The following is a 57671-nucleotide window of genomic DNA, read 5'->3' on the forward strand; positions in this document are numbered from 1 at the left end:
GCGCGCCCAATGCGCCGAGAACGGCCGATGCTACTGCGATTACGATTTTGAGGAGCTTGTCCCACCAGGTTGATTTTGTTGACATAATAATTGGGGTTAAGTTAAGTAAATACGCATAATCGGCTTATACTATCTTGATATAAACTGGTTTTCAATATTTACTTATGGGTTATTTATAATAATGAAGATTGATTGAAATGTTATCAGGGGATAGGGGTACGGACGGGCAGACGGCCTTTCAATAACGGGATAAGGCTTGAAATCCGTTCTGCCCCGTCTTTACCCTGTTTCAGCCCGGCGGGTTCTTAGCCCAACGGATTTTCTTCTTCTCCGCTGTTTCCGCCGCCGTTGCCACCGCCGCCGTTACCGTCGCCTGTCTCTCCGTCCATTGCCGCCTGCACATCGAGAAATTCAATCTTCTCCCCTGCACGCGTAGACGTCAGATTCGGTTTCACACTGCTCGAAGCCCGAAAGTTAATCTTCACCGTCCTGATATTCTTGGATGTACAATCCTTTACATCCGCCACTCCCGCCGAGTGCGCCGAAAGGCTGAACACGCCGAACTCCTGAATATTTACCGAATGACCGTTATACAACGCCGTCCGCATCGCTTCCACGAAGTTCGTCAGCACACTCTTGATATCCCCGTAAGAAAGGGAACTTTTCTCTTTCATCTCGTACGCGATACTCTCCAGCGTCATTGTCTGACCCATCGTAACGAGGCGGGGATGAAACACTATCTCGGAATTTTTATTCTTCGGGTCTTTCCGATAACCCACTTTCTTAAATGGTACTGCCATAGTAAATTGAGAATTGAGAATTAAAAATTAAAAAATAGGGAGACTGAGCCGGGGTGCGCAATTGGCGGTTAACCATACCCTCTCTTGTTCCGTAGGACAAAGATACGGAAGTACGCACCGCTGTTTTGTCGTACATGGGTGCGGCGGTATATGTATGTCGATAGTTGGATTTCAAGTGATTATAATGTGCGGTTCGCTTCCGTAGTCCGTATTTTTTCCGTATATTTGAGGTATATCCGAGAGATGGCTCAAACAAAAAAAACAGTAATCATAAAACGTTTAAAATCATAACAAAGAGATGGAGAATCATTGCATTGAAGAACCTTTCATTATCCGTTCTTACAGAAAGTCGGAGTTGGCGCACTTATATAATCCCGATATGCCGCTTGTGCCCGCCATGCGCAAGATGAGGTATTGGATACAAAGAAATCCCGAACTGTACGAGGCCATGTACAGGTCGGGAGAAGCAAGGGGAGACCACCGCTATACGAGGCGGCAGGTGAGGCTGATTGTAGAGACGCTGGGAGAGCCGTAAGGCTTCTATAAATCTGTAATTATTCTATTGAATTAATTCTATCATGAGCTTTCAGTATTCGGTTCAATACCGACATTCTTGTATGATAGCCTATGTCGCCAATCCCGTTTGCCGTACATCAAACGGAAGTTGCAACATAGGCAGAACTTTTTTTGATATACACTCTATTGCCGGAAGTTACGCTCCACCTCGTCCGACTGGAACTTCACCACTTCATACTCCGTACTGCCCTGACCGTTCGTACGCGTCGCAAAACCATACTTCTCGAGCGCCTGCACCAGCTCCTGCTGCGTCTGCCGGTTCACCTGCACCTTACCGTAAATCGTAAGATGGGTAAGGATGGCGGAAGCGGGCATCCACTGAACAGACAAATCCTCTGCCTGAGGACGGCGGAAAAAGACGAACAGGTTCTCTTCCACCGGGTCCTTCATCCGGTGACGCTCGTTATGAATGTTCAGCCCGTCTATCTCGTCGCCCTCGTACCAATACCGGAATCCGCTGCCCAGCAGCGACATAGCCTGCGAATACACCCCCTGATAATTCACGGGGCGACGATAATCCACCGAAAGCACCGATGAGGGCAGGAAACGCCGGTTGCCGTCGATGTCCTGCAAGCACTGACGCTTGTTGGTACTCGCGATGAACGAGGCATGCCGCGCGAAGCAGAAAGCCTGCGTATCGTACACCTTGCGCTGCGTCACGCTCTCCTGCGTGATGATACGCTTCAGCCCCGCAAGGTCGGCCGCCTTCACACCCTGAAACTCTTCCATGTTGATGAGATAGCGGGTGGAAAGCAGCAGCATGTCGTCCTTGCTGTCCGGACATATCATGCCCGTGTGGTAGTACTCGCGCCACTGGGGCGGAAGCAGACGGCTTATCCACGTGCTCTTGCCCTTGCCCTGACCGCCGAAAAGTATCAGCACGAGCTGGTTCACCTTCTTCTCGTACAGCGCGCAGGCCACCGAGCCCACCAGCCAGCGGCGGAAACTCTCGCGCCAGAACTTCCCGTCTTCCGTCCGTACGGTATCGGCCAGCTCGCCGATGTAGTCCGTTACGCCGTCCCACGGGGGAAGATTGAGCAGATAGTCCTCAAAGGGATTGAACGCCGTGGCGTAGTCGGAGTCGACAATGGCCTTCAGCGTGTTCAGGGAGCAGTTGATGCCGTCCGTCAGCAGGCTTACGTAGATGGAGTTCAAATCCTTGCTCCGCAGGGGGCTGAAGACGGGAGAAGCGGTAAGGGAGTCCGTCCCGCACGCACCGTCCTGCTCGCAGAACTCCAGACGATCCAGCACCGTATTGCGGCGGAAGCGGTAGCGAAGCGAAAGGAAATCCATGACGCGGCTGACGACGGGAACCTTGTCCTCTTTCGCCTTCTCGGCCGCACAGGTCTTGCTCACGTACAGGTAGGCGTTACCGATAGCCCCCGCAACGTCCAGGTCGTCCTGCCGGAAGTCGCGTTCGGCAAGGAGCACGGCAACTTCCTGAGGGATGTCCTTGCGGAAGCAGCGGTTGCCCAGTATGAAGAGGAAATTGTCACGGTTGCCCTTACGGAAAACCTCGGAACGGCGGGTGGTGTTGAGCGCCTTTTTATACTCCATGAGATGCCAGGGGGCTATTTCGGCAGACAGGGCGGAAGCGTCGTCACGCCGCGGCCTGTCACTCTTCTTGCCCTGCAATGTTCCGTTACCCGCCGTTTCGTCCGGCAGTCCGTTACCCGTCCTCTCACCCGGCAGTTTCCCCGTCAGCCCGTCTTCCGCCGACTTATCCCCCGTCCCTTTCTTCTTCCTCTCCGTCTTCCCGGGCACGAGCACCCGGGTCGTCACTTCCTCAATCTCCCCCAGCAGAGCCGTATTCAGATACGCCTGCGCATCGAACGAAGCGAAGAAGCCCCTACCGATATCCTTACCGCTCACGTCCACCGGAAGTCCGATGAGGCGCTCCACGTACAGGCGGGCGGCCTCGTACATCAGCGCATGATGATTCTCAAGCTCCGCGTACGTGATGAAAGGCACGGAGAAGGTCATCTTGCGCAGACGGCGGGCATACGCCGTGCGCAGGTAAAGGAAGATTTTGAAGCCGTGCCGCTTGGGCGTGAGGAAGCACGCCACAACGTCGGCGTCGGCCTCAAGCAAACGGCGGACGGCATCCACACGGTCGTCCGCCAACTCGTCCACGTCCACGGTGATGACGGGGTTGTAGCGAAGCAGGCTGTAAGGCTGCCGCAAGGCGGAGTAGTTTCCCGTGAGCGTAAAAAAAGGGAGCTGCTTCTTGATGGCGTTCGCTTTGGAGAGGTCGCCCAGACGCAACTGCTGCTCCACTTTCCGAACCGTATGGAAGTAGGCGCCGTTGCGGATGTTGGTTATCACAGTAGTCAGGTTCGTTTCGCCGGAAACGGTGGAGAAGCCGCTGTAAGCGGTAATCATGAGGTCTTTCATCGATGTTTGTTTTAGTTTGCCCTATCGGCGGGAACAAAGATAAGCGTACGCTCCCGGATACGAAAATAGTCCTCTCCACAGGAAAGGACTATCCGCTTCACTTATTTCGGACGCTCATCGGACGCGCCCTGCTCCTCTTTCGGGAAAAGACGGGCAAGGGTATTGTACAGCGCCGTTTCGATGGACTGCTCCTTCATCTCCGAACTGCGGTCGCGGTCTTTCTCCACAAAGCAGAACGCGTGCAGAATATGAGCCCAGCCCCTCACCTCACGGCTTATACTTAAATCAGGACATCCCGCCGCCTGATGGCCGTGTATCTGGCAGGCAACGGCCTCGAACAGAAGCTGTTTGCCCGTATCCACGTGCACCTTGCCGTCAAGCATCAGGTCAATCCCCGTAACGATGCGGGATACGTCAAGCTTTTCATCCTTCGAAACAAACACATAACGGTCGCAATCTACAAACTCCGCTTTTTAAAAATAGCACTTTTCATACTCTTTTCTCTTTTTTCGTTTAACATTTAAAGGCTTCAATTAATATTAACAGGCAAATTTAAACATTTATTAAACGCGGGCAAAACAATCGCCGGAAACTTGTTGAGAATAAAAAAAATCGCCGACACCGTGAAGAAAGGCAGGAGGGTATATCCCCCTCTCTAATGAATCGGCGATTTTTCTCAGAAAAAAAAGAAAGAATACGCCCGTGCGTGCGCACACGCGCATGTACTATATATATGAAACTTGTATCATCAGGGAAAAGTTGTAAAGAACAGAGAAATAACGGCGGTGAGTGTTGTAACGAAAATTCAACGAAAACGGAGGTGTTTTTTAAACGTACGTTTGATAAACACAAAGATACGCATACTTTTCATAATACCAAATTATTTTGATAATATTAATTTCGGATGACAGCAAAATAATTTTTCAATATGTTGTGGAACAGACGCTTACATCCGAAATAAAAATAGTACTCTGACAAAGGAATAAGTATAAAGGGCGGGGCTGAAAGAGAGCCCCGAAAAGGTGTTTTTCAGACGTACGTTTAATAAACAATTTGCCCTGAAAAGCAAGCAAACAAGCAAACAAACAAATAACATTTATGAACCTGAAACTTTTGTTAATCATTGGGTTTATGCAGGTACTGCCTTTTCCGATATATTCACAGGAAGCGCGAGAGACAAAAAAAGAGGTCTTCAGCGCCGATACCGAACAAAAGACAGAACTCGTACTGCATTTCCGCTTCGACCGCTCAATGGTCGACTACGGATATCGTGACAATAACCGGATACTTGCCGCCATGCACAAAATCTTCGCAGACAGCCTGTGTGTATCCCGGATAGATTCCGTGTGCATACAAGCCTTTTCCTCACCCGAAGGAGACGCCGATTACAACCGGCGTCTCGCTCTGCGACGCGCACAGGCCGTCAAAGGGTATCTGGTCTGGAAATACCCCGGACTGAACCAGTACCGCATCCGTACCTCTGCGCAGGCGGAAAGTTGGGATGCCCTGCGTGATGTCGCACTGAACGACACGCTCCTGCCCTGCCGGGACGAAATATTGCAGATATTGAAGCTGAATACAGGCGAAAAACGGAAAGAGGCTCTCTTGAAGAAGCTGAATACAGGTATTCCGTATCGGCATATAAGCCAATGGATTTTGCCTGAACTGAGAAACGCATCTATATGCACCGTCTATATGCGGCCGCTAAGGCATGCACAGCAGGGTAGCAGGCTTGTAGCAGATGCTCAGGGTAATAACATGAAAGAGTACCAAAAGGCAGACGGAGCAGAGATTACAGATGATACGGAAGTCGTAAACGGTGTAAGAGTTGAGAAAGGCAATGACACAAACGCAAACGGTACAGAAGTTATAAACGGTGTAAGAGTTGCAAAAGGCGATGATACAAATGCTAACGGTACAGAAGTTATAAACGATGTAAGAGTTACGAAAGGTAATGATACAAACGCTAACGGAACAGAAGTTATAAACGGTGTAAGAGTTACGAAAGATAATGATACAAACGCAAACGGTACAGAAGTCATAAACGGTGTAAGGGTTGCGAAAGGCAATGACACAAACCCTGACGGAACAAAAAACATAAACGGTGTAAGAGTTGCGAAAGGCAATGATACAAACGCTAATGGTACAGAACTAACAGACAACACAGAAATCACCGGTAGCACGCAAGTAACAGGCAATACCCCAACAAAAGGCAGCGCCAACGCAATAGCACCCGGTAAATCCCGCCGTCGCCCCCTCTTCGCGGTAAAAACCAATCTCCTCTTTGATGCGGCGCTCATGCCCAACATCGAGCTGGAAGTCCCCATAGGCAAACGCTGGTCGCTCAACGGAGAATACATGTTCCCCTGGTGGCTGATAAACGATGACAGATACTGCCTGCAAATACTCATGGGCGGGCTGGAAGTCCGTTACCGGCCGGGCAAAAGGAGCGGACGCGACGTACTCACCGGACATTTCATCGGCCTCTACGCGGGCGGTGGAAAATACGACCTGCAATGGGACAAGAACGGCTATCAGGGAGAATTCTTCATTGCCGCCGGAGTGAGCTACGGCTACGCCCACAGCATCGCCCGCAATCTCCGACTGGAATACAACATCGGCATCGGAATGCTCCGAACCGACTATCGCCACTACCACTCCCGAGACAACCACCGGACCCTGCTCTGGCAGGAAAACGGCGAGTACACCTGGCTGGGCCCCACAAAACTGAAAATATCACTCGTTTGGCTGATTACAGGAAAAAACAAAAAATAAAAGAATATGCTATCCCCTCTGACTCAAATAGCAATAACATTGTTGCACGACATCGCCATGCACGAACCGCATGAAGCGATAGGCCACTGCACCTCTCCCGAAGAGCTGCGATACATATACACACGCCTCGAACAGAAAGGAATGATATGCCGCAAGGAAAAGGCAACCGAAAAGGCAAACGAAAAAGCAGCCGAAGATGCCGGCGCCGATACATACACCACCTGTTCCTACAAGTTGTGCCGACCGCTATGCGAAATCTCCCTGCTCGAAGTGCTCGAAGCCATAAACGGACACCTGAACTGCAACCACCCCACATCCGAAGCGTTCTACACCCGCTACGGAAAGATGGCGCAGAAACTGGGAGTGGTCAACTATATTACAAGGCTCTATCTGTCGGAAATAAAACTGATAGATTGTTAATACTAAAACACAGAAATAAATGAAGAATACAGTTTTGTTTTTGCTACTGCCGCTCTGGCTGGCGTCCTGCGAACGAAGGGAACTGACCTTCTATACGGAGGCCGAAATAACCGTGACGGCCGACTGGAGCCGTGCCGACCAGCAGGAAGAAAACCAATACGGAGCCACCCTGATTTTCTATCCGCAGGACGGAGGCACACCGCGCGTCGTACTGATGGGAGACCGTACGCAAACTACCGTACGCCTGCCCGATGGACGCTACGACGCCATACTATTCAACCGTTCGTTCGACGAGTTCGGCACAATGGCCTTCCGGGGACAGGAGCAACTGCACACCCTCGAAGCCTACGCCCTGCAAACGGAGACGCGCTACGGAACGAAAATCATCACCGCGGCGCCCGGCAAGCTGGCTTCTGCCGTGATACGCGACTTCGAAGTGACGGACAACATGCTGGGCAACTACGCCCCGGCCGGAGCACGCAGCATGGCCGACTGTCCCGACGGAAACTGCCGGCTGCAATTCACTCCCCTGCCCCTCACCCGCAAGGTGAAAGTAAAGCTGCACATCACGGGCATCAACAACATCAAGCAGGCCACGTGCCAACTCAGCGGCGTGCCCCTCTCCGTCTACCTGCACGACGGCAGCACAACCCATGCCGAAAAAGGCGTGCAGGAGTTTGAAGTAGAGGACATCACCCCGGACGAGGACTTCGCCGCCAACGGCACGCTCAGCGGCACCATCCACCTCTTCGGACTGCCCTCTACCGAAGAAGTGCAAATCAAGGTAAGAGCCTTGTTGAAAGACAACACCACCGTTATAGAGCGCGAAGTGGAGAACATCGAAGCGAACGAAGAGGCGGACGGCAGCGGCGTCACCACCCTGCATATAGAAGCCGACATCACCGAACCTCTGCCCGACGTGACCATCTCGGAAGACTCCGGATTCAACGCCAATGTAGACGAATGGGGACAAGAGAACGATACAGAGATTCCGATTTAAGAAATACGGCTCATCAACCTAAAGACGCAAAGCTAAAGATACAAATTTAAAGATATAATTTATCAATCTAAAAACAACATTCAGTTATGAAAGCAAAGAGTTTATTCTCACTGGCCATCATCTTAATGGCCTTGGCAGGATGTTCGGAAAATGAGATTACCGAACAGAACCCGGACGCCAACAAGCCTATCGGGTTCGACACCTACACCACGGCGCAAGCCCGTGGAGCGGAAAACGGGCTTCCCGCTGTAAAGACTTCCGGCTTCGGGGTGATGGCGTACCAGACCAACGGAGCTTACAGCACCGCCGGAGCAAAGTCCGAATTCATGAACAACCAGAAAGTGACATGGAACAGCAGCGGCAACGCATGGGTATACAGCCCCGTAAAATTCTGGCCGGCAGACGCCAACGACAAAATCTCGTTCTTCGCCTACGCCCCCTATGCGGGCAGCAACGGCATCACACCGGTGTCCGCCGACGCAAGCAACAACCCGAAAGTAAAATTTGAGCTGCAAACCAACCAAAAGAATATGGTAGACCTGGTAGTATCCGATCCTACGGACGGTTCCAACAATACGATGGACAAGAATTCGACTTCGGGCACGGTAAACTTCAAGTTCCTGCACCCGCTGACCAGAGTGGCCATGGAAGCCAAAACGGGTACGGACATCAGCGCCAACACCGACACAAAGGTATTCATCACAGGCGTATCGCTGATACATACCAGCAAGCTGAACAGCAAGGGTACGCTGGACATGAAAACCCTGACGTGGGCAAGCAATACGTCGGATTATCTGGCATCTCCTTATGCGCTGACGGCAGCCTCATCCAACGGCATATTGAACCTGACGGCAGCCAACTTCGCAGGCTACACCACAAGCTCCATCGACATATCTTCCGCCGGAACAACCGCCACATCGCTATTCCCCGCCAATGAATACCTGTTCCTGCTCCCGGTGAGCAATGCCACAGGCACAGCCGTAGCCGGTGATGTACAGGTAAAAATCGCATACGACATGGTGAACAAGACAGGTGCCGCTACCCACACCAAATCCTCGGTGGAAAAGACAGTGAACCTGCCTGCCGGTGTTTTCAAGAAAGGCACAGCCCAAAAATTCACTTTCACGGTGAGCCTGAACGCCATCTCCTTCAACGTAACTACCGTAGAAGGCTGGGGAACGGAAAGCGACACACCCGTAACCGTTCAATAACCCGATGTAACGAAACGATAATAAGACGATTTCCCATCGCCCGGTCAAGGTTGAATGTCCTTCTCCGGGCACACAACAAACTTTTTCAGTAAAAGAAGCAAGCAATGAATATGACGAGAAGAATGAAAGGCGTGTACATCCTTATTCCGCTGCTGTGTACCCTGTACGCCGGCTGCGACAGCAAGGACGAAAGCCTTATGTCCACCCGGGAGATTGGTTTCTCCACCACCGTAGCAAGCAGTGAAGCGGAACCCGGCACACGTGCCGAAGCCACCACCGACAACCTTACGGAAATGGGTGTATTCGCCTACTTTACGGGCACAGGTAACTTCAGCAACGGCAGTTCCACTCCCAACCACCTGTACAACCAATCGGTGAAGAAAACGGGCGGCGTCTGGACGTACAGCCCCGTAAGGTATTGGCCTGCCAACGCCAACGAGAAAGTATCATTCTTCGCTTACGCGCCCCATACCGCCGCCGTTTCCGGCAACGCCAACGACAAGATACGGATAGCGAAGCCCACCGCCTTCAACGCCCCGGGCAGACCCGTTATCAGCTATTCCGCCCCCAAAGGGGAACTCGACCTGCTGCTCTCGACAGGCGTAACGGACTGTGCTAATACTCATGGCCCCGTGCAGTTCACCATGAAGCACGCCATGACCAAGGTGGTCTTTAAAGTAAAGACGGGCGGCAGTGACTCCAAAACCATAACCGGTATCAGCACCGAGTGCGCCTCATCGGCCGACTTCAGCATAAACGACGCCAACACCGCGGTCACCGCGGAGAACATCGGTACAAGCAAAAGCACTTGCACGGCCACCGTCAGCATAGCGGTCGACGGCACGGCAAAGACCGTAAAAGAATTCTTCCTGATACCCTCGCACCCGAACGATACGAAGGTGACGCTGACCTATGCCGATGGAAGCGGCTCCACAACCGTAACAGCCACCCTGCCCAATGTCACCCCCAACGACTGGCTGTCCGGCAAAGCCATAGGCTACACCCTGACGATACAAAACAACCAGATAACCGCCATCACGGTGAACTCCGACATAACATGGGATGAACTGAAAGTCCCTATCCCTTCCGACACCGACTATGACTATATCATAGCCACCGCCGAAGACCTCGCCCAATTCCGCAATGATGTGAATAACGGAAAAATCCGTCCCGCCAAAGCTTTACAAGTGGCGGACATCGACATACAAGACCTCGCTACCTCGAAATACTTCTCCAACGATGTCACCGACTGGACACCGATAGGATATAAAGTAGAGTTTCAAGGAGTATACAACGGGAACGGACATACCATAAAAAATTTAAAGATAAAAACCGGAAAGACAAGCCAGGGTATCGGCCTTTTCGGACAGGTAATCGAGTCTCTGCTGGTGGGTATAAATCTGCGCGACGCAGATATAACGGTCGGGTCTCCTATAACCTACACAGGAACACTGGCAGGAACGGTCGACCAAGAGACGCAAGTAAACTATTGTTCCGCCACCGGAAAAATCAGGAAAGTTCCATGTAATGCCGACGGCGGCCAGCCGTACATAACAGGCGGGCTGATAGGAGATGCAAAGGATGCTTCAATAATCTTATGCCATGCCAATGTAGATATAGGGGAAGGAGGTATTTACAATCACACCTCGTCAGCCGCCATGAATGCCTGCACCATAGGAGGATTAGTGGGCTACATGTCAACAAACAAAAGCAGAATCGCATCCTGTTGGTCTTCAGGCAATATTAAGTTGGGACCTATTCCCGCAAACGCCGGGTATATTGTCACAGTCGGCGGATTTTTAGGCGGCGATGCCCATAGCGGCGATATTTACGGTTCCTATTCTTTAGGAAGCATAGCACTCTCTTTCAGCGGAATGGCCAGCAGCGGTGACACCAGAACAGTAAACGCAGGCGGTTTTATAGGCACTGTCAACGCTATTCTGTGTACGTCTTGTTATAGTTATACGCCACTTTCCCTTACGTACCCCGATATAGATTCGCAGGGTAATATAGGTACTGTTAATTTCGGCGGTTTTACACCCCTAGATTATTCGACATTCAGATACTGCTATGGAGACGGCTCGGTGCTGCCCAGAACAAGCTATTTCAATTATAAAATAAGCTGCTATGAGTTCTCCGATAGCCCGAATTCAACATCTTATTCCTGCAATACATTAGGCGGGAAAACGGTACAAGAAATTCTCAGACCAAGCAGCAAGATTAGATCATCCAAAACATTCAGATGCGCCAAGTACGACTCTTCCATCAATGCATACTATACGATGCCCCCGATGCTTTACATCATAAATTGGGACAGCGATAATTTCTGGAAGCAGACTCCGGCCGATCCGACATACCCCGAAATAAACTATTATGTAGATATGACGTCGTTATAGGCGTTATGTCTTTGCAGATACCATGTCTTTATCCTAAAAACAGCGTAACGATGAAAAAGCATATTTTACATATCCCATACAGTAAACGCAGCGTATGCAATGATGTACACGGCATACACTGTGTACATAACACATTCCGTACACGCAACACGAGCCGTATACACAATCTATTCATATGGTGCGGCATAGGCCTGTTATGGCTCTGTACCGCCTGCACGGAACAGGACGAGTTTTCCGCCGCCATCTTGCAACCTCTCACCTTCATCATAGACGAGCCCCTGCCCTTTCAGGAAATGACAGCAGGCAGCGGCAACACCGCCGCTCAGCCGTCAGGCAGGGACGACTCGCATGCACGTCCCCATACCCGTATCGCGGATTCGGGCGAAACCGTGTCCTGGGAGAATAACGACAAGATATATCTCGCCGCAGCAATAACCGTCAGCACAAGTACCACGTACGCCTACTCCACCGCCACATACAACGGCAGTACAAAAAAATGGAGCGCGCTCACCCCGCCCATCTCCGCCCCGGCAGGCGCCAACGTCAATGTGGAAGCAATCTACGCCAAAGGTACGCTGTCCGGTAACACCATGACTCTTGCGGACAACAGCATCATAATGAAAGCGAGTACCAAAAACATTAAGGTCACAGCCCCTGCCGAACCCATAAATCTAACCTTTCTGAGCACGCAGGTACGGGTGGAAGTAGCCGGAATGGACAATGGCATTACCCCCACTTCCAGCCTTGCAAATATTCCCCAAAGCATAGACATACAGCCCGCCAAAGGCAGTTTCAGCATCACCACCGCCAGTAAAACGGATTTCATTTCCGACAACGGAGTGTATTACGTATTTCCCGGTGAAATAAACCTTGCAACATCCAATCATAAGGTCATAGCCCTAACCAACACCCGAGTCAACAGCTCCTATTTTCTTGACATGAGCGGCAGAGGCGGCCACGTCCGTCCCGACGGAGATATCCATGTAGGCGACTACTATTACAGCGACGGCACCTGGAGCGACGGTGGCTACCGGCTACTGACGGACGGCACCTGCCTGCAAGAAAACGTACCGCCCCTCGTAGGGAAAACATGTATCGGCATCGTATTCGCCGTAGGCCATTCAGATTATGATACATCCAACTACAGAAACACCGGCATCCGTCAGGATAAATGCCAGGCCTATGTGATAGCTTTAAAAGACGCAGGCGCTGAATGCCGGTGGGGCGTCCCCGGCCCTGTTGTAGGATGCAGTGTATCCAACAACGGCTCCTATCCCGAAAAAGACTGGAGCGGATATTTATATACCAAAAAAATCGATGATTATGCCACTGCTAACGGCTCAGGACTCGATCCTGAAAACTTTGACGGATACCCGGCCACTTATTATGCCAAAATAGCCTATGAAACGCAAGTAGCAGCCCCAGCGACAAGCAGCGGCTGGTTCCTGCCCGCCATCGGACAATTGTATGAAATTTGGCAGCAGAAGGATTTATTACACAACATTATTCCCAGCCATAGACGGTACTGGTCGTCTTCGGAAGATAGCGCGAATACAAGTTTGTCCGTACTGGTATTAGATGTAGCAGCCACTCCCGTAAGCCAACGAATATCAAGCCTTAACAAACATGACCGCTATTCAGACCCTAACGGCACGTATTCCTGGGCGATTTTGGCTTTTTAGTCCATTATAGCGTGAGGCTGATATGACATGTACTGAGGTTGCTGTGGGAGTAGCAGGGGATGAGTGGGGAGAGAGAAATAAAGGTAGTAAAATAAGAACAAAGATAAAGGCAGAGATGAAGGACAAAGATAGAGAAACAGAAAAGAGAGAATAAGATAATATTGTCAAACTTTCAAGGACATATTATTCTGTCATTCAGAACGGAGTGAAGAATCTCTTCTCCTGCTATATACGAAAGAGGGATTCTTCATCGCAAGCTCCTCTGAAGACAGCATGATATATCCTTGAAAGTTTGACAACATTATTTATTAGGAATCAGCGTATTCATTTATCCCCATAATGTCCTTTGGTTGAAATAATCGTCACCGTCACCACCTCTTCTTCAACGGTATAAATAATTCTATTAAATTTATCTATTCTCCTACTCCAATACCTGGAAAGATTGCCTTTCAATGCTTCTACTTGTCCCGTCCCTGTGGTAGGATATTCTATCATCTCTATAAGTAGTTTTTCTATTTTAGATTTTCAACGGTTTGACACAACCGTTTGAGAGATAAACATTTAACTGAATATTTGAGAAATCAAAGTAACGACTTAGCAACTGTTCGATTTTCTGTGTTTTGCGGTGCTATGCTGTCAAATAACTCATTGCAAAGATAGAATATTTTTGTGGATTTTAAGCATATATTCCCATAAATAAATTCCATCTTTTAAGAGTACAGGCTGAAAAATCAGCAATAATCATCAATAGAGTCTCCACCTTTCCATTCTAAGCCCTGTGCAATAGTAAATTGCTTTTCTGCACCTTCTTTTGTAAAGAACGTGCGCCCTGTGTGAATAAATAGACCATTTTCATAGGTGACTTTTGCAAGTGCATAGCGTTTGATAGCACCCTCACCTTCAGACGACTCTGTCATTACATATAGGTCTTGTTTGTCTACGGAAAATCCACTAGTTATTATCAATGATGCCCCATATTGATTTTGAGAAAAGATAATTCCTTCTTTTAGGTTTTCGGCATAGGTGGCAAGTGGATTATCACCGACCATTTGTGGAGTACAAGGAAATTCAGAAGGTGTACGCCAGTCGCGTTGTGCTGCTCCGGGTGTTAATGACATAGTATAGTCTGGTTCTTCCGATATTTCTTCAATATGATTATGCTTTGTAGATAACGGTTGATAAATCCACTCTCCCATTGAGCCACCTGATGGTTGTTTATCGCTCGCAGCCCATTTTAACAGATTTTTTAAACACTGGTCTCCCTCATCTTTAGTAACAGTCCGCATCCATCCGAAACCTGTGTCGGACTGAATCATATCCCGATATTTTTCGGGATTGGCGAGAAATTCCTCTGCACTACAACCACAGATATATTCAATCTTCTTTCGTGAAATAGGATTTAACAATACGTTTTCAAGTCTTGTAAGCCAGCGTAAGTTTTCTATCCGATTGTTCTGACGATTAGTATCTATATGGTCAACAACATAAACCTTCGTATCCTTAACCCCATAAAACGCCATTGCCACAATAATATGAACACGTGCCGAGCCAATCTCCATATATCCAGTTTTGCTGTTGGGTTTACCGAAAGTCCATTGACAATCAGTTGGTCGCGGTTTCTTTCCTTCACGAGGGTGACGCCATACCGCTCCATTATCACGAACAGAGTATCGTTCGTCTTTGTAAATGCACTCTTCTTCTCGGGTATAGTCATTGACATTTGTTTTCATATCACATCTTCCTAAATAGTTTATTTTTTAGGGAATAAGCCTTCTAAGGCTCGTTTAATGGCTTGACGGATGTCATCTGCTTCTGTTTCACCTTGTCCTTCCGCAGTACAAGAACATATCATTTGTTGTGTTTCGGCAGATATAAATTGGATTGTTACTTCAATAGTATATCCCAACCCTCTATTCCGTCTGCCACTTTCGCCATAATTTACAATCAGGGTTTCTTTGGATAACTCTGATTTAAGTTCAGGCAATATTACAAATCCCTCCTTAATTAATACTCCTGCAATAACATCGCTTGGATTAACACTTTTCATTGTCGAAGACCCATATATTCCATATTGCCCACCATACGTTCCACCACTGCTAGATGTTAGCTCTTTTGTGGGAGAAATATATGCATACTTAAACGTATCAATAGGAGCATTCTTGACAATTACGGGTAATCGAAGTGGAGCACAGCTTACTAACATTAAAATACTACAGATCACAAAAAATACTTTTTTTATCGCACTCATACGCTATTAGTTTTATATCCTCCAGCTACCACAAAAACCTTTATATATCACGAAGCGTGGAACTGTATGCCACACTTCTTAATGTACAGGCCCTAAGAAAACCTTTGTGAACAGATGTGGGAATAACAGCCCCACGCATATGCGTGGAGACTATTACGACCTCTCTTGTTCACTTTTGAAGTTTCTCAGGCTTCGTACATACAAGATGAGAGCATAACGCCTCGATATTTCTAATATGTCTTGGATAGAGTTGCCCCAATCCGACTGCAAAAGTACAAAAAGTCCGTGATATGTCATTGGATTATCTCGGACTTTATTTTGATTTACAGTTACATACTTCTGCACTCTATCATGGCTTCAGTATTCAGATAGTTTTCTAACCCCATTAATCATCTTCCTAAAAGGTATGGTTTTCTTTTTTAGTTCGTGAAGCAATGATTGAATTGTACGGTTTCTGCCGTTGGCTTTGAAGAGTCCAGAGAGGTGTAACCTCTTTGGCTTATTGGGGAATTTTCAGCGGTACGAAGTATTGCGGCTCGGAAAATTCCCTAATAAGCTACGGCATTTTCCGTGCAAATACCTGTACGTGGTGTCTGTGATTAGACCTGCTTCAGTCGTTTACTTATATACTTTACGGCGTGTGTTGAATGGTGGTTGCCCTTTCTCGGATGACCGCCTTTGACTATTGCATATGCTCGTTTTCAAGTGCAGTCATTGTAGCTACTGTATAGACCAACGGGATGCTTCTCCCAATGATTAGGGAGAGGGTGGCAAGTGGTTTCGGTCTGCCCGAAACATAAACTTGCTACCCTCCAAAACAAAAGAAACTTATTTTGAGCGACTCAAATTACTCAGACAAGGAACATATGTTAGAAAGACGGAATTAAGACAAGAATCTATCCGAAGCGAAAGGGCGATGCAACATCGGCATCCAACCTTGAAACCGTCAAGTCCGTATGCCTACTTGCAAATGGGAATAATTGCATTTCTTCTGCTATGGGAATTATCCTCCCACATTTTCCCAGCGAACTGATGATGGATAAAAAATCCGATGATTTGATGATTAGCACATTCAATATGCTGTTATTTAATCATTTATACCCTCATCAAGTTCTCATCAAACTACTTACGAAAAGAGAAACTCATCATTTGCGGGTCGGCTTGCTTTGTCTGTCATCTTTCTCCTTCTTTTCATCGGTAAAATACTTTTGATAAGTATTCGATGAGAGTATAAGTGTCTATATTTCAATATGATTATATACTTATTCATCAATTCATCAAAAACAAAGGTATATTATTCCGAAAAGCATTGCTCTTGGTTCGCTTCGTGCCTACCGTACTAACAGCCACATCCACCTCTGAATGGCAGTGTGAACAGGTATGTTTTTTCTTTTCGCCGGTACATAATCCTTTCCAACAGCATATTACGGACTTTAGCTGCTCCGAATGTATTGATACGGAAAGCAAGGGCGACAACCATATCAAGGTTGTAAACAGCCAAACCGCAGCCGTTCGCCAAATGCAGGTGGCGTTTTGCTTCGTATTCTTTCAGAACTCCGCTATTGTAAACAGCCTTTATTCCTGCACGGACTGTCGGGGCGATAACCCCGAACAGTTCCACAAGTTCAAATTCAGACATCCATATATTGGCGGTATCAATCGGCAGGGCGATATTGCCCTGCCCGTCCATTGTAATGACGCTTCTTCTCTCTTTCATCGGTATTCGGTTTTATAGGTTATCAAATGACACTGCAAATACTTTTCTCCATATCCTCCAGCTTGTGCGACAGGGTTTCCATATCCTGACTAATCTTCTGGTTCGTTATTTTAGCGTATATCTGCGTGGTCTTTATGTTGGTATGCCCTAACAGACGGCTGACGGTTTCAATGGGTACACCGTGCGATAAAAGCACGGTCGTGGCGTTCGTATGTCTTGCAACGTGCGTGCTGAGTCGTGTTTTGAAACCGCATTGCTTGCCGATTTCTTTCAGTACCTTGTTGCAACTGCCGTTGCTTGGTACGGGAAACACACGATTATCCCTTGTCAGCCCCTTGTACTTCTCGATGATTCGCAGGGGAACGTCCAACAGGCGGATGTTGGATTCCGTGTTGGTTTTCTTTCTTCGGGTAATTATCCATAAGTTACCATCAAAGAATGTTTGCAGGTTATCGGTGGTTAGGTTCTTCACATCGGAATATGCCAACCCCGTGAACACCGAAAACAGAAACAAGTCCCTCACAAGCTCGTGCGTCTTGTTCTTCATCGGAGCGTCCATGAGTGTCTGTATCTCCTGTTGGGTAAGATACCCCCTGTCCACGCTTTCGGGAGAGTTGATATACCCTGCAAAGGGATTGAACGGCAGACGTCCGTCATTCCTCGCTATCGAAATGATGTGCTTCAACACAATCATATAGCCCCACACGGTATTGGTGCGGCACTTCTTTACAGTGCGCAGGAAATACTCGAAGTCATTGATGAACGTGAGGTTCAACTCTTTTAGGGGAATATCCTCACGCTTGTAGGTATGGGGCAGAAACTCCCGTATATGCTTGCAGACGGTCTGATAACGGTTAAATGTTCCTTTGGCACGGCTGTGTCCGACTTTCTTTGCAAACTCGGCGTTGTGCTGCTCAAAAAGTTTAAGCAAGGTTTCCTGCTTGACACCGATACCGAGATAGGCATCTTTCAGTTTGGCAGCGGTTACATACCCGTCCGTCTGCATCAGTTCTTGGTATCGGCGGTTTACCTCCACCCGAATCTTGTCAACGGCAAGATTAATTCTCTGTGCTTCGGCACTTTTGCCCGAAGCACGGCTGTTTTTCACATCCCACAAGTGTGGGGAAACATCCATCTTGCAGCTGAACTGTTTAATCTCTCCGTCCACCGTAAGGCGGCACATCAGTGGCAGGTTGCCGTTGGGCTTTGCACTGCCTTTCTTCACGTAGAATAAGACCTTGAATGTGCTTCGCATAACTCACTTCTTTTTTGGTGACAAAATTAGTTTACCGTGAGTTACTGACAGCTACGCAGAATTACGCAAATCTCAGAAAAACAAATGCTTATTCTAAAAATTTACACATTACGGTAGTAATGATGTGGTAACTGAACTCTTGCGTTATATGGCTTTTGAATGTCTGTTAACGACCTTTTCCACATCAAAAACAAAAGCGTAACGACCACTCTTTCAGTTGAATCGCTACACTTTTCTCAAATTTACTTTTTTGCTATCTGTTTATTTTATTCTTACCACATCCGTTATCTTTTCATACCACAGCTGTTGTAAGAAAAGATAACGGCAGTAGTATGAAAGGATAACAGGCGTGGTAAGAATAGTTTTTCCACAAGAAAACAATAGCCTGCAAACAGTTCAGCCCCAATTAACAGCAAGCAACAAATAAATGCATACACAGCGACATCCTCTACCTATTAATGATTATTTTATGTTCTTCAGCATAAAAACTATGCATTTTATTGTGCAATTACGGAAATATTTCCGTAATTTTGCGCGCTCTAAAGGATAACATATCTAATCACTTTCAAAAAAAGAATATTATGGAATTAAACAAAACCTTTATTGACGGGCTTTGGAGCAAAGAAATCAATGTTAGTGATTTCGTTAGTAAAAACATCGCACCCTACACCGGAGATGCATCTTTCCTGCAAGGACCTACGGAACGTACCAAACGTATTTGGAACCTCTGTTTGGAAGCATTGGAAGAAGAAAGAGCCAATAACGGTGTTCGCTCATTAGATCATACTACAGTATCTACTATCACTTCACACAAGGCAGGCTATATCGATAAGGAAAACGAACTTATCGTAGGTTTGCAGACAGATGAGCTGTTGAGACGCGCCATCAAACCTTTTGGCGGCATCAATGTCGTGGCGAAAGCATGCCGCGAGAATGGCGTAGAAGTAGATGATAAAGTAAAAGACATCTTTACACATTATCGTAAGACTCACAATGACGGCGTATTCGACGTATATACCGAAGAAATCCGTTCGTTCCGCTCTCTGGGTTTCCTTACCGGACTTCCCGACAACTATGCACGCGGACGCATCATCGGTGACTACCGTCGTTTAGCATTGTACGGTATCGACCGCCTCATCGAGGCCAAGCAGGAAGATTTACGCAACCTGACCGGCCCCATGACCGAGGCACGTATCCGCCTGCGCGAAGAAGTATCAGAACAAATCAAGGCTTTGAAGGACATCAAAATCATGGGTGAATACTATGGTCTCGACCTCAGCCACCCTGCCACATCTGCTCAGGAAGCTGTACAATGGGTATATATGGCGTACCTCGCTGCCGTAAAAGAACAAGACGGAGCAGCCATGTCATTAGGTAATGTATCTTCATTCCTCGACATTTTCATCGAATACGACTTGGCTCACGGTAAGATTGACGAAACTTTTGCTCAGGAGCTGATTGACCAGTTCATCATCAAACTGCGTATGGTACGCCACTTGCGTATGCAGTCTTACAACGACATCTTCGCCGGAGACCCGACTTGGGTTACCGAAGCTATCGGCGGACGCTTCAATGACGGTCGCGTGAAAGTAACAAAGACTTCTTTCCGCTTCCTGCAAACGCTGTACAACCTCGGCCCGTCTCCCGAACCCAACATGACCGTTCTGTGGAGTCCCGAATTGCCGGAAGGTTTCAAGGAATTCTGCGCCAAAGTATCTGTGGATACCAGCTCTATCCAATACGAAAACGATAATCTGATGCGCGAAGTACGTAACTGCGACGACTACGGTATTGCCTGTTGCGTATCTTACCAAGCCATCGGTAAGCAAATCCAGTTCTTCGGCGCACGTGCCAACCTCGCCAAAGCGTTGTTGCTCGCCATCAACGGCGGACGTTGCGAGAATACCGGAACCGTAATGGTAAAAGGTATCCCCGTACTGACCCACGACACGCTGAACTTTGAAGAAGTAATGGCCAACTACAAGAAAGTGTTAACGGAGATTGCCCGCGTTTACAACGAAGCAATGAACATCATACACTACATGCACGACAAGTATTACTACGAAAAAGCCCAAATGGCATTCGTCGATACCGACCCGCGCATCAATCTTGCCTATGGTGTAGCCGGACTTTCCATCGCTATCGACTCACTGTCCGCCATCAAATACGCCAAAGTAACGGCACGCCGTAACGACATCGGTTTGACGGAAGGCTTCGACATCGAAGGTTCTTTCCCCTGCTTCGGTAACAATGACGACCGTGTAGACCATCTCGGCGTAGACTTGGTTTACTATTTCAGCGAAGAGCTGAAGAAGCTGCCCGTTTACAAGAATGCCCGTCCTACCCTGTCATTGCTGACTATCACTTCCAATGTGATGTATGGCAAGAAGACCGGCGCTACTCCTGACGGACGCGCCAAAGGTGTCGCTTTTGCTCCGGGAGCCAACCCGATGCACGGACGTGACAAGAACGGTGCTATCGCTTCTTTGAGTTCGGTAGCTAAACTGCGTTATCGTGACTCGCAAGACGGTATCAGTAACACATTCTCTATCGTTCCGAAGTCATTAGGTCCTACTGACGAAGAGCGTGTCGACAACCTGGTTACCATGATGGACGGTTACTTCACCAAAGGCGCGCATCACCTCAATGTGAACGTATTGAACCGTGAAATGTTGGAAGATGCCATGGAACATCCGGAAAAATATCCGCAACTCACCATCCGCGTTTCCGGTTATGCCGTAAACTTCGTGAAGTTGAGCCGCGAGCATCAGTTGGAAGTCATCAGCCGCAGTTTCCACGAAAGAATGTAAGTAATACTTTAAGAGTATAATCTTCAGGCACGGATTACGCGGATTTCACGGATTAAGTAAACAATCCGGGTGCTCCATGTAATCCGTGCTTTTTTCTTAATACATTCTTACTTATAATATACGATTATGATTAATGTTCATTCATACGAATCAATGGGTACCTTTGACGGTCCGGGATTACGGCTCGTCGTTTTCCTTCAAGGCTGTCCTTTCCGTTGCCTGTATTGCGCCAATCCCGACACCATAGACGCAAAAGGCGGTACTCCCACCCCCGCCAATGAAATTCTACAAATGGCAATCAGCCAAAAAGCATTCTTTGGAAAGAAAGGGGGAATCACTTTCTCCGGTGGCGAACCCACATTGCAGGCCGAGGCATTGATACCTTTATTCAGAGATTTGAAAGCCAACGGCATCCACATCTGCCTTGATACCAACGGTGGTATCTGGAATGACAAAGTAGAGGAATTGTTAAGTCTGACAGATTTGGTATTGCTTGACATCAAAGAGTTCAACCCCGAACGTCACCGTGCTTTAACCGGGCGCAGCAACGAACGAACCTTGCGCACTGCCGCCTGGCTGGAACAACAAGGACATCCATTCTGGCTGCGCTATGTCTTAGTGCCGGGATATAGTGATTTTGAGGAAGATATACGTAATATGGGCAAGCAGCTTGGCAAATACCAAAGCATACAACGAGTGGAAATACTTCCCTATCACCGCTTGGGAGTACATAAATACGAGGCCATGGGCTGGGATTATCAATTAAAAGAGGTAATAGAAAATACCCCCGCACAACTGGAACGAGCCGAAAAGCTCTTCAAAGAGTATTTCCCCACAGTAGTGGTAAATTGAGAATTGAGAATTAAAAATTGAGAAATAGGCTGCGCTATAAACTCTTTATCGGTATAAACCCCGATTTTGCTATTTACTATTATAGCGCAGCCTATTTCTCAATTTTTAATTCTCAATTCTCAATTTAATCAGTAAGTCAACCGTATTCCCCCTTGTAACGTAAAGTTACAGGGATTTTCTTTCCTTATCGTCTGAATATCGGAGCCGTCATCGAAGAAGTAAGACACTCCCGGTTCTACATAAATACCTACCCTTTTACTTATATTGTACTGTGCACCCACAGCTCCCATCACAGAGAATTGCAACGGTTTCACGGTTTCGCTCCGACTGCCTATTTTACCATAAATACATTTCTCCATGGCGCCTCCGGCGGAAACATACATGATAAAGGACTTCTTATCTACAAAATTCCAGTTGGCACGCAAAGGAATACCTAAATAATGCAATTTCTGGCTGACCTTCTTCGAGCTTCCGGCAAACTTCACATCCGAAGCAAGATACGTATATGTCAAACCAGTCTCTACGGAGAATCCTTTCGCAAGTCCTTTACGCACTGAGAAACCGAAAGACAAGGGCTGCTTATGGTCTATATCCACTATCTCTTCCGAGTTTTTCATCAGATACGGCATACCATTCTTGAAAACAAGTTCCTGTCCTTCCGGAACATCCATTATACCGTTAGCCACCGTAGCCAAATCGACCTTCCCGCCGGAATAGCCGAACCCCGGATCGCTTTGTACAAAACCGCTTTCACCGATACTGTTTCCGGCAATCAATCCGCCCGTATTTCCCACAGCCAGCCCGACCGACCAGCCGCGTGACTTTTCTTTTTTCGTATTTCCAACCGGCAGTTGCAATTTATCCCTACCGGACGGACGACGACGTTCAGCCTGCTGTTTCTCCGTACTATTATTTCCGGTTGTAACAACCTCATCTTCTTTTTTCGTTGCCGGAACCGTTTGTTCCTGTACACTCTCTTGAATTTCCGGTTCCGTATCCAAAGGCTGCATCTTCGTTGTCTGCTCCGCATCACCTGCTGTATCCAGTTGTTGCGCCAACAAAGAACGCCTATTTGTACCCGCTGACGATACCTGTTTCTGCGCGCGATAGTCAGGTTCCGTTATTTCTGTCCGTATTGAAGGTGTCTGTTGCTCCGGCAGTCTGTCCGGAGCAATTGCCAATGCCGGCACAGCCGTACCCCTCATTTCCTCTCCCACAGGACTCTGAAGCAACCACACACTGACTGACGACACCGCGATAAGCAATGACGCAGCCGCAGCTACAGCCCAGCGGCGGAAAGGAATAATCCTCCGTTTTCCGGCTACCGGCGGCTTCGGAGCGGACAAATCCTTTTCAAGCCGTTCCCAACCGGAAACGGGTAACGGTTCGGAATAATCCTCCAACCGTTCCTTTATCTTTCGCATCCACAATTCATCTTCCATACGTTTCTTCATTTATGCGTTCTTTTTCATCCACTCCTTCACCTTAACCGCCAAAGCTGCTTTGGCGCGTACCAACTGCGAAGCCGAGGATTTTTCATTGATGCCCAGCAGTCGGGCGATCTCCTTGTGAGATTTATCTTCAAAAATAAACAGGTTGAATACGGTACGATAACCGGCAGGAAGTTCGCTGATAAATTGCATCAATACTTTTTGAGGAATTGTATCCACAGCCGAGGCATCCGGTTCTTCATACGTTTCCGGCACATCATCCAAGGCAGCAGACTGGTTCATCACATCATTCTTCCGCAAATACTGTAACACCGTATTCACCATCACACGCTCCATCCAAGCCCGCAAAGAACCCTCTCCCCGCCAAGTGAACTTATCGAAAGAATCGAACAGCTTCAAGAAACCGTCATGCATCAAGTCCTGTGCGGTTTCCCGGTCACCGGCATAACGCAAACATACGCCGAGCATCCGCCCTGCATACTGTTCATACAGTTCTTTGCGGGCAAGGTTGTCGCCTTGCCTGCAGCGTTCTGCCAATACCTGTTCTTCCATTCTCTCTTTTAACACGTGTTTACCTTATAAATGCAACAGGCGCAAAAATACTGCATCCGGCAGATAAGAAATTCATTCTTCATCTTCTTTAACAATCTTATAAGCAGTATTTGTACAATCCCGGCATTTTCTGAATACGAAATCTAAAACAGAACCAATAACAAAACCTCTACTTATGAAAAAGTTAAGAACAACATTAGCCGCATTTCTGCTACTGCTCATTGCCATGCCCGTATTGCAATCCTGTCTGGACGATTGGGACGATGATGAGCGTTCATCCCTCACTATCGGCACTGTACGTATCATTGACGGAAAAGACTATTATTTCGCGCTCGATGAAGGAAGCAGAATGTTTCCCGGCGATACCGCCCAAGTCAATAACTATACGCTGGTGGAAGGACAACGCGCTTTTGTATATTTCAACTTGCTGGACGAAAAGGTGGATGGCTACGATTACAATGCCAAAATCAATCATGTAGAGAATATTCTCACCAAAGACATCTACTTCATGCCCGCCGAAAGAGCCGACAGTATCGGTGACGACCGCATCAACATAACCAATATGTGGATTACGGGCAATTATCTGAATATTCAGTACCAGCTATATCACAGCAACAATAACGACAAGAAACATATGCTGAACCTGATAGTCAACGAAACGTCCGACGGCAAAAACGATAAAGAAGGCTATGTCACGCTGGAATTCCGCCAAAACGCCTATGATGACGAACCCCTCATGCCGGGACAAGGACTTGTTTCTTTCAAACTGGATAAGATAGCCGACCGGATATCCGGAAAAACCGGACTTAATATCCGCGTAAAAAGTTTGTACGACGGCGAACGTTATATGACTGTCGACTTTAAGAAAGACGAAAACTAATCCATTCTGTGGAACACTCTTTTCAAGTTCTTTTTATAAAAGCGGAGTGAGGCATTTGTCAAAAGAAAGGCGTATCTTTGCAGCCGATTTTACAAAATTACTTTCTACAACCATGAAAAAAGGACTGCTGTACGCTATATTGGCATCTGTGCTATGGGCCATCGTAAACCCGTTCATCAAGCAAGGGCTCAGTTATGATTTTACTCCGATGAATTTCGCCGGTATTCGTTTTACGAGTGTCGGCATTCTGCTTTTTGCTTATACCTGGCACAAAGGTATGTGGCAGGAAATCAAGCAGTACCGCAAACTGTTCCTCAACTTGATATTCATCAATATGTTCATGGGCTATACGGCCTTCTATTTCGGGGTGGACTTTGTCAGCGGGGCTATCTCATCCATCATCATGGGTATGACACCGCTTATCAATGTATTGCTTGCCCACTTGCTGGCAAGTAACGACAAGTTGAACGGTTACAAGATAGTCAGCCTCATCGTCAGCCTTGCGGGGCTTTTGCTGATTGTAGGAATGGGCAGCGACGGCGAACCGCTGGATTGGAAAGGCAGTACAGGCATCATACTATTATTGCTCAGTATCATTTTTCAAGGCTACTCCGCCATCTCCGTATCCGAGGAGAAAGGCAAAATCAACCCTATCTTCCTGAATGCCGTACAGATGTTCTTCGGTGGCGCCCTTATCTACATCATCGGACTGAGTACGGAAGGTTATCATTCTTTTATCGGCAAGCCTGCCGGGTTCTATATCAGTCTGGGTATTCTTGTATTCATTTCTGTCTTTGCATTCAGTTTCTGGTTTATGGCGTTACAAAGCAAAGGAGCAAAAGTCAGCGACATCAATATGTGCCGCCTCATCAACCCGATTCTCGGAGCTGTATTAAGTTGGATTATGCTTGCGGGAGAATACCCCACATTCAGTACCGTAGCGGGTATGTTGATTATTGTCAGCTCACTGATTATCTACTTTAAAGGAGCGGATATTATAAAGTACCTTAGTACAAAGAAGTAAGCAACAATGGAATAACAAAGTTATATGAAGCTACCATTATTCCCACACGATATAAAAGAAGTATCTCACTGGAAATAGAATGAAGCTAAGGTATATAATGAAGAAATTCTATGATTGCATCATATAAGAGCGAATAGGAAATAACTGCTTTTATTGTTTTAAATAACATAAAATCATAAAATTCACTTTTGCCCATAATTCTATTCATTCAGACATTACAATGACTATCTGTGTGAGTGTACCATAAAATTAAGCCACGAACCAATCTTTATCACATTTTACTCGAACTTACCGCTCCCCGACCTCAAAATATTTTTTGGCGCGACATCGGAAACCTCACTCTTGCCCTACCCGTACCCGATATCGGCAAAGATCCGCGTACCTACACTACCTGAACGGTGAAAGCATCCGCCTGCTTTCCGTAGAAATAAACTGCCAGATGAGACGGGAAATATCACCGATTATGACATGAACGAGTTAGTCAACGAAGACACCCTGATGAAACATTTCCAGCTGTGGCGAAAGAAGGAGAAACTGGAAAGAAAAAAAGAAAGGGGAATATAGGCATACCGCCGGATTTCATGATAAAATACGTATCTTTGCCACATCATAGCAGTGGTATGGCAACAGACACCTATTCAACAGAAAGCAAAGAATACGAAAACTCCCTCGACGCATCATATAAGAAAGGGAAGGGTATTTATTACACCGACATGGAACTGTCTTCAAGAATCATCAAATTCCTGGAGATTCCTTGCGGCGCCTATATACTGGACCCTTGTTGCGGAACAGGAAACTTTATCGTATCGGCACGGAACTCAGGCCATGAAAATGTGTATGGTTCCGATATCGACGCAAACGCGATAGCTCTCTGCCAAAGGAAAAGCGGCATAAAGAACATCACCGTGCTGGATACTTTAGCGAACAACGGCAAGGATATCCTACGAGAGCTGCATTTAAAATCTCCCGTAGATTATGTGATAGGAAATCCGCCTTATGTGCCTATCAACAAGGACATCACCATAGACACTCCCGACCGACTGTTCCTGAAAAGCGTAAAAGAATCGGGCAGTAACTTATTTATTGCCGCCATATACAGGGCTTTTGAACTGGCCTGTCCGGACGGTGTGATCTCATACATCATCCCCAAAAATTTCCTACATGTTGCCTCATACAGCAAGCTGAGGAAGCTGATATTGAGTGAAAAAACCATACTGTCGATTATTGACATCGGCGTGTATTTTAAAAGCGTAAGGGGGGAACAAATAATCATCACCCTGAAAAACAGCCACGTCCCCAACCACAATATCCGCATCTACGGATATGGCAACAATGAATTCATCAAGCGTCTGGAAGTTCCGCAGAGCTTTTACGACAACGAGATTCTATTATTTGAAAATGAAACGGATTTCCGCATATATAAGCGGTTAGAATCCTCGTATAAGAAGTTAGGCGATATCTGTACAGGTTATGTGGGCAGGGGCAAATCCAAATTTCCATCCGCCGTCACAGGAAAGGACATCCGAAAGTTCTCCCTAAAGAATGCCCCCGTCCCCCAGAAAGGCAACCGGGTGTTTATTCAGAATATTTACAGCGCCGAGGCGGGTATCATCGCCAGCCTTGCAGGAAACTTAGAGGCCTCTGAAACCGTCACTGTAATTACAGACCGCGACGAAAACATGTGCCGGTACATTCTGGGCATTTTACATTCCAGACTATGCAACTATTTCCTATTAAAATTCTGCTACAACAATTCCAAACTTACCATGCATACCGATGCCAAATATCTTAAAAAGTTGCCGTTCATTATTAACAGCCGTACTTTTGATAAGGTAGTAAGCATCGTAAAGCTACTTGAACAGACCCGATATATGAGTGATGAATGGTTTGAAGCCGTGGAGTCGTTAAATGATGTAGTTTATGAGACATACGATATAGGCAGGGCGGAAAGCGGGTATATAGATGCTCAAATGAGAGGGGTGCAATCCGGGAAGTGGGATTATAATAGACAGAAATAGCGGAGAGACGGGGATTCGAACCCCGGATACCCTTTTGGAGTATACACGCTTTCCAGGCGTGCCTCTTCAACCACTCGAGCACCTCTCCTTTTCGAGGCGCAAAAGTAGAGGAAGTTTTCGAATTTACCAAATGTTTGGCATAAATAATCAGCCGAAATATATTATATTCGACCAAACTCAAGTAAAAAGCGAAAAAAGCTTCGATAATCAAATTTAATTATTACTTTTGCAGTACCACTTATGTACGATAAATGCGATATACGCAACGGGAAGGCATTAAGCCCTCGACGGTGCGTTTATCGCATTTATTGTTAGTACATGAGTGGTGTCAATATTAACAAGTCGGGGGCTTTTTTAGTTCCCTTTCTTATTATGCATTTATCTTTTTTTAGATACTTGTATAGCCCTCTTAAAAGGCTATTATAAATTTTGTCGTTTTCCCGTCTTACTTGTGAAAGCAGGACGGGATTTTTTTAACCGCCCCTGAACAAAGCGCACCGACAGCCCGTTTATATAACAGAAAACGACAAATATCCCTCATTTTTAATTCCATATTTGCTTGTCCTGCCCAGGGCAAACCGAGTTAAATAAACCGCCCCGGTCTGAAAATGAAACGTGAACCTGAACCATTAGTTAAAATAAACAATATTATTATGAGTAAAATAGAAATCAGAAACCTATACCTAATTTTCGGAAAAGAAAAACATAAAGCGGAGAAAATGCTGAAAGAGGGCAAAACCAAAGAGGAAATATTAAAGGCAACCGGATGTACCGTCGCCGTAAAGGATGCCAATCTCTCTATCAACGAAGGTGAAATATTCGTAATCATGGGACTGTCCGGCAGCGGGAAATCAACTTTACTACGCTGTATAAACCGCCTGATACGCCCTACCTCAGGAGAAATCATAATCAACGAAACAGACATCTCAAAGGCTTCCAAACAGGAGTTACTGCAAATACGCAGAAAAGAGCTCGCTATGGTATTCCAACATTTCGGATTGCTGCCCCACCGCTCCGTACTGCACAACATCGCTTTCGGGCTGGAACTGCAAGGAGTGAAAAAGAGGGAACGTGAAAAGAAAGCCATGGAATGTATGCAACAGGTAGGGCTGAAAGGCTATGAAAACCAAATGGTAGGACAACTTTCCGGCGGTATGCAGCAACGTGTGGGACTGGCACGTGCCCTTGCCAATAACCCGGAAGTATTGCTGATGGACGAAGCTTTTTCCGCCCTCGACCCGCTGATACGTGTACAGATGCAGGATGAACTGTTGACTTTACAGTCGAAAATGAAAAAGACAATTGTCTTTATCACCCACGACCTGAATGAGGCCATCAAGCTGGGTGACCGCATCGCCATTATGAAAGACGGCGAAATCGTACAGACAGGCACTTCGGAAGAGATATTGACCGAACCCGCCAATGCTTATGTGGAACGTTTCGTAGAAAATGTAGACCGTTCCAAGATTATCACCGCAAGCTCTATCATGGTAGACAAACCGCTCGTAGCGCGACTGAAGAAAGAAGGGCCGGAAGTGTTGATTCGTAAAATGCGTGAACGCAATCTGACCGTACTGCCTGTGGTAGATGCCGGCAATATCCTGATTGGCGAGGTCGGACTGAACGACCTGATAAAACTGCGAAAGGAGCAAATCCGCTCGATAGACACCGTTGTGCGCCATGAAGTACACTCCGTACTGAGCGATGCCATACTTGAGGATATCCTGCCGCTGATGACGCGCACCAACTCACCTATCTGGGTAGTGAACGAGAACCGGGAATTCCAGGGAGTGGTCCCACTATCATCACTTATCATCGAAGTAACCGGAAAGAACAAGGAAGAAATCAATGAAATCATTCAAAACGCAATAGAATTATGATAAATATAGGACAATATATAGAAACGGCCATCAACTGGCTTACAAATAACTTCGCTACATTCTTTGACACTCTGAGCATCGGTATCGGCAGCTTTATAGACAGCTTTCAGCATGTGCTGTACGGGATTCCCTTTTATATCACCATTGCCGTACTGGCAATTCTTGCCTGGATGAAATCGGGTAAGGGTACGGCAGTATTTACCGTGCTGGGACTGCTGCTGATTTACGGAATGGGCTTCTGGGAAGAGACCATGCAGACTTTGGCGCTCGTACTATCATCCACCTGTCTCGCACTGCTGCTGGGAGTGCCGCTGGGTATCTGGACTGCCAACAGCAACCGATGCAATAAAATCATGCGTCCGATATTGGACTTCATGCAAACCATGCCAGCCTTTGTGTATCTGATTCCGGCAGTACTGTTCTTCGGACTGGGCACTGTACCGGGAGCATTTGCAACCGTCATTTTTGCCATGCCACCGGTAGTACGACTGACCGGGCTCGGTATCCGTCAGGTTCCGAAAAACGTAGTGGAAGCGTCCCGCTCTTTCGGTGCCACCCCTTGGCAGTTACTCTACAAAGTACAGCTACCGCTGGCATTGCCAACCATAATGACGGGAATAAACCAAACAATCATGATGTCTCTGTCCATGGTAGTGATTGCCGCAATGATTTCGGCCGGCGGTCTGGGAGAAGTCGTCCTGAAAGGAATCACCCAGATGAAAATAGGACTTGGCTTTGAAGGCGGTATAGCCGTCGTCATACTGGCTATCGTACTGGACCGCATCACGCAGGGTATGGCGCAAGGCAAAAAGAAAAAACAATAGAACAGGAAAGGAATAAGGAATATGAACAGACTGAAAACAACAGCCGTACTGTTACTGGCAGCTTTGCTGGCAACAGCCTGCGGCCACCTCAACAACGATAAGAAAATCAGCATAGCCTACGCCAACTGGTCGGAAGGTATCGCAATGTCTCACCTGGCCAAAGTAATACTGGAAGAACACGGCTACGACGTACGGATGCTGAACGCAGACCTAGCCCCTATTTTCGCTTCATTATCGCGCAAAAAAGCGGACGTATTTATGGACGTATGGATGCCGGTAACCATGCATGATTATATGGAGCAATACGGCGACAAACTGGAAATCATCAGCGATGTATACGACAATGCACGCATCGGACTGGTAGTCCCGGAATACGTCACTATCCAATCTATCGAAGAATTAAACGGGTATAAGGATAAATTCTCCGGAAAAATTATCGGCATCGACGCAGGAGCCGGAATTATGAAAACAACCGAAAAAGTACTGGACGGCTACGGGCTGGACTACAAACTGATGACCGCAAGCGCTCCCGCCATGACCACATCGCTGGGAAAGGCTATTCAGAAGAAAGAATGGGTGGTAGTAACCGGCTGGACTCCGCACTGGATGTTCGGACGTTATAAACTGAAAGTACTGGACGACCCCAAACAGATATATGACAAAGCGGAATCCATCCACACTGTAACTTGGAAAGGCTTTAGTGAGAAGGAGCCGTTTGTTACCGAACTTTTACGAAATATCCGGCTGAATGACGAACAAATCAGTTCGCTGATGACCGCTGTGGAAGAAACACGGAAAACGGAAACCTATGCCGCCCGTCAGTGGATGAAAGAACATCAAGCGTTGGTAGACAGTTGGATTCCGACACAATAAAAGATACAAATTCCCTATACGTCCGACGAATTTTTATCACCGGAAGTATAGGGAACATTATGCTATGGTCGGAGCTGCTCTTAGCCGAAATTAAACGTATAAGCGTTCTTTCGCTGCAACTCGATAGTTCCATTCTTTCGCTCTATGCTGATCTGGTCTTCTCTTGCCAGCCAACCTGCTGCCAACGCTGTGCTCTCCACGCTTAAATTCAGCTTCTCGGCACGCTCAACGATTGAAATCTCAGTTACTTCATTTAGTGCCTGCCAAACTTTTCCGGCATTGACACCTACAATTTTCTTGTCCATAAAGGTTATTAATAAAAACGGTTAGTAGTAATAATGGTTAGTTTAAGTATATTCATAACAGGTAACTGCCACTCTATTGTAAAGAGAATACCGTATCAGAGAGGTTCAAATCCCGAAAAGACTTTCCGGGAAGAAAACAGGAACAGCGACACACGTGTTTATCATATTGCAAAACATTTATGGCTTGTGCCCTTATGTGCAAACCAATTAACATAAAAAGCGTAAGGGCATTAGCTTCTTATAGAGCACAAAGTCTTGATATCCCTTTATACAGAAGTCGGCTAAACGCTTTTTTCCTAAAATGCAAAAAACACTGCCACTCGATTGCGACTATACAAACATACAAATAATTTTAAAAATACAAGCACAATCAACTGTTTATCTTTATGAGTAACGATAAAAACAGATATTTAGGACATTATTATTACAAATACATCGTAGTATTTCCATGTATATCCGATATTTACGGGAATTGTGAGTTGAAAGTGTACAATATAAATGTGACATAGTTAGAACAAACAGCAAGGGGGTACATCATCTTTTTTCAGAAGATATTAGCGGGGAATGTCCTACCGTTGACAGGACGCATTATAATTCTTTTCCAACAGCGATTTAATTTTAAAAGAGGATACACCTATAACAGTACAAACTATCCTCTTTTAATCCCGTAGCATAAAAAACAGATATATAAGTTTCTATATTTCAACCTTTTACCATTTTACGCTTATAGCCGACTAAATACAACAAAATACCTTAGTACCTCTCTTGCTTTTTCCGAAAAAATTCTATAGTCTTTTTACAAACAGCTACCGCTCCTATTCTTTCTTTTTGCGGCATATCCACTACTACTCTTTGTTTATCATAGTTAATTACTATCTGTTTTACAGTTTTATCCATACGCGCATCAGCTACAGAAAAAATTATTTCTCCTTCCTCCTGTTCTATGAGCAAAGTACAAGGTTCAGATACTGTAATCTCTTTTTTCCCTATCTTTATATTTTCACCAGCACAATAGAATGAAGCAGCTATAATCTTTGAATCCATTGAAGCAACGGCTTGCACTAAAGTATCATTTCTTAACACAGTAAACGGCATTTTATTATTAGGTACCCCCTCACCACAATAAACAGCATAGCCATAATTGCCATTCTGAACACTCCTGCCATGATCTAACCACAATCTAAAAATGGCAGCACTATCCGGTAAATTACTTTTCCCTTTATTCGTCAGATTTCTCTTCAACCAATCATTAGGTTTTATCTCCATACTATAAGAAGCTATCGGCGAATATTGAGGCAACAAAGTATAAGCAAATCCGTTATTTTGTATCATCCAAAGAGGTTTGCGTTTACAATCAAGCAGACCTTGTTTTTCGACCAAATTCAACCGTTTTTTTCCATCAAACAAAAAGACTTCATTCTGTAAAGCCGTCTGTTCTATGGTAGTACGAATATTCCCTTCCAATTCAGGACGTAAATTAGTGACACCGGCTCCTAAAGCCACCATATAATCTCCCAAGAAAAAATAAGACTTATAAGCCTTTATCCCAAAAGCAGTAGGATTGATTTCCGGCACGTCTTTTTCTTTAGAGGTGGCATTCATTTTCTCAAAAATGAATGCAGCCACTCCATTTCCCTTTCCACTAGTAGCACCCGCTGCAAAATTATATTTACTGCAAAATCCTCGCCAATTGGTTATCGGCTTTAACCGTTCCATTCCTTCACGAGCAGTTATACCAGGCAAGGCAGTGAAATCCATCGCACCTATTATTTTACGGTGTTCATCGCCATTACGTTGCATCAATGTTACACCGTCATTGGTGAATATATTAAATTCATCAGCAAAATTACTTGCACTCTCCAATCCATCACAACGCACAGAAGCCATATTGACCATAATATGGTATCGAGGAGTTTTTTTGATAAAATCATCATTATTGAAGAACCAGCGACATCCATGATACATCCCGGCCGGATAATTTGTCATACAAATACTTTCTCTACCCACTTCCCGTAACAATGTCTTTAATTCCTGTTGCTCTTCTTGCGTGAAAAAATCACTCCAATCATTTATAGTGGCTTTCAACATGCTATAGTAAGGTATAGGTTGGTGCTGCTTATCATAATAAACCATAGAATACCGATCTAAACAAGGGGGAATATAACCTTTATAATAATAAAAATTACTACCCCTATAAAAATTAAGCAATGCTAACGCATTATCACGAGTTAAAACTGTTGCCCAAGGTGTCCCTCTCAGAACTTTCAATATATTTAGAGCACTGGAAGCACCATGTATGGGGTATCCCCACACCAATGCCTGCATTCCATGCCCCCATCCCGCGCCATCAGCCGTAAATCCTTCGTTCCAAAAAGCTTCCATATAGGTATTTTGAGATACATAACTCAAACTTTTCTGAGCTACTTCCGCCACAACATCCACCATTGGTATGGAGTCCATCAACACTGCAGTTTCCAGTAATGGACGATAAGCAAGAGCATTTCCACCTACCCACCAAACATGATGCCTAAAACGTTCCACACTGACTACATTACAATCCGTAGCATCATTACGTAAAGGCTGTGTCCATGATTGCATTGCCAGCCGCCTCAATATATCATGCGCTTCTTTCTCCAATACCGTCACTTCGCATCCACTCTCAATTTGTTCCATACATTTCCACAAATTAAAATAGACTTTACAAGCCGCCTTAGGAATAGCAAAACAAGAAGCATGAAAACGATCATTAGGTTGCCGTTTCAATTCAATGGTACCATAATGCAGTATGGCTTTCCAATAACGTTCAGGTATCTCCACTCCACTCTTCCGGAAATAAGCGGCCAAATCACCAAGTCGTCCCCATATATCCGTCAGATAGAATCCTAATTTCTGCTGGTCATCAAATGAAACTTTCTCCAACAGTTTCTTAGCCACTATCTCCTGCTCATAATCCACTCCATCCACAAAAGCACCTGACGTATCCAATTTATCCAAATACTCCACACACGAAGTTTGATAATATGATTTGTCTATATGCTCTATATAATAGGTACGTAATCTCTGCATAGCCTCTTCTTTGGAAGCCTGCGCAGTCGTGACCTGGAATAATAGTATCCAAAGAATACTTTTATATAAAATCTTCATAAACATCTACTATTACTATAAAAAATGTGACGAATAGTATCGAGGGCTATTCGTCACATATTCCTGAAAACATCTTTTTACCTTAAATTAATAACCCTATCAAATCAATCAAAATTTAGATTTAAAGTATAGTATATCCCACATCATTTCTTCAGTTCGATTTCCCAAATAGAAGGACCCCAAGTTTTATCCGCACGTTCGAGAATTACCAAACGGAAATAACGAGAAGTCACAGCAGGAAAACTTTGTTCAAACCCTTGACCAATCTTGGTTCCTTCGTAAGCGACTTTCCACTCTTCACCCACCTTATACTGGATTTGGAAACGAGTGATGCGACTCTGATACTCTTCAATGGCTACTTTTGAGAAGGTCATTTCCTTTCTGTAATCCATTTCCAGCCACATGTCCTTAAAATCCGTATAGTCCTGAGTCGCCCAACGAGTTTCCATATCACCGTCGCAAGCCAACTCACCGGGATAATCTTCATTGTACTGATTGAAAGCTGTTACTTTCGGAGCTTGTGCATTTGCCACACTTACCATACCAAGGCAGAAAATTGCCATTAACATAATCTTTTTCATAACGTTACTTTTTTAATGATTAATAAATATATTGGTTAAAAACACTATTCTTACTCTAAATTGTACCATCATCCTCTTCTTGGACAGGTTCCACTACTTTGATTTTCAGTTCTTTTATCTGTTCCTTATATCCCCAAGCATTGGCATTACGCGCAACAAAAGTTACAGTATACTCACCCGGTTCATTATAAATATATGTATAGTTCTTCAAGTCAAATGAAGCATTCTTGATAGAAACTCCCTCATCGGGACTCACAGCCGATGGTGTCATTCTTTGACTGATCGCCCATACATATGTACCTTGAGCTGATGACTTACGTCCATTAATTGTGACCTTCTGATCATCCACCACCGTCACTGTAGGATTATTCGTTTCGTTATCATTGGTGTGAATACGACAAAAGCCAAATCCAAAATCCTCTTTTGGATTATCCCGTTCCAACGTCTTTCCATCTATAGTCTGCACCAATCTCGGATAAAAGAAAACATCCGGATGAGCTCCGACCCCATTTTCATCCAATAGGAGATCCAAAGGCGGCAGTTCATACCTGAGAGCAACAAAAAACGGCTTATTACCATAATCGGTAAGGTCCACATTTACATTTTCCACTTTACCATGTTGATAACCTGCAGCATCCATATTCAGGAGAGGAACTTTCAGTCCACCATCCATATCAGTCCATGTAGCGCTCTCAATGTTGACTTGCTCCATCACTCCGTCAAAATCTTCCGAAAGATACACTTTCACCGCATTGCGAAATCTTTTTCCCGCCCATTCCAGACTGAGATCATAATTTAGGCTCAACGCTTCCAATTGGGCTTCAGTACGATTACGATAGGCATAACGATGTCCGTAGTCACCCGACCACATTATCAAATAATCAGGACACCCATCAATACTGAACACCACCGGTTCACCCACTTTATATTCTTTCTGGTCACTCACCAAACCGAGCTGGAAATCCAGGTCGTCCACCTCATCGCCATTACATGCTGTCATACCAAGCCCTGCCAGCATCAATATACTACGAAACATTACTTTATGTATCAAACTACTCTTCATATTATCAAAACACTATTTTTTGTTCTTTTAATCTTTCTATCCACTTCGGCAGGATTCCCAATCTATGTTGCAATTGGGCTTCATAGAGAGAACCCGGTGTCACTATTTCCCCATTATCAGAAAGCAACTTGCATTCGGGAAATTTGAATGTAGTAGCTGCTCCATGAAATCCCACAATCATCGGCGGCAGAAAAAGAAAGCCACCTGCACCACTCGGATCTACTTCCCACCAACTAAAGTTTCCACCTGACGGTGAAGCGGTGGCATTGAAATTCCACAACGTCAAATCCTGCATGTGATTGGGCAACGCACTCATGGCACCTCCCTGATGTCCACGCGGAAACCCACCTTTACAAGCATCCAACAATGTGGCACGAGGTTGTGAACCATGCGACTCAAAACAGGTTTTATCTCCCCAACGACACCGCCAAATAACAGTCCCTATGGCAGGACGAGATACGCCACAAGTATGAAGCATCCCCGCCTTTTCACCTTCTGTATCAGAATCGGCAGAATCTGTTACTTTGCCGATGAAGATGCGCGATGACCCGAACGACCGCACGGCACAATGCCCCCTTTTCCCCATTATCTGAATATCATAGGCGGAACAGTTGGCGGCCATCGTAAAGGTAGCCGCTTCGCTCACACTGTCAAAATCGGTCCGGCGTACCCAACCATCCACCACATGGCGGAATCCGAAAGGAATATAACCGGTATCGCTCAACCACGACAGATGCTCATAATGTTCAGGAACATTTCCACGGAAAGTCATATCTTCCACTCCGATATTCCGTACATAGGAGTAAGCACGCAAGTCCCAGTTCCAACGAGGATCCACCTCGTGCATAATAGGTTCCTTGAAAGTTACCACATGTCCCTCTATACTGGTTATCAGATGATAATCCTGCACTATTACGCCATCATTCAGCAATCCGGACATTCCGCTATGAACACTGTAAGGAAGCAATTCATGCGCTATCAATTCATGCGAATTATCTTTCAAATGGAGACAAGCATACTCCCCTACTCTCAATCCGCTAACGGAGGACAGTTCCACCGAAAAGCTGCCTTTGGCCGCAGGGGCAACCACCCTATTCGCCGTACCGAACAGTCCGGGACCTTCCAACGAGAGCGTGTTATAGGCAAAACCTCCAGCAGGATGTATCGGATTGGGGGCTTTTAACACTAAAAACGTTTTATTACGCCCCGCACCTTTCAGGATAACATTACTTGCCTTAATACGAATCGTTTCATTCTCATAAGTCACCTCATCCTGTTCGTCGTGCAGTATGAACTCACCCTCGGGAAAGTATATCACGGCATTCACTTCCGCATAGTTATCGATACCCTCAATATCAGCCAATAATCGCAAAAGCGCTTGTCTGTCCGATTTTCCATCATCAGGTATACCGCCATAACGAGTGATATCATACCATCGATAGTTCAGCGTTTCTACTTCGGCGGGAGCCATTTCACCATGTTTATAGCCGGCATACGAAAAGTCAAGTAATACATTCTGCCGATTCTGAGCTACAAAATCATTCCACGGCTTGCAATCTTTTTCCGTATCCGAAGGGGTCTCCGTTTCCTCGGAGCTTTCTTCATTTTCCTCCAAAGATAAAGAAATATCATCCGAAGAACAGGAAAACAACATTGCCGAAAGCACAAGCGCTACTCCAAACAGATACTTAATATTGTTGGTACTTAACCTCATGGCCATATTATTCTCTCTTTTCTAATTTCACTTCCGAAATATCTATCCTGGCATTTGCCGTACCGTAGCAACAGAATATGACGCTGTATCTCTCACGCGATTTCGAAAGCAGTACGGATGTATCATCTACAAAATCAGCATTACCAACTCCACCATAAACTTTAGTAAAGTCTACTACCAAATTATACTCTTGATCCACTTCACTCAAGTTGCAGTCCACAGACGAGCTATAATCCACCTCATCGTCTTTTTTTATTTGGAAAATCCTGTTACTACCGATATTCCGAGAATATACATATACTTTCAAGCGTCCTTTTCCCTCTTCCGCCGTAGTATTTTTAGCTTTGAAAGTCAATTTATACACATCGTTCGGTGCTCCGTTCACTGTCATGCCAACACAATCCTTATACCATGTTGTATTATTATCTCCTGTCACCACACTGAGTACACCGCTTTCTATCGTCACTTTCCTATTGTCAGTAGAACTTCCTGCAATGTAATCAAACCATTCGTTTGCCCAAGGCACCTTAGCATCATCAGTACCTGAAGGATAATAATCGCCTATATCCCCCACTACCCTGATATTTTCCTGTGTTAAATCCGCAAGATCTGCATATATCGTTTCGGGTACTGGAAGTGTATTTTGTAACACTACGTTAAAGCATTGAATGCCATTCACGGCAAGAGTGGCGTCCGTCTGCCCCACATACTGGTAGACAGTATGGGTGGTGGTAACCACAAAACGGGTAACATTGGCTTTCAAAGTCTGCGCAGGAACCACGGTACGGTATTTGTTACCACCTATCGCCTGCATCGCTATCATCACGGGACGTTCGGAAACATCCGCCGTGGCAGTTCCAGCCGGCAAATCCACTGTTGCGGTTTTCAAGGCACGCATCTGTACACCGGTCACCTTTTCATCCGTAACAAGCCCACTTACCGTAACCTCCACCAATGACAACACATGTTGGAAAGAAAAATTCACCGTTTGAGGATTTGCAACATCCAGGCTCCCCGCAGCAAGCAATAAGTCACTACTGTTATACCCCTGTTCTTGGTTTTCGTTTACTGAAAAAGAGAAACTTATGTCATTGATACTTTTATCATAAGGATAATAAGCATAAAACATCGTCTCATTCTGTGGCTTAGTCAATGCTTCACCATTCCACTCACTACCGCTGTACTGATAGCGCAAATTATCGGCTACAAGTTGCGCTTCACTACCATTCGCTACCCCAAAGATACCCACCTCGTCATTGGCTACAAAAGCAGTGGCGTTGGAAGCATCGGTAATGGTACGTGTCTGTACAATATCAAAGTTGAAATTCACATTCCGGTCTGCCAACATTGACACTTCTTCCATAACACCTTGGGTACAGGCGGAAAATCCGCCTGATACAACCACGCACACGTTTACTATGAGTACTTTTATCTTCATTTTAATCTTTTATTTTTTAGATTACTCTATTCTGCGGAAAACAAAATTGCGGAATTGGAAAACACCACGTTGCGGTCTCAGATAAATGCTGAACTTTTTACGTACCGCTTCCTTGTCAGGTTCAGACAAATCATTTAATATCTCACCAGAATCAAAACTCTTTTGATATTTAAGAGTTTCCATATCAACCCGTAACTCCACTTTTTGATATTCTAAAGCCATTTCTTCAGTATAGACATCCCTATCAACAGTTTCATCCTCATTGTAAGTTGATACAATGCCTTGCGTACCTTGCTTATGAAAAGCAACTCTCAAAGCAGGAGACATACCCTCTATGTTGGCATTTTCCACCATTTTAGCTTCAAAAGTAAGTACGTACGTAGCTGCCTTTACATTTGTTAATGTATATCCGGTATAAGTAAACCACATACTTCCTCCATCAATATGTTTCGCATCCACTTTCAACTCCCCATTCTCAATAGTTACCATTGCAGGAACAGGCTTCATATCTTCTCCATCATTACCATTGAACCAACGATTTTCATTATTAACCTCACCACTCGTCAACTGCCGAACATTGGTCAATTGAAGAATATCTTCCGTTACCATATCGTTAAAGTTGGCAAGAATCATATTCTGCGCAGCTTCCAAGTCGGATACCTCATCTGTAAATGCATCCCAGTTACCAATATCGGAAACAGCGACACCTATTTCAGCCAATTCCACGGCTTTCGATATAGTAAACGGCTGTATACCGTTGGCTTTCAAAACTACATCAGCGGCAATAGCGGACTGATAAACCGATTTATCGGTTATAACACGGAAAAGAGTTTTGCCTGTATTCAAAGTCTGCTCAGGCACAATGGCACGATAAACATCATTTCCGTCCGCATTTTTTCCTTTTGCCATTTTTATGAAGGTAGCGCCAACATCACTTTTCGCTATAACCGAAGGGAATTCTGCGGAAAAGTCTACCGCAGCTTCACCTACAGCACGCAATTCCACCGACTGCACTTCCGTACCTTCAAAATCTTTCAGCGTAATCTCTACCAATGCAAGCGCATGGCGAAAATTCAAAGTTACCTGATTGGCGCCTGCCGGTACCTCTTTGTTGCAGCTCAGCAGCAAGTCACTTTTATTCAATCCGTTCTCGGCAGATTGGTCGGCTTGTACGGTAAAATCGAATTGTAAAGTATTCACCGTACTGTTATAAGGATAGTAAGCATAGAAATCGAGTGCGCTGTTATCTACCGGCACCCCTAACGCTTCGTTTACGGCATTCCAGTTTGTTCCATCATAGCGATAAGCAAAATTGGTATATACCGCTTCGGCAGATGCGTCTTTCGTTGCAAAAACACCTACTTCATCCTCATCCACAAAATTGGTAGTATAATCATCCGCCATTGCGGTACGTGTACTTGCCACACTGAAGTTAAAGGTAATCGCTCTGTTGGCTTGCGCATCCAAAGCCGTATTTACATCCTGATTACAAGCAGCGAAAATCATCATTCCCGCCAATAAAGTTCCTGTCAAAAATGAATATGTTTTCATGTCTTTTTTATAAGGTTTACTAATTAGTTGTTATCTGTTCTTGTTAATCTAAAATCGTAGAAATAAAAACTTCCCAACCAGGGCTGTATACAGAAACTGCCGGTTGTACGTGCCTCTGCGGCAGCCGGGGTCCAATCCGCAGAACCCATATTACTGCTCTTCATGTTCTCTTCCGTATAGTCCAGCACAATCTTATGCAGTTTTGAAGTTGTATCTTCACCCTCAAAAAGCGTCAGTTGCGCGCTGATTTCCGAATCCGTAGTTTTCTTAATACCAACCAGATTATTGCCTTTGGTATAAATGAACGCTTTTACTTGGGGCTTTTTTCCCGCTGCCGCTTCTTTCAATCGGCTTCGGAAAGAAAGTTCATACACTCCCGGAGACAGATCCGGTAAACGAACACCTACATAATTAGTCCACCAACTTCCAGATTCAATACTTTTGGCATCATTCAGTATCATATTACTGTTATTCTGTTTTTCTATCACGGCATTACCTGTTTCAGGTTTTTTATTATCCAATCCATTGAAATAAGTACATGGCTGTACATCGGGGGTTTTATTGACATTATCCAATATCACAATATCTTCTGTTACCAGATCTCTAAGAGATGTTAATAAATTCTCTTCCGCTACAAATGATACGTCATCCGAAGGAGTACTCCAATCCTCAATGGATTGCTCGGTAGTAACCACCTTAATTTTATCAAGGTAAACAGTTACTTCGTGTATATATCGGATAGCGGGTTCAAGTTCCATCACATCATCAAAATTCCACGTAAAAGTACGCCCACCCATATTCGGCAGAGTGATTTCAACAGAACAGCCTTCCATGGATGCTAGCGGAAACAAACGTCCTGTAGCGATGAAATCCTCTTTTCCAGTAGTCAAAACAATATCTCTTTTATGAGTAGCACCCATTTCCTCAAACAAGCCGGTCAGCAAGTTAAAGTTTCCCTTAACGTACATTCCCTTTACTACTACACAGAAGTCTTCCATATATTTTTCAGGTACTTCTGCCGTATTCTTCAATCGAAACACCACTTCCGACAATACAGGACGGAACTGTAACGTCAGTTTGTTGTTATCCTTGGAGATACCAAGCGCATTGCTTGCATACATGAAATTGTTATTCTGCACACTGCTTTGCATCGTAAGATCCCATTTGTATAAATCGTTCTCCAAATATTCATCATCACTATACGGATAATATGCCTTGATGTCAACCTTACTCCCATCTGCTGGCAAATAAATAGGGTCCTCGTTCTCCAATGGAGACAGTGTTCCCTGAACCACCGATGTATTCTGTGATATTGCCTCATATTTAACATTACGATAAGGTTCCACACATTCCGTAGTACCTTCTTTCAATACAAACAAACCTACTTTTTCATTTTTATCCCATACCACAGAGGAAGCTTCTTGATTGTATGCCATGGCTTCCCCTACCACAATTGCGGGGACTTTCCCTGCTTCCGGTTCAGGAATGTCGGTTCCCCCATACCCTTCCTCGTTGTCGCAACCGGTAGCCAACAAGATAAAAGTTCCTGTTATGGCTATACTCCAAAATATCATTTTAAAAATTCTCATGTCTTTCATTATTATTCTGTATTATTAATGGTTACCAACCTTCATTTTGGCTACACAAAGTATTCGTACTCATTTCTGCCTCAGGGATGGGAAAGTAAATATGTTTCGACTGAAATTCAATGGCAGGCTGCGCCTTAATATTAGTGTTCGTACCGGAAAGTAACGAATATCCTACCATTTTCCCATCCCATTTACTACCCGGATCACTAATGATGTTCTGGTCTGCAAGCATTTTAATACGATATTCATAATAATCTTTCCCCCAACGACGCAAATCCATCTTACGGTTACCTTCAAAACAAAGTTCACGGGCACGTTCATCACGAACTAATTCACGAAATGTAGCCAAATCATAATTTCCGAACTTTATCTTTGAAGCACCGGCTCTTGAACGTACCTCATTTATGGCATCTTCCGCTTCTTGTGTTGGACCTCCATTCACTTCATTAGCAGCTTCGGCAATCATCAACAATACATCCGAATAGCGCATTACCGGCACATTAATCGAAGTACTATATTGTGTCAGAGGACGTACTACCTCATATTCTCGACGCCATTTGGCGGCATTACCGTCTTCCATCTGCTTGATATCATTCTCCGTACGATACACTTTCTCTACCAACCCCGTAGATTTATCTTCTCCAAAACCATAATTAGGAAAGTTCCACCATTTACGGGCATCCGTATCCTCGTACATACGGAACAGTATTTTTGTACCGTCATAAAAGCCATAACAATAACCATGATCAGGGTCGGTATGACACCCTTGGGTTATACCAATGGACAAACCGAAAGAACCGGATTCACGCGTGATATTCAAATCATTACCATACATTTCTATTTCAAACATACTCTCCTTGATGTTGTATTTATCAGCGCACATATCCATAAAAAGTTGCTGATAACCATTTATTCCCTCACGTGCTTGTACTAATTCATGAAGTCCGCTATCTCTCACTTTACGCGCACATTCCAATGCTTCTTCCCATTTATCAGCATATACCGGATATCCAGACATCCACATATAGGCTCTCGCTAATAACGCCAATGCGGTAGTTTGGGTAATGTGTCCAGGATTATCCCACTTATCTGCCGCAAAACAATCTGTCGCTGCCACCAAAAGGTCTGAAACAATCTGTTCATATACTTTTATCTGTGGTGCACGTTTCATTTTTTGCTGATTGAGATTAGTAGTAGGTTGTAAACGCAAAGGAACATCTCCCCAAAAACTGACCAAATTCATATAATAAAGCGCACGTAATCCTTTAGCCTCTGCTAACAGACGTTTTTTATTAAGTTCACCACCGCACACCTCAGCAGATTTATCGGTTATCTGTGTTATGAAATTATTGGCTCGGTTAATACCTGTATATAGATAATACCAAGTATTTTTAAGATTGGTATCAACTGTACTGTAATTATTCAAGCAAAGCATCGTAGTACCTATAGAGTACTGCTTATTATAAATCATTAAATCGGAACCGGCATCAAATGTCAAATAAAGGTTTCCTCCATAAAGCTTACCATCAGTCAACGGATCATAAACGCCGGCTAAACCAGCCTCACAACTTTTCTGATCATTATATACTGTTGTTTCGGATAAATCGTCAAAAACATCCGTTTCTAAAAAATCGCAGGCAGAGAAACCTAATATTCCAATAATATATAGAAACATCTTTTTCATCTTCATCACATTTTGATTTTATATACTCATTTTCACTCCAACTGTATACGTAGCCGAACGAGGATAGGCAGAATAGTCAAAGCCCCGTGTCATAGACGAATTACGTGTAGACACTTCCGGATCATAACCGCTATATTTAGTCCACGTTATCAAGTCTTGTCCACTGAGATAGATACGGAAAGACTTAATTCCGCTTTTCTTTAACCATTTAGACGGGAAATTGTACCCCAGCTGTATCGTTTTCAAGCGTAGAACAGAAGCATCTTCCACTTCACGGTTCGTATTGAATCCCGGCTCGTAAAAGCCGCGGGTAGGCGCCCACAAATAATTGGTATAGTTACCTTCCGTTACGGTTCCGTCAGCGTTCACCGTACGAGGAGTCCAATGGTTCACAGCAGTAGCCAACTGATTAGTATGCCCACCTCTAAGTTCCTCAAGCAGTTTCCGGTTATAATTAATCAAATCGTTACCGTAAGACCACTGAAAAAATACGCTGAGGTCAAACCCGCGGTATTCGAAGGTATTAGTAAATCCACCTATATGTATTGGTAAGCCATGGCCAATAATAGTACGATCATCAGTTGTAATCTTACCATCTCCGTTAATATCTTTCAATTTAGGATCTCCCGGGCGGATTTCACTCCTTTTGCGTCCATTATCCGGAATCCCTTGTTTTAAGACAAATACATTAGGCGCTATTTCATTAAAGTCCTCATATTGATAAATCCCATCAAAAACATATCCGTACATTTCCGACAACGGATGTCCTACTTTAGCGATATACATATCACGTAATTCAGGATAGCGAATACCCACTACACGGCTTAATTGTCCGTTGGAAAGAGCGGTAACTTCATTTTTATTGAAAGAGATATTAAAGCTCGTAGTCCATTTCAACCTGTTCTTTCCACCTTTTAGGTTCACTGTGCTAATATTGAATTCCATTCCGGTATTACGTACACTACCAACATTCTGTTGTACACGTTCATAACCGATGGATGGCGGGGTATCCGCATAGAGCAAAAGGTCTTTCGTATCTTTCAGATACCAGTCTACCACGGCATTGATACGATTATTAAAGAACCCCAAATCAATACCAATATTAGTTTGATAAGTAGATTCCCATTTCAAGTCACGGTTTGCTAATTGTTTGGGATAAATGGCAGGATTCATCACACCGCCAAAAGCGTAATTCTCATTACCTGCATAGAGTAAATGCGAAGGATAATTCACTTCTGTTCCATTATTGCCTGTGATACCCCAGCCAACTCTCAACTTCAGATTAGACAACCATTTTCGTGATTTCTTCATAAATTTCTCTTCTGAAACTCTCCAAGCACCAGAAACGGAAGGGAAATATCCCCATTTATGATATATCAGACGAGAAGAACCGTCTGCACGAATTGTTCCGGTAAAAAGGTAACGAGATTTCCAATCATAGTTGGCACGAGCAAAGAACGACATCATATGCTGTTCTGTTTTTTCAGCCATTGTACGCTTGGCTGTACCTTGGTCAATGCCCCACAAGCCTAATTCTTCCCAAGGTACCAACGAGGATGAACCTCCTAAGCGTTGATACTGGTTTCCCGAGAGGGAAGCTCCCAACATTCCCATGATATTATGTCCCTTTTTATTAGTCCGATAGGTCAGTGTATAATCATTTGACCAATTGTTGTACTCTGTATAATTAAAACTCCCGTTTTGTTTATCCGGTTGATACTGCTCATCCCCCCAATAAGTATTGGAATTATTAAAAGAATAGCTGCGAATAATACTCGAGTTAAGAGAACCGGTTGCTCTGAATTCTAAATTCTTTGTAATCTTCCAATTAAAGTAAGCATTCATGTTCAAAGAACGATTTACATTTTCATTCTCCTCATTTTGAACAGTCTTCACCGGATTGTAGCGATAATCATTAGCACCGCTGATATTCGGGTCAAAAGCCTCATTTAACAAATCTTGGTCAACATTATAAGTCAAAGGACGATAACCCAAAATAGAATAGAACAAATAATGACTACATGACCATCCGCCATGGCTTTCTGAAGGATTGGCCCCTTGAGTCTTATTATTAGAGTAATTGACAGTAGTACCTATAGTCACATTTTTAGATAGTTGCTGATCCAACGTCACACGAGCACGAAAACTATTATACTGAGAACGGGTCAATGTTCCCTTTTGGTAAAAATAAGAAGCACTAGCGCTATATTTCGTACGTTGAGTACCACCACTCAAAGATACATGATGACTGGTATAAGGAGCTCCATCCAGAAGAATATCCTGCCAATTATATGCTTTTCTGTTTTTATAGTCATCCAAACGCTGATAACGTCCCAAACTTTCATCATAACTTAAGTAAGTAGATTTTAAATACTGTTCGGAAGTTTCATCCAACTCTATCTGTAACTTTACAAAATCATAAGCATTCATCAATTTCAAAAATTGCGGTTCCGTCTGCCAAGAAAAATAACCGTCATAAGTCACAGTGGGCGGTGCTTCTTTTCCGCGTTTGGTTTTTACTATAATAACACCATTAGCACCACGAGCTCCATAAATAGCAGTTGCCGAAGCATCTTTCAAAACATCGATGGACTCTATGTCGTTGGGGTTATATGCAGCCAAATTAGGGTCGCTGGTAGGGAAGCCATCTATCACATAAAGGGGAGAACCATCGGAAGTATCTGATATAGTATTACTACCACGGATTACAATATTAGTACTTGCTCCGGGACGTCCGTCTGTGGACACTACTTGTACACCGGATATACGTCCTGCCAATGCCTGATCAAAAGAAGCGACAGCAGCCTTGGTCAAATCTTCCATATCTACTTTAGCCACAGAGCCTGTCAAATCACTCTTTTTGACAGAACCATAACCAATGGCTACCACCTCATCCAACATCATGGCATCTTCCTGTAATTCCACATTTATCTGTTTCTTACTACCTACCTTTATTTCTTGAGTAGTAAATCCTATAAAAGAAAACACAAGTACAGATGAGCGGTCAGGAACAGAAATATTATACCTGCCGTTGACATCGGTTACCGCTCCTATTTTATCTCCTTTCACACTAACGGTTACACCGGGCATCGGTGCCTGAGTCCCGTCAGTGACAATTCCACCGACGGAAAAAGTCTGAGCCCAGACAGCAGATATAGAAAAGACTAGTGCCAGTAAAACACATTGGCTTCTTCTCAAAATCATTTTTTTGTATTTTTCCATATTATTAAATAAGTAGATTTAATTCAATGCAAATGTCACGCTTCTTGTTTTTTAAAAGTTGTACTATCCGTACAATAGGCTTCACTATCCGTACAAATCGTACAATCCACTATAAATCAATACATATCACTAATCATCTTGCCGAAAAAACTCTCTTTCGAGTATTATCAGAGAGTATTTATAAATAAGTTTGCTTGCTCGACAACCCTATCAGCCGGAATATCCTTTAATTGATGTTCATCAAAGTTTCTTAAAATCCGCTCCAGCTTTGCCAGTTTCTTCACATCCCCATTCCGTTCCCATTCCTGCTTTAAAATACGTATTTTTTCATAGGCCTGTATACCCGAAAGCAAATTCTCAAAGCGCATGGAAGTCCTTCCGCCCGGATACAACAGATAGGTGTCACCTGCTCCCCATGAGTAAAAACGGCTGTCCAACAATGGTTCTATCGTCCAGCTGTTAAGCGCCCAACGGAGATAACCGTCAAGATTTTCCTTCGCAGCATACCATCCCAGCCATTCCGCTTCCGCCGGATTACTAAAAGTATAGGTGTTTGGATAAGACTCTTCACAGCAGGTGTAATAGGTGGTAATCTTACCTTCCGATCTGCGTTTACGTTTCAAACTCTCACTATACTTCATGCGCAGCGCTACGCAATAATCGTCCAACTCGTCCGACAGCTCATCATGTAAAGCTCCCGCCAAAGAAACTTTAAAATCAGCATCAGCTTCACGAATAATGGAAAGCGCTTCCTGCATGTCCTTCATCGGGCGCTCATCCATGGCTATATGCGTAATATCAAACCATCCCTTGCTTTTCAGATGAGCGGCAAAGTCTTTCAACATCCCTAGCCAAAAATCACGGTACACCTGCTCACCCGGTTTCGCGTGCAATTCTTTCAACGAATTGGTGGCTTGATCGTAGTATTGGAACGAAAGTCTCCAAGGAATCATAGAATAGCATCCTATAGCCCGAGTCACTCCCATAGAACGCATAAATTCCACCCAGCGGTCGAACACTGTATAATCGTACATCCATGTGCCATCCACCCGCTTCATCCAAGTCACCATTGTTTCAAACGGGTCGTAAGTCTGCGCATTCCACGGCTGGTGGATAATAGAAGCGGTAACTACTTTTCCCCCGGCATCGGCATAAGGCTTGAGCTCCTTTTTCAGTAAGGCAAAGTGCTCTTTGCTCCAGGGTTGCACACCATAATAACGTGCCACGGCAAACGGATTTTGCCATAAATCAAGATGAAATGCCCATTGCGCCGGCGCCGGCAATGTGTGGTTCAACACCTGCAATTCCAGCTTCAGCCGTCCTATCACTTCTGTCCCGTTCTTCAGAGTCACATCCGATTTATAGGTTCCTGCAAGCGCATCTCGCGGTATACGGATACCTACCCAGTATCCTTGTGAAGTCTTTGCTGCCACAGGCAAGGATAAAGCCAAATGGTCTATCGGGTCTGCCACTAGCGTAGAGTCATATCGCGAGGCATCCGGACGATCGCCGCACGTGCCTGCTTTATGATGATTTAGTTCATCGGTCATTACATAGCGCACAAAACCTTTCAGTATGCAGTCCGAAGATATTTCATATTTACCCGACACATGTAACGGCGCCGTTATCTCCACCGATACATTCTCCAAATCCACGGCAGAAGCTATTACCAACTGCGCGGAAACTTTTTCTCCTTTCCAGCCTTTCAACTTCCCGGTTATATCTTTCGGAAGTTTCGCCTTGCTTTCTTTGGCATAGCGCACATATTTACTACCCCAGTTCACCGACACGCCGGACACTCCTCTCCATGTTTCATTATCGGTTGCCGCCGGATTGGGTAATTCCGAATAATATTCCACCGGAAAAGGGGGCTGACCTGTGATATGTCCCGAATGGGTCACTCCCATACGTTCCTGGCTATAACTATACTGAGCCAAACATAAACAAATGCCTGCTACAATCATTTTTCTGGTTTTCATTCTTATATGTTTTACGGTATTCATATATATTTTTTATTCATTGCTGTAAGTAAGGCGTATATTCAACGTGCCCGAAAGAACTTCGGCATCGCGATACGCATATCCTTTCTTACGGAAAACAAGAATATCTCCTTCGGAAGCTTCTACCATGAAAGCACCGTTACAATCGGTACATCCCACAAGTATACCATCGCTTTTTGTATAAATGTCGACGCCATGTACCAATGTCGCCTGAATATCCCGCACCACTCCGCGTACCTCTATCTTTTTACCAACCGACACGGTTTTCTTTTCCACAGGTACGGAACACTGTTTTTTCTCCCTGACTTCTTTTCCTATCCACAGTGTGTCGCGCAACAAAATGCGATCGGAAGCATTACCCAGTTGAAATTCAAAAGCACCGGGTTCTATCACTCGTTTTCCATCATTATCCGAAATGGCAAGTTCGCTCACAGGCAACGACAATTGAACCTCACTGCTTTCTCCCGCCTTAAGCCCCACCTTTTCGAAAGCCTTAAGCTGTTGTACAGGCATCACTACGGAACTGACCAAATCACGGACATAGAGTTGGACCACCTCTTTACCGGAACGGTTACCGACATTACGGAGCGTACATTTTACGTAAATGGAATCGTTCCTCAAAGAAGTATCAATGCCCTCAAACACGAAATCGGTGTAGCTGAGCCCGTGACCGAAACTCCATAAAGCCGCCGGCGAGGAGAATACATAGTCGCGTCCCGGTTCCGAATAGCTCCCCGGCTTCTTGTAAAAACCCTTGTCCGATGGCAGATGATTATAATATACCGGTAAATGTCCGGTACTTTGAGGGAAGGAGAAAGTGAGATGTCCCGAAGGATTAACGCGCCCGAACAGGATATCGGCAATCGAATTTCCTTCCTGTTCTCCTGCATACCATTGAGCAAGGATAGCCGGAATATGTTCCTTCTCCCAAGATAACACAAACGGTTTGCCACTGACCAATACCAACACCACCGGAGTACCTGTGGCATACACCGCTTTTATCAACCCGGACTGGGCACCGGCCAGTGTCAAATCATTCAGGTCAAATCCTTCCCCGCAATTGGTATTACTGTAATCGCGTGCCAACGAAGCACTGGAACTTCCCACAAAAAGTATGGCGACATCACTCTTACGGGCAGCTTCGACTGCCTTCGCTATCAAAGAAGTATCCGGCGACATCATATCACAGCCTTTGGCATAATGTACTTTGACCTTGTTTCCCACTAAACGGCGGATACCTTGTAGCGGTGTCACCCCGTCTTTATTGCTACGGCTCCATGTATAATCACCAAACTGTACTTGGTCGGCATTAGGACCAATCACGGCAACAGCATCCAGACGTTTCTCATCCAAAGGCAGTAATTTACCTTCATTCTTCAGCAACACCACAGACTCATCCGCTATCTCACGCGCCAAACGGACACTTTCCTCAGAATGTACTTTGCCTGCACGATATTTCTCACCAAAGGGGTCCTCAAACAATCCTGTTTCAAACTTGGCTGTCAGCACTCTGCGCACCGCCTCATCTATGTAGCTCACAGGCAGCCTCCCCTCCTTCACCGCCTGCTTCAAAGCCGGATAACACTCACTAGATGCTTCCACATCCAAACCGGCCATAAGAGCCTGCAAGGCACACTCTTCCGGACTGTTGGCCGTATGATGAAACGTTTGCAACATTTCAATAGCTCCCCAGTCGGAATAGACGTATCCCGTAAATCCCCACTGCTTACGTAGCACATCGGTCAGCAGATAATGAGATGCCGAATTAGGAATACGATTCCAAGAATTATAAGTAGACATCACCGCCTTCAAAGGTTGCGACTTTATTATCATTTCAAAAGGTTTCAGATAGATATCATGTAAATCGCGAACACCGCATTCCACAGATGCCAAGTTCAGTCCGCCCAACGGATTGCCATGCGGACCGAAATGTTTCAGCATGGGCGATATCCCTTGCTCCTGATATCCTTTGACCTCGGCGATACCAAACAATCCGCATAGAAAAGGGTCTTCACCATAGGATTCCTCCACACGTCCCCAACGCAAATCACGCACTACATCCACGCAAGGCGCCAATATCTGTTTCATACCCTGGGCATGAAGTTCACCGGCTATCATCTTTGCTTTCCGGTACGCCAAATCGGGATTAAAAGTGCTTCCCAAAGCAATGTTTTGCGGATAAATAGTGGAACCTTCGTGGGCTGAACCGTGCAAAGCCTCGGCCACATTGAAGCAAGGAATACGCAGCCGGGTATGATTGAGCATATATTCCTGTATCTTACGCATATTTTTCCGGCAATTCTCCCCTGTCAGGGGGAAACCTTCCACAAATCCCCAACATTTATCACCGACTACCTTTGCCAATTTATTCTCGTCCAGTTCTTGTCCGTTGAAAATATCCCAAGAATGAACATGACGGATTTGAGCTATCTTTTCGTCCAATGTCATCCGTTGTAACAGATCATCCACACGAACCTCCACCGGTAACGCTGCTTGTTGATAAGGCAGCTGCTGTGCTTGACAAACCGAGCTTACCAATAGAAATAGAAACACACTCACATCTTTTCGATATCTCTTCATAATATATCAGATAAAAAAGTTCATAAAACAACGCAAAGAGAGCCGTTTTTGTGAGAAAACAGCTCTCTTTGCGTTCACTTTATTGCACTGCGCGTACAATAAGTTCCGGTTCTCTTATTCAACAATCAAAAATCCGCTACGCTATCCTTTCGTCTGTCAGGTCTTGGTAAATAAAGGGAAGAAATAGGGATACAGGATAGCTCAGACCGGGAAAAAGGCAGTGTATCCCCTGTTTGAAAATCCATCTCCAGCCTAAAGATATATATCTTTAAGTTAGAGATGACGGTCTTCAGTTTAAAGATGTACATCTCCAGACTGAAGATAAACTTTATTTCCTGTTTCAGATAAGTTTTATCCCTGATTCAGGTTACTTCTTTCCTAACCCGAAGCAGCTTTCCTCCCAATAACTCTCTCCATCCTGTCTACCTTCCGCTTTTTCCCCTTCACATCGCCCTGCTCATACACTTTCACAGGTACAAGAAATATCTTTTTTACTACCGGAAGGAGCTGTCTACCGCAGATATCATTCCGAAAATCCGATTATCATTCAGGCTCCACACACATCTGCCTTGGGCATCCAGCTGAAATAACTGGGGCATATTCGACTTCGCCGCATCAGGGCTATGTCCTTGCCAATTGCATACATACAGTCCATCGCCGGATACTGGGCATAAGCCCGCAACAAAGAAAAGGCGTACGTTGTCAATATCGTTTTCGCCGAATTGAGCCAAAACCTCACCCGATCTCCAATCTATTTTCAACAGCCGATGACGGTCGCCACAAGCCACCCAACAACAATCGCCTTTCCCGTTCATTATTGTAAAAGGATTTCCCTCTACCCGTACTGTCCGCAACAATTCACCCTTTGGCGACACCTCACGTATCTCACCGGTTCCCATCAAAGGTAACAGGTAATTTCCACGCTTATTCTTATTCACTTGGCGAAATTGTGAATGTGTGTTCTCAATGCCTGTCTCATATTCTGTTTTTGACAAGATTTCTCCTTTCCTATCAACCTCTAACATAACGGCCGGATGTCCTGTCCACGCCAGCAAATAATTTCCGTCAGGCAGCACGCGTGCCGTCTGCATTTCACAACCTGCCGGCGCATTAATGCGCCACACCTCTTCATGATTCAGGCCTACTACTTTTGCACCACGGCGATAAGAAAACAATATATTTCCATCGGGAGTAAATGATACCGAATTACACTCCCAATGCATACTCAACGGATGTTCCCACTCTATGGTTTTGCTCTCTTTGTCCACTATCACAATCTTGTTCCAACCGGAACCGCTCAACAGCAGCTTTTCTTTCTTCTGCCCGGCGCACAAAGGCAAGGTGCACAATAGCAATACATATAACAGATAGTTTTTCATCATCTCTTTTTCTATTAAAAAAATCGGAAGCAGAAGTATCCTTTTCCGCTTCCGATATCCAGACATTCTATTAATTCCGTAGAATACTACTACTTTTTCGCCAAATCCCGATACATTTCAAAACCTTGCCCGGAAGTCAAACCCTGATGCACCACTGCATGTACAGCCTGAATCATTGCTGCAGGGGCATCGCTTTGGAACACGTTACGTCCCATATCCACGCCTGCCGCACCATCATTGATTGCTTTGTAGCATAATTCGAGCGCTTCTTTCTCGGGAAGTTTCTTTCCACCAGCTATCACGACCGGTACCGGACAAGCAGCGGCCACCTTTTCGAAACCTTCGCAATAGTAGGTTTTCACAATATTAGCACCGTTCTCTGCGGCAATACGTGTAGCCAGACCGAAGTAGCGGGCATCGCGAACCATTTGCTTACCGACTGCAGTAACTCCCATTACAGGTATGCCATAACGGCTTGCCTTATCCACGGCACGATAAAGATTTGCCACCGTTTTTGCTTCATGCTCTGCTTCGCCGATGGCCAACATCACTGCCATAGCGGATACATTAAGACGAATGGCATCTTCAATATCCATCAAAACATTATCATTCAAGGCAGTAAGTAATGATGTCCCTGCGTCAGAACGCAAACAGACTGGAATATTCATATTGGCAGGAATAACCGAACGCAATATACCACGAGTACACATCAAACAATCCGCATATTTTATCAAAGGCACGATGGAAAGGTCTATTCGTTCCAAGCCGGAAGTAGGCCCCATAATAAAACCATGGTCGCAAGCCAGCATTACTGATTTTCCTGTTTCAGGATTAAATATGCGCGACAAGCGGTCTTTCATTCCCCAAGATTGGTTCTCAGCCCCTTTTACGTGAAAGTTTGTTTGTACTTGCGCCATTCCCAAACCGAAATCGGCACCTTCTCTCAAATCATCTAAATCAGCCATATTCTTTTCAATTATTAATATCTTTGTTTAATTATCAAAAGCCTCTGCAAAAGAGGCAAACATACAACTCCATGAAGCCGCTCCGCTATCCATATAGCCGACAGAGCGTTCACCGTAATTACGGGCACGCCCAAAGTTCGCCTGCATTCCAACAGTGGCTTCCGCGCCTTTTACCGCCGCTTCGGCGCCGGTCTTAAACACTTCCGCCACATCGGACGACGCGCAACTTTCCATGGCTTCAACAGCCGGTACAAGCGCATCCATCATTGTTTTATCGCCTTTCCGGGCTTTGGTCTGCTTACATACATTAGCCAATCCGGCTGCAAACATAACCTTCACTTCGGCGGCCGAAAGTGCCGTACCCTCAACGGCATCACTCATTCCTAAAAAGAACGCACCCAGCAATGTACTGGTGGAACCGCTCACTTGAAGCATTACATCAAATCCCATACCATTCAGCATAGACTTGAATTCAGTCCCTTTACGGGAAGAAGCCACAATAGCGGCCATAGCCGCCACAATAGCCTGCCCATGATCACCGTCACCAATAACTGCATCCAATTTGGAAAATTCATCTTCACGAGCTTTGATATGAGCCAAAGCCGTTTCCAACATCTTTCTGAATTGCTCGATAGTCATCTTTTCCATGTGTCCGGGATTTATTTTCCAAAAGTCGTCCAATAGGGAGCTTCGGCGGGTTTATTATCCAAATAGTCAATATGATCTTCATCCGGCAAAGCCATAATCATCTGGAAGCCGGCCTGTTCCTGAACGGTAAGAATTTCCTGGATACGGCTGAATACAACCTGAAAACCGCGCTCCTCCAACTCCTTATATGCTTTGCGGAAAACAATATTCAATTCCATGTGAGTAGTAGAGCCCACACCGTTTATGATTAACATTACCTTGTCTCCCACAGCCGGTTTCAGTTGTTTGCACAGTAGGTCCACCATTTCGACCGCCGTATCATCAGCCGATACCAACGGCTTTTGACCGCCACCGCCTTCGCCGTGCTGCCCCATTCCGATTTCCATCATACCTTCCGGCAAATCGGAGATTACGGCACCGTTTTGCGGATGCGTACACGAGCGCATGGCCACAGCGAGTGTAGCCACCTTATTCGTGTAGCGGGTACCTATCTCCAACAATTCATCCAATGACTTACCTTCTTCAGAAGCCGCGCCCAAGATTTTGAATAAAGGTACGCAACCGGACAAACCGCGACGGTTATCGGCAGGCGCATTAATTCCGGCACTGATATCATCGTGTACCAACAGTTGCTTAACCTTGATACCTGTACGCTCTGCCAACTGGCAAGCCATATTGGCGCTCATGACATCACCCGAATGATTCAATACAACCAGCAGAATGCCCGCCTCACATTTCATCAGCTGCAGTGCTTGAAATACACGTTGCGCGCCGGGAGCGGCAAACACGTCACCGACGACGGAACAGTCCAACATACCGCGGCCTACAAAGCCACTCAATGCAGGTTCATGTCCGGAACCGCCTAAGGTAACAATAGCCACCTGTCCCTCTTTCTTTGGCTTTACACGTACTACAATATTCTCACTGGCAAGTTTTACATAATCACGATATGCCAATACGTAACCTTCCAACAACTCCGAAGTTATATTCTCAGGATCGTTTATAAATTTTGTTTTAATATTCGACATGATATTTTCTTTTTAATAGTTATTTCAATTCCATTATTTCAACTGCGATTCCTTCCTCTTCAATAAAGGCTATTGTAAGATGCTCATCACAGACAGCCGGACCGAAAATTACTTTCTTCCCTTTCAATTCTTCCGCCAATGACGGAACCGTGTAAGCTATATGTCCCTGTTTTTGTATCAACTCGGGCATGCAACTACCCTCTTCAAACTTCAGGAACTCTATCCGGTTGGGGCTTTTCGTGTAGTCGGTCAGCCACACGCTCAAACCTTCATTGTAAAAAGCATTGTCCTTCTTTTCTGTGACAACGATACCCACATGATTAAATGTTCTCATAATTATTTTTCAATTTTAAGTTTCTTGATTTCATATTCCGTATCCGCAACGACATCCGTTTTTTTCCACCTGATATATGAAAAAACAGTAAACAAGACACATACGCCTGCCAGGACACCCCCATAGACCATCATGTCGCCCGCTCCCTCATTATATCCATAAGCGTGCATTCCATTCAAGAAATAATTCACCCCGAAATAGGTCATCAAAACAGAAGCAAACGCCCAGACAGACAAAACGTTGAAGAGCCAAAGAGAGGAGTCGCATTTCAGAAGATGCACGTGTGTCACCACTGCGTAGACAAGTATGGTTATCAACGCCCAGGTTTCTTTCGGATCCCAGCCCCAATAACGTCCCCACGTCTCATTTGCCCAGACGGCTCCAAGGAAAGTGCCTACTGTCATCAACGCGAGTCCCACCCATAATGACATTTCATTCAGTATGCTGAGTTCCTCTATCTGTAACATCCGTTCAGGACGGCGCGATTTATGGCCGGTTATGATAAACAGCACCATATTGCTCATCCCTATCAACCAACTGATACCAAAAAATCCGTAAGCCGCCACGATAACAGCCACATGGAACATCAGCCACGGAGATTTCAGTACAGGAACCAACGGGGTAATCTCGGGATCCATCCAATTGAGTCCGGCTACAAAGAGAATAACCCCGGCAAACAACAGAGACAACGCAAATGACAAAACATTGCGACGGGCAAACAACAACCCTGCCAGGACAATCGCCCAAGCCACATATACCATAGTCTCATAAGAATTACTCCAAGGTGCATGCCCGGAAATATACCAGC

Annotated in this window: 45 protein-coding genes and 1 tRNA gene (1 of these 46 running past the window's edge); 16 read left to right on the forward strand and 30 right to left on the reverse strand. The window is 45.1% G+C overall.

Going from position 1 to position 57671, the window contains the following annotated elements; translation table 11 throughout:
• Positions 1-85 (reverse strand): smalltalk protein (locus BUB52_RS15770; protein WP_175546684.1); only part of this gene is annotated, 85 nt, incomplete at its 3' end.
• Between the two features lie 220 nt (positions 86-305).
• Entirely contained in the window at positions 306-800 is a 495-nt protein-coding gene (locus BUB52_RS11565; RefSeq protein WP_009120814.1) for an HU family DNA-binding protein, read from the reverse strand.
• 298 nt (positions 801-1098) lie between these two features.
• Here BUB52_RS11565 and BUB52_RS11570 point away from each other — a divergent pair, with 298 nt between their 5' ends.
• A complete protein-coding gene (locus BUB52_RS11570) occupies positions 1099-1335 on the forward strand; it encodes a DUF4248 domain-containing protein (protein WP_009120811.1) in 237 nt (78 codons plus the stop codon).
• Positions 1336-1499: 164 nt separating this feature from the next.
• On the opposite strand, the gene BUB52_RS11575 is transcribed toward BUB52_RS11570, so the two are convergent.
• Together BUB52_RS11575 and BUB52_RS11580 are read right to left on the reverse strand one after the other, a co-directional pair.
• Positions 1500-3770: a VapE domain-containing protein gene (locus BUB52_RS11575; RefSeq protein ID WP_039950246.1), complete on the reverse strand. Its 2271-nt coding sequence runs from the start codon at positions 3768-3770 to the stop codon at positions 1500-1502.
• A 101-nt stretch (positions 3771-3871) separates the two neighbouring features.
• Positions 3872-4213, reverse strand: a complete 342-nt coding sequence (locus tag BUB52_RS11580) for a hypothetical protein (protein WP_009120808.1) — start codon at positions 4211-4213, stop codon at positions 3872-3874.
• Positions 4214-4868: 655 nt separating this feature from the next.
• Here BUB52_RS11580 and BUB52_RS15890 point away from each other — a divergent pair.
• From BUB52_RS15890 to BUB52_RS15950, 7 genes are all read left to right on the forward strand, one after another.
• Entirely contained in the window at positions 4869-6545 is a 1677-nt protein-coding gene (locus BUB52_RS15890; RefSeq protein ID WP_009120805.1) for a DUF3575 domain-containing protein, read from the forward strand.
• Positions 6546-6551: 6 nt separating this feature from the next.
• Positions 6552-6965: a helix-turn-helix domain-containing protein gene (locus BUB52_RS11595; protein WP_009120804.1), complete on the forward strand. Its 414-nt coding sequence runs from the start codon at positions 6552-6554 to the stop codon at positions 6963-6965.
• 19 nt (positions 6966-6984) lie between these two features.
• On the forward strand, positions 6985-7965 hold the full coding sequence (locus BUB52_RS11600) for a DUF5119 domain-containing protein (RefSeq protein WP_009120803.1): 981 nt from the start codon (positions 6985-6987) through the stop codon (positions 7963-7965).
• A gap of 86 nt (positions 7966-8051) precedes the next feature.
• Positions 8052-9176, forward strand: a complete 1125-nt coding sequence (locus BUB52_RS11605) for a fimbrillin family protein (protein ID WP_009120802.1) — start codon at positions 8052-8054, stop codon at positions 9174-9176.
• A 104-nt stretch (positions 9177-9280) separates the two neighbouring features.
• Complete coding sequence (locus BUB52_RS11610; RefSeq protein ID WP_009120801.1) at positions 9281-11572, forward strand: fimbrillin family protein; 2292 nt, start codon at positions 9281-9283, stop codon at positions 11570-11572.
• Positions 11573-11622: 50 nt separating this feature from the next.
• The gene (locus tag BUB52_RS11615; RefSeq protein WP_009120800.1) at positions 11623-13254 is read left to right on the forward strand and encodes a hypothetical protein; all 1632 of its coding nucleotides are present in this window, start codon (positions 11623-11625) and stop codon (positions 13252-13254) included.
• 22 nt (positions 13255-13276) lie between these two features.
• On the forward strand, positions 13277-13408 hold the full coding sequence (locus tag BUB52_RS15950; protein WP_009120799.1) for a hypothetical protein: 132 nt from the start codon (positions 13277-13279) through the stop codon (positions 13406-13408).
• A 170-nt stretch (positions 13409-13578) separates the two neighbouring features.
• Here the strand turns inward: BUB52_RS15950 and BUB52_RS11620 are convergent, their stop codons facing one another.
• From BUB52_RS11620 to BUB52_RS11640, 5 genes are all read right to left on the reverse strand, one after another.
• Positions 13579-13770: a type II toxin-antitoxin system YoeB family toxin gene (locus BUB52_RS11620; protein ID WP_394363703.1), complete on the reverse strand. Its 192-nt coding sequence runs from the start codon at positions 13768-13770 to the stop codon at positions 13579-13581.
• A 215-nt stretch (positions 13771-13985) separates the two neighbouring features.
• Positions 13986-14984 (reverse strand): HNH endonuclease signature motif containing protein, encoded by a 999-nt coding sequence (locus BUB52_RS11625; RefSeq protein WP_009120797.1) that lies wholly within the window; start codon positions 14982-14984, stop codon positions 13986-13988.
• Positions 14985-15004: 20 nt separating this feature from the next.
• On the reverse strand, positions 15005-15502 hold the full coding sequence (locus tag BUB52_RS11630) for a hypothetical protein (RefSeq protein ID WP_009120796.1): 498 nt from the start codon (positions 15500-15502) through the stop codon (positions 15005-15007).
• 1339 nt (positions 15503-16841) lie between these two features.
• Positions 16842-17219: a virulence RhuM family protein gene (locus BUB52_RS11635; protein WP_009120794.1), complete on the reverse strand. Its 378-nt coding sequence runs from the start codon at positions 17217-17219 to the stop codon at positions 16842-16844.
• Between the two features lie 22 nt (positions 17220-17241).
• Positions 17242-18474, reverse strand: a complete 1233-nt coding sequence (locus BUB52_RS11640) for a site-specific integrase (RefSeq protein WP_009120793.1) — start codon at positions 18472-18474, stop codon at positions 17242-17244.
• Between the two features lie 581 nt (positions 18475-19055).
• On the opposite strand from BUB52_RS11640, the gene pflB reads away from it, so the two are divergent.
• Positions 19056-21284, forward strand: a complete 2229-nt coding sequence (pflB, locus tag BUB52_RS11645; RefSeq protein ID WP_022219639.1) for a formate C-acetyltransferase — start codon at positions 19056-19058, stop codon at positions 21282-21284.
• Between the two features lie 126 nt (positions 21285-21410).
• On the forward strand, positions 21411-22136 hold the full coding sequence (gene pflA / locus BUB52_RS11650; RefSeq protein WP_039950242.1) for a pyruvate formate-lyase-activating protein: 726 nt from the start codon (positions 21411-21413) through the stop codon (positions 22134-22136).
• A gap of 128 nt (positions 22137-22264) precedes the next feature.
• On the opposite strand, the gene BUB52_RS11655 is transcribed toward pflA, so the two are convergent.
• Both BUB52_RS11655 and BUB52_RS11660 read right to left on the reverse strand, forming a co-directional pair.
• Positions 22265-23590, reverse strand: a complete 1326-nt coding sequence (locus tag BUB52_RS11655) for a porin family protein (protein WP_009120789.1) — start codon at positions 23588-23590, stop codon at positions 22265-22267.
• Entirely contained in the window at positions 23591-24139 is a 549-nt protein-coding gene (locus tag BUB52_RS11660; protein ID WP_009120788.1) for an RNA polymerase sigma factor, read from the reverse strand.
• 175 nt (positions 24140-24314) lie between these two features.
• Here BUB52_RS11660 and BUB52_RS11665 point away from each other — a divergent pair, with 175 nt between their 5' ends.
• The 3 genes from BUB52_RS11665 (at position 24315) to BUB52_RS11680 (ending at position 28061) form a co-directional block, all read left to right on the forward strand.
• A complete protein-coding gene (locus BUB52_RS11665; protein ID WP_009120787.1) occupies positions 24315-25019 on the forward strand; it encodes a NigD1/NigD2 family lipoprotein in 705 nt (234 codons plus the stop codon).
• A 112-nt stretch (positions 25020-25131) separates the two neighbouring features.
• On the forward strand, positions 25132-26043 hold the full coding sequence (locus BUB52_RS11670; RefSeq protein WP_009120786.1) for a DMT family transporter: 912 nt from the start codon (positions 25132-25134) through the stop codon (positions 26041-26043).
• A 581-nt stretch (positions 26044-26624) separates the two neighbouring features.
• A complete protein-coding gene (locus BUB52_RS11680) occupies positions 26625-28061 on the forward strand; it encodes an HsdM family class I SAM-dependent methyltransferase (RefSeq protein WP_217176571.1) in 1437 nt (478 codons plus the stop codon).
• On the opposite strand, the gene BUB52_RS11685 is transcribed toward BUB52_RS11680, so the two are convergent.
• Positions 28062-28149: transfer RNA gene (locus tag BUB52_RS11685), tRNA-Ser, on the reverse strand.
• Positions 28150-28714: 565 nt separating this feature from the next.
• Here BUB52_RS11685 and BUB52_RS11690 point away from each other — a divergent pair.
• From BUB52_RS11690 to BUB52_RS11700, 3 genes are read left to right on the forward strand one after another with little or no spacing between them, the layout of a single operon-like run.
• Complete coding sequence (locus tag BUB52_RS11690; protein ID WP_039950239.1) at positions 28715-29941, forward strand: quaternary amine ABC transporter ATP-binding protein; 1227 nt, start codon at positions 28715-28717, stop codon at positions 29939-29941.
• Positions 29938-30765 carry an ABC transporter permease gene (locus BUB52_RS11695; RefSeq protein ID WP_009120782.1) on the forward strand — a complete coding sequence of 276 codons (828 nt, stop codon included), beginning with the start codon at positions 29938-29940 and terminating at the stop codon, positions 30763-30765. The genes BUB52_RS11690 and BUB52_RS11695 overlap by 4 nt, the downstream gene beginning before the upstream one ends.
• A 21-nt stretch (positions 30766-30786) precedes the next feature.
• Entirely contained in the window at positions 30787-31638 is an 852-nt protein-coding gene (locus tag BUB52_RS11700; protein ID WP_009120781.1) for a glycine betaine ABC transporter substrate-binding protein, read from the forward strand.
• 80 nt (positions 31639-31718) lie between these two features.
• Here BUB52_RS11700 and BUB52_RS11705 read toward each other — a convergent pair whose 3' ends face one another.
• The 18 genes from BUB52_RS11705 to ccsA all read right to left on the reverse strand — a co-directional run.
• On the reverse strand, positions 31719-31943 hold the full coding sequence (locus BUB52_RS11705) for a winged helix-turn-helix domain-containing protein (RefSeq protein ID WP_009120780.1): 225 nt from the start codon (positions 31941-31943) through the stop codon (positions 31719-31721).
• Between the two features lie 753 nt (positions 31944-32696).
• Positions 32697-35087, reverse strand: coding sequence for a polysaccharide lyase family 8 super-sandwich domain-containing protein (locus BUB52_RS11710; protein ID WP_139259713.1), 2391 nt, complete (start codon positions 35085-35087; stop codon positions 32697-32699).
• 143 nt (positions 35088-35230) lie between these two features.
• The gene (locus tag BUB52_RS11715; protein ID WP_009120777.1) at positions 35231-35668 is read right to left on the reverse strand and encodes a discoidin domain-containing protein; all 438 of its coding nucleotides are present in this window, start codon (positions 35666-35668) and stop codon (positions 35231-35233) included.
• A 55-nt stretch (positions 35669-35723) separates the two neighbouring features.
• A complete protein-coding gene (locus BUB52_RS11720) occupies positions 35724-36704 on the reverse strand; it encodes a DUF5017 domain-containing protein (RefSeq protein WP_157183387.1) in 981 nt (326 codons plus the stop codon).
• Positions 36705-36735: 31 nt separating this feature from the next.
• Positions 36736-38451, reverse strand: coding sequence for a DUF4955 domain-containing protein (locus BUB52_RS11725; protein WP_009120775.1), 1716 nt, complete (start codon positions 38449-38451; stop codon positions 36736-36738).
• Between the two features lies 1 nt (position 38452).
• A complete protein-coding gene (locus BUB52_RS11730) occupies positions 38453-39883 on the reverse strand; it encodes a fimbrillin family protein (protein ID WP_009120774.1) in 1431 nt (476 codons plus the stop codon).
• Between the two features lie 21 nt (positions 39884-39904).
• Positions 39905-41434, reverse strand: a complete 1530-nt coding sequence (locus BUB52_RS11735) for a fimbrillin family protein (protein WP_009120773.1) — start codon at positions 41432-41434, stop codon at positions 39905-39907.
• Between the two features lie 23 nt (positions 41435-41457).
• Positions 41458-43023 (reverse strand): fimbrillin family protein, encoded by a 1566-nt coding sequence (locus tag BUB52_RS11740; RefSeq protein ID WP_157183386.1) that lies wholly within the window; start codon positions 43021-43023, stop codon positions 41458-41460.
• 31 nt (positions 43024-43054) lie between these two features.
• Positions 43055-44713 carry a RagB/SusD family nutrient uptake outer membrane protein gene (locus BUB52_RS11745; RefSeq protein WP_009120771.1) on the reverse strand — a complete coding sequence of 553 codons (1659 nt, stop codon included), beginning with the start codon at positions 44711-44713 and terminating at the stop codon, positions 43055-43057.
• Positions 44714-44725: 12 nt separating this feature from the next.
• Positions 44726-47929 carry a SusC/RagA family TonB-linked outer membrane protein gene (locus tag BUB52_RS11750; protein WP_009120770.1) on the reverse strand — a complete coding sequence of 1068 codons (3204 nt, stop codon included), beginning with the start codon at positions 47927-47929 and terminating at the stop codon, positions 44726-44728.
• Between the two features lie 167 nt (positions 47930-48096).
• A complete protein-coding gene (locus tag BUB52_RS11755; RefSeq protein WP_139259714.1) occupies positions 48097-49908 on the reverse strand; it encodes a DUF4091 domain-containing protein in 1812 nt (603 codons plus the stop codon).
• 33 nt (positions 49909-49941) lie between these two features.
• Positions 49942-52509 (reverse strand): glycoside hydrolase family 3 N-terminal domain-containing protein, encoded by a 2568-nt coding sequence (locus BUB52_RS11760; protein ID WP_009120768.1) that lies wholly within the window; start codon positions 52507-52509, stop codon positions 49942-49944.
• A gap of 494 nt (positions 52510-53003) precedes the next feature.
• A complete protein-coding gene (locus BUB52_RS11765) occupies positions 53004-53888 on the reverse strand; it encodes a beta-propeller domain-containing protein (protein ID WP_039950281.1) in 885 nt (294 codons plus the stop codon).
• An 89-nt stretch (positions 53889-53977) separates the two neighbouring features.
• Positions 53978-54853, reverse strand: coding sequence for a 3-hydroxy-5-phosphonooxypentane-2,4-dione thiolase (gene lsrF / locus BUB52_RS11770; protein ID WP_009120766.1), 876 nt, complete (start codon positions 54851-54853; stop codon positions 53978-53980).
• 27 nt (positions 54854-54880) lie between these two features.
• Positions 54881-55501, reverse strand: a complete 621-nt coding sequence (locus BUB52_RS11775) for a DAK2 domain-containing protein (RefSeq protein ID WP_009120765.1) — start codon at positions 55499-55501, stop codon at positions 54881-54883.
• An 11-nt stretch (positions 55502-55512) separates the two neighbouring features.
• Positions 55513-56529 (reverse strand): dihydroxyacetone kinase subunit DhaK, encoded by a 1017-nt coding sequence (locus tag BUB52_RS11780; RefSeq protein WP_009120764.1) that lies wholly within the window; start codon positions 56527-56529, stop codon positions 55513-55515.
• A 19-nt stretch (positions 56530-56548) separates the two neighbouring features.
• Positions 56549-56863, reverse strand: coding sequence for a hypothetical protein (locus BUB52_RS11785; RefSeq protein WP_009120763.1), 315 nt, complete (start codon positions 56861-56863; stop codon positions 56549-56551).
• A 2-nt stretch (positions 56864-56865) separates the two neighbouring features.
• Positions 56866-57671: the 3' end of a cytochrome c biogenesis protein CcsA gene (gene ccsA / locus BUB52_RS11790; protein ID WP_009120762.1), read on the reverse strand. It continues 1657 nt past the right edge of the window; 806 of the gene's 2463 nt are visible here — the last part of the coding sequence; its start codon lies off the right edge, out of view; its stop codon occupies positions 56866-56868.

The sequence above is a fragment of the Bacteroides clarus YIT 12056 genome (assembly GCF_900129655.1).
GTDB classification, from domain to species: Bacteria; Bacteroidota; Bacteroidia; order Bacteroidales; family Bacteroidaceae; genus Bacteroides; species Bacteroides clarus.

Bases quoted from the DNA above. Each gene is read 5' to 3' on its own strand.
- BUB52_RS11565 (WP_009120814.1), bottom strand. From the start codon at position 800: ATGGCAGTACCATTTAAGAAAGTGGGTTATCGGAAAGACCCGAAGAAT.
- BUB52_RS11570 (WP_009120811.1), top strand. From the start codon at position 1,099: ATGGAGAATCATTGCATTGAAGAACCTTTCATTATCCGTTCTTACAGA.
- BUB52_RS11575 (WP_039950246.1), bottom strand. From the start codon at position 3,770: ATGAAAGACCTCATGATTACCGCTTACAGCGGCTTCTCCACCGTTTCC.
- BUB52_RS15890 (WP_009120805.1), top strand. From the start codon at position 4,869: ATGAACCTGAAACTTTTGTTAATCATTGGGTTTATGCAGGTACTGCCT.
- BUB52_RS11595 (WP_009120804.1), top strand. From the start codon at position 6,552: ATGCTATCCCCTCTGACTCAAATAGCAATAACATTGTTGCACGACATC.
- BUB52_RS11600 (WP_009120803.1), top strand. From the start codon at position 6,985: ATGAAGAATACAGTTTTGTTTTTGCTACTGCCGCTCTGGCTGGCGTCC.
- BUB52_RS11605 (WP_009120802.1), top strand. From the start codon at position 8,052: ATGAAAGCAAAGAGTTTATTCTCACTGGCCATCATCTTAATGGCCTTG.
- BUB52_RS11610 (WP_009120801.1), top strand. From the start codon at position 9,281: ATGAATATGACGAGAAGAATGAAAGGCGTGTACATCCTTATTCCGCTG.
- BUB52_RS11615 (WP_009120800.1), top strand. From the start codon at position 11,623: ATGAAAAAGCATATTTTACATATCCCATACAGTAAACGCAGCGTATGC.
- BUB52_RS15950 (WP_009120799.1), top strand. From the start codon at position 13,277: ATGACATGTACTGAGGTTGCTGTGGGAGTAGCAGGGGATGAGTGGGGA.
- BUB52_RS11625 (WP_009120797.1), bottom strand. From the start codon at position 14,984: ATGAAAACAAATGTCAATGACTATACCCGAGAAGAAGAGTGCATTTAC.
- BUB52_RS11630 (WP_009120796.1), bottom strand. From the start codon at position 15,502: ATGAGTGCGATAAAAAAAGTATTTTTTGTGATCTGTAGTATTTTAATG.
- BUB52_RS11635 (WP_009120794.1), bottom strand. From the start codon at position 17,219: ATGAAAGAGAGAAGAAGCGTCATTACAATGGACGGGCAGGGCAATATC.
- BUB52_RS11640 (WP_009120793.1), bottom strand. From the start codon at position 18,474: ATGCGAAGCACATTCAAGGTCTTATTCTACGTGAAGAAAGGCAGTGCA.
- pflB (WP_022219639.1), top strand. From the start codon at position 19,056: ATGGAATTAAACAAAACCTTTATTGACGGGCTTTGGAGCAAAGAAATC.
- pflA (WP_039950242.1), top strand. From the start codon at position 21,411: ATGATTAATGTTCATTCATACGAATCAATGGGTACCTTTGACGGTCCG.
- BUB52_RS11655 (WP_009120789.1), bottom strand. From the start codon at position 23,590: ATGAAGAAACGTATGGAAGATGAATTGTGGATGCGAAAGATAAAGGAA.
- BUB52_RS11660 (WP_009120788.1), bottom strand. From the start codon at position 24,139: ATGGAAGAACAGGTATTGGCAGAACGCTGCAGGCAAGGCGACAACCTT.
- BUB52_RS11665 (WP_009120787.1), top strand. From the start codon at position 24,315: ATGAAAAAGTTAAGAACAACATTAGCCGCATTTCTGCTACTGCTCATT.
- BUB52_RS11670 (WP_009120786.1), top strand. From the start codon at position 25,132: ATGAAAAAAGGACTGCTGTACGCTATATTGGCATCTGTGCTATGGGCC.
- BUB52_RS11680 (WP_217176571.1), top strand. From the start codon at position 26,625: ATGATAAAATACGTATCTTTGCCACATCATAGCAGTGGTATGGCAACA.
- BUB52_RS11690 (WP_039950239.1), top strand. From the start codon at position 28,715: ATGAGTAAAATAGAAATCAGAAACCTATACCTAATTTTCGGAAAAGAA.
- BUB52_RS11695 (WP_009120782.1), top strand. From the start codon at position 29,938: ATGATAAATATAGGACAATATATAGAAACGGCCATCAACTGGCTTACA.
- BUB52_RS11700 (WP_009120781.1), top strand. From the start codon at position 30,787: ATGAACAGACTGAAAACAACAGCCGTACTGTTACTGGCAGCTTTGCTG.
- BUB52_RS11705 (WP_009120780.1), bottom strand. From the start codon at position 31,943: ATGGACAAGAAAATTGTAGGTGTCAATGCCGGAAAAGTTTGGCAGGCA.
- BUB52_RS11710 (WP_139259713.1), bottom strand. From the start codon at position 35,087: ATGAAGATTTTATATAAAAGTATTCTTTGGATACTATTATTCCAGGTC.
- BUB52_RS11715 (WP_009120777.1), bottom strand. From the start codon at position 35,668: ATGAAAAAGATTATGTTAATGGCAATTTTCTGCCTTGGTATGGTAAGT.
- BUB52_RS11720 (WP_157183387.1), bottom strand. From the start codon at position 36,704: ATGTTTCGTAGTATATTGATGCTGGCAGGGCTTGGTATGACAGCATGT.
- BUB52_RS11725 (WP_009120775.1), bottom strand. From the start codon at position 38,451: ATGGCCATGAGGTTAAGTACCAACAATATTAAGTATCTGTTTGGAGTA.
- BUB52_RS11730 (WP_009120774.1), bottom strand. From the start codon at position 39,883: ATGAAGATAAAAGTACTCATAGTAAACGTGTGCGTGGTTGTATCAGGC.
- BUB52_RS11735 (WP_009120773.1), bottom strand. From the start codon at position 41,434: ATGAAAACATATTCATTTTTGACAGGAACTTTATTGGCGGGAATGATG.
- BUB52_RS11740 (WP_157183386.1), bottom strand. From the start codon at position 43,023: ATGAGAATTTTTAAAATGATATTTTGGAGTATAGCCATAACAGGAACT.
- BUB52_RS11745 (WP_009120771.1), bottom strand. From the start codon at position 44,713: ATGAAGATGAAAAAGATGTTTCTATATATTATTGGAATATTAGGTTTC.
- BUB52_RS11750 (WP_009120770.1), bottom strand. From the start codon at position 47,929: ATGGAAAAATACAAAAAAATGATTTTGAGAAGAAGCCAATGTGTTTTA.
- BUB52_RS11755 (WP_139259714.1), bottom strand. From the start codon at position 49,908: ATGAAAACCAGAAAAATGATTGTAGCAGGCATTTGTTTATGTTTGGCT.
- BUB52_RS11760 (WP_009120768.1), bottom strand. From the start codon at position 52,509: ATGAAGAGATATCGAAAAGATGTGAGTGTGTTTCTATTTCTATTGGTA.
- BUB52_RS11765 (WP_039950281.1), bottom strand. From the start codon at position 53,888: ATGAAAAACTATCTGTTATATGTATTGCTATTGTGCACCTTGCCTTTG.
- lsrF (WP_009120766.1), bottom strand. From the start codon at position 54,853: ATGGCTGATTTAGATGATTTGAGAGAAGGTGCCGATTTCGGTTTGGGA.
- BUB52_RS11775 (WP_009120765.1), bottom strand. From the start codon at position 55,501: ATGGAAAAGATGACTATCGAGCAATTCAGAAAGATGTTGGAAACGGCT.
- BUB52_RS11780 (WP_009120764.1), bottom strand. From the start codon at position 56,529: ATGTCGAATATTAAAACAAAATTTATAAACGATCCTGAGAATATAACT.
- BUB52_RS11785 (WP_009120763.1), bottom strand. From the start codon at position 56,863: ATGAGAACATTTAATCATGTGGGTATCGTTGTCACAGAAAAGAAGGAC.